Here is a 57,671-nt window from a genome sequence, read left to right on the forward strand (position 1 = left end):
CCCGCCGCCGCGCCCGCCGCGGCAGCGCCCAACGACGCCACGGCGCGCGGCGTCGCCGGTTTGAAATAAGCCCTCTCTTTACCTCTTAGAAAACGAGCGAAACATGAAACGATTTGTGTACGGCATTCTCGCAGTCTTGCTGGCCTGGTCCATGAGCGGCGCCCACGCCGCCGAATTGCTGCTGGGCGCGGGCGACGTGGTCAAGGTCTCGGTGTTCGGCAATACCGACCTGGCGGTGGAAACCCGCGTCAGCGAGTCCGGCTACATCACCTTCCCGCTGATCGGCCAGGTGGCGGTGGCCGGCCTGTCGAGCGCCGAGGCGGAAAAGAAAATCGCCACCGCGCTGGAAAGCGGCGGCTTCGTCAAGAAACCCCAGGTCAACCTGCTGGTCACGCTGCTGACCAGCCAGCAGGTCTCGGTGCTGGGCCAGGTGAATCGCCCGGGCCGCTACCCGGTCGATGGCCGCCGCACCATGCTCGACATGCTGGCGCTGGCCGGCGGCATCGCCCCGGACGGCGGCGACGTGCTGACCGTGATCCGCAAGCGCGACGGCAAGATCGGCAAGAACACGGTCGACATCGTCGAACTGTTCCGCAAGGGCGACATGCTGGAGGACTATGACCTGGCGGGCGGCGACGTGCTGTTCGTCGAGCGCGCGCCGCGCTTCTATATCTACGGCGAAGTACAGCGTCCGGGCCCGGTGCGCCTGGAACGCAACACCACCGTGCTGCAGGCGCTGTCGGCCGGCGGCGGCCTGACCCAGCGCGGCACCGAGCGCGGCATCCGCATCAAGCGCCGCGACAGCGCCGGCAAGATGCAAATCCTGGACGCCAAACCCGATGACTTGGTGCAGGTCGATGACGTTGTGTACGTCAAGGAAAGCATTTTCTAACAACCTGACCTTACGGAAAACAAGACCATGGATTTTGCCCAATTCTTCCTGATCCTGCGCGCGCGCCAGCGCGTGCTGTGGATCACCCTGGCCACGGTGGTGGCGCTGACCGTCGCGGTCAGCCTGCTGCTGCCGAAAACCTACAAGGCCACCTCGTCGGTGCTGCTGAACTTCAAGGGCGTCGATCCGGTCACCGGCCTGACGCTGCCGGGCCAGCTGCTGCCGGGCTATATGGCGACCCAGAACGACATCATCACCAGCAAGAATGTGGCGCTGCGCGTGGTCGACTCGCTCAAGCTGGCGCAAAGCCCGGCCGTGGTGGAGCAGTTCAACGACGCCACCGGCGGCAAGGGCACGGTGCGCGACTGGCTGGCCGAGCTGCTGCTGAAGAAGCTGGAGATCGTGCCGTCCAAGGAAAGCAGCGTGATCGAGATCAGCTTTAAGGGCGCCGACCCGCAGTTCGTCGCCGCCGTGGCCAACGCCTTCGCCGACGAATACCAGAAAATCAGCATCCAGCTGAAGGTCGAGCCGATGAAGAAGGCGTCCGAGTACTTCAGCGCCCAGACCAAGCAGCTGCGCGACGACCTCGAAGCGGCGCAGGCGCGCCTGTCGAAATACCAGCAGGAACACGGCATCGTCAGCGTCGACAACCGCCTGGACGTGGAGTCGGCGCGGCTGGCCGACCTGTCGACCCAGCTGGTGGTGGCGCAGGGCCAGGCGATGGAAGCGACCTCGCGCCAGCAAATGGCCAAGACCGGCGACGCCGAGTCGCCGGACGTCGCCAACAGCATGCTGATCCAGAACCTGAAGGTCAACCTGGGCCTGGCGGAGTCGAAGTTTGCCGACATCTCGCAGCGTCTGGCGCCGAACCACCCGCAATACATCAGCTCCAAGGCCGAGGTCGAGAAACTGCGCGCCGACCTGCGCGCCCAGACCACGCTGACCTCGAACAGCGTCAGCAACAACGCCCAGATCATGAGCCAGCGTGAAGGCGCGGTCCGCGCCGCCATGGGCGCGCAAAAGGCCAAGGTGCTGGAACTGAACCGCACCCGCGATGAAATGAATGTGCTGATGAAGGACGTCGAAAGCGCGCAGCATGCGTTTGACGCCGTGTCGCAGCGCTTTGCCCAGACCAAGGTCGAAGGCTCGTCCGAGCAGTCGGATATCTCGGTGCTCAATCCGGCCACGCCGCCGACCGAGGCGTCGAATCCGAAGGTGGTGCTGAACGTGCTGCTGGCGGTGTTCTTCGGCACGCTGCTGGGCCTGGGCCTGTCGCTGCTGGCCGAGTTCATGAACCGCCGCGTGCGCTCCGAGCGCGACCTGGCCGATGCGCTGAATATTCCCGTGCTCGGCACGATGGAATGGAAGACCCCGGCCCGCCGCCGCGGCAAGCTGGCAGGCCTGCTGCCGAACCGTTTGCGTTTGAACTAAGAAGATGGAAGCGACCATGAATCATCCAGCCCCCACCGCCGGCGCGCCGAATTTCGCCACGCCGCCCGCCCGCGACTCCAGCATCGGCGGCCTGTTGCTTGAATCCGGCAAGATCACGCCGGAAAACGCCGAGCGCGTGCTGCGCGTGCAGAAGGAACTGGGCATCCGCTTCGGCGAAGCGGCCCAGCGCCTCGGCCTGATCACCGAGGCCGACATCCAGCAGGTGCTGGCGCGCCAGTTCGACTATCCCTACCTGCAGCGCGGCGAGAGCAAGTTCGCGCAGGACCTGATCGCGGCCTACCAGCCCTTCGGTCCGCAGGTGGAAATGCTGCGCGCCATCCGCAGCCAGCTGATGCTGCGCTGGTTCGCCCGCGGCCGCAAGGCGCTGGTGATCGCCAGCGTCGACCAGGACGACGGCGCCGCGCTGTTCGCCGCCAACCTGGCGGTGGTGTTCTCTCAGCTTGGCGAACAGACGCTGCTGGTCGACGCCGACCTGCGCCAGCCGACCCTGCACGACACCTTCGCGCTGAGCGGCCGCCAGGGCTTGTCCGACGTGCTGGCCGGACGCGCCGGCCTGGACGCGATCGCCCGCATCGAATCGTTCGTGGCGCTGTCGGTGCTGGGCGCCGGCACCCAGCCGCCGAACCCGCAGGAACTGCTGAGCCGCGCCTCGTTCAGCGCGCTCAACGACCAACTGGCCGAGCGGCACGACGTGGTGCTGTACACGGCGTCGGCGTTTGCCGCCGGCTCCGATGTCATGGCGGTGGCGGCCCGTGCCGGCGGCGTGCTGCTGGTGGCGCGCAAGAACCAGACCAGTCTCGACGACGTGGCCGTGTTCAGCGACCAGCTGGAACGCAACGGCGTGGAAATCGTGGGCAGCGTGCTGAATGATTTCTGACCTGTTCTCCGGACTGACGGCGCGCGCTAGCAACAGCGCGCGTCAGGCCGGCGTCGGCAGGGCATTCTTTTTGCCGCTGCTGCCGATCCTGGCCGGGCTGTGCGTGCTGTACGCGCCGACGGCCTGGGATCTGGCGCACTTCGTCTGGAATACCGACCGCAACGCGCACGGCCCGATCGTGCTGGCGGTCGGCTTGTGGTTCCTGTATTTCAAGGGGCGCACCGTGGTGGCCGAGGGCGTGCCGGTGCGGCCGGCGCCGCTGCTGGGCTGGCTGGTGCTGGGCGCCGGCCTGCTGATGTACATCTTCGGCCGCTCGCAGGCGTTCCTGTTTTTCGAGGTCGGTTCCTTCCTGCTGGTGCTGCTCGGGGTGATACTCCTGATGCTGGGCACGGCGGTGGCGGCCCACCTGTGGTTTGGCTTCGTGTTCCTGATCTTCATGATCCCGCTGCCGTCCACCTTTGTCGACGCGCTGACGCAGCCGTTGAAAATCGCCGTCTCGTATGCGGCCGAAGCCTTGCTGTTCCATTTTGACTACCCGGTCTCGCGCGCCGGCGTGATCCTCACCATCGGCCAGTACCAGCTGCTGGTGGCCGACGCCTGCTCGGGCCTGAACTCGCTGTTCACGCTCGAAGCGCTGGGCCTGCTGTACCTGAACGTGATGCGCCACGAATCGGCGTTCCGCAACGCCACGCTGGCGCTGCTGATCGTGCCGATCTCGTTTACCTCCAACGTGATCCGCGTGATGGTGCTGTCGCTGATCACCTATCACCTGGGCGACGCGGCCGGGCAGGGCTTCCTGCACGGCTTTTCCGGCATGGTGCTGTTCCTGACCGCGCTGATGCTGATCATCGGCGTCGACAGCCTGCTGCGCCTGGCGGCCGCCCGGCTGCGCGCGCGCCGCGCGCCGGCGCCGCACGCCGCCAAGGAGGTCCTATGAGCGTCTGGAGCATGCAGGGCATGCGCGCCGGCGTGCTGGCGGGCGCGCTGATGGTCGCCGCCAGCGTCGCCGCGTGGGCGGTGCAGCCGCGCCAATTGATGGCGCAGATGACTTCGCTGGAAGCCAGCGTGCCGGCCCGCTTCGGTGACTGGACCCAGCTGCGGGACGGTGTGCCGCAGATGGCGCTGTCGGTGGCGCCGGACGGCCAGCGCTCGGAAGAACAACCTTACGACGAGGTGGTGATGCGCACCTACGTCAACAGCCGCGGCGAGCGCGTGATGCTGGCGCTGGCGTATGCGCGCGAGCAGCGCCAGGAGGTCAAGATCCACCGCCCGGAAATCTGCTACCGGGCCCAGGGCTACCGCGAGCTCGACGAGTCGCCGCACGATTTCCCGCAGCTCGGCGCGCAGCCCGGCATCCCCGGCCTGCGCCTGCTGATGGATGGCAGCAACCGGATGGAAGCGGTGAGTTACTGGATACGGGTGGGCGCGGCCTACCCGCGCGGCGGGCTCGACACCCGCCTGGCCATCCTGAAGGACGGCGTGGCGGGCGTGGTGCCCGACGCCATCCTGGTGCGCGCCTCGAGCATCCTGGCGCGGCAGGAGGATGCGGCCGCGGCCTACGAACGGCAGGAGCGTTTCCTGGCGGAGCTGGTGCACGCCACGCGCCCGGAAGCGGCGCGCATGCTGGTGGCGCAAAAATAGTTAACGACGCCGTTGTTGGTGTGCCTCACGGAGGAAATATGAAATCATACGAGCGCGCGGCGCAGGAGTTGTCATGACTGTGCTTGCCTGTCTGCTGGCCGTGGTGGCCTTGCTGTGCCTGCTGCTGGCGGCGCACCCGTTCATCACCTATCCGCAGTCGCTGGCGCTGATCCGCCGGCTGCGGCCGGCGCCGCCCGCTGCTGCTGCTGCTGCTGCTGCTGCTGCTGCGCCGACCACGCCCACCTTCGGCGTCTTTGTCTGCGCCTACAACGAGGAGGCGGTGATCGCCCAGACCCTCGAACGCCTGATCGCGCTGCGGGCGGCGGCGCCGAGCTTGGAAATCATGGTGCACGTGGACCACAGCAGCGACCGCACCGCCGAGATCGCGCGCCGCTATGCCGACCAGCTGACCTGCCTGCTGGTCGCCGGCGAGCGGCGCGGCAAGACCGAGGGCATGAACCTGCTGGTGGCGCAGTCGCGGGCCGACATCCTGCTGTTTACCGATGCCAGCGTCGCCATCGATCCGGGCGCGTTCGCCCATTTCGAGCGCCATTTCCGCGATCCGCGGGTGGGCGCGGTGTGCGGCAAGCAAGTCTTCACGCACACCGACGGCTCGGCCAGCGCCGGCGCCAACGCCGCCTACTGGCGCCTGGAAGAACGCATCAAGGCGCTGGAGAGCGAGATCGGCTCGATCATGACGCTGGACGGCTCGCTGTACGCGCTGCGCAACGGCCTGCGCACGGCGCCGCCGGCCGACATCGTCGACGACTTCTACATCCCGTTCATGATCATGCGCGACGGCTACCGCGTGATCCAGTCGCAGGAAGCCCGGTCGAGCGAGCCGTCGGTGACGGTTGACCAGGAAGAGTTCCGGCGCAAGATCCGCATCGCCTGCCAGGGCTTCAACGCGCACCGCGTGGTCTGGCCCACCATCCGCGCCATGGACGGCCTGACCCGCTATATGTATGTGTCGCACAAGCTGGTGCGCTGGTTCACCATCTACCTGCTGGCCGGCTGCCTGCTGGCCACCTACGGCGCGCTGCTGGCGGCCGGCTGGTACGCGCTGGCCGGGCTGCTGACCGCCGCCATCGTCCTGACCCTGGTGCTGGGCCTGGGACTGCGCCTCAAGCCGTTCTCGACCATCACCAACATCCTGGCCGCCTTCACCGGCGTCGGCCTCGGCGTCTGGCAGTCGATCAAGGGTCACCGTTATCAAGTGTGGGAGCCGCCGGCTTCCGCCCGTCACATCTCCGGCAACAAGGGTAAATCATGAAATGTTTATGGATCGCGCGCGAGATACCGTTCCCGGCCAAGGACGGCGACCGCATCTATGCCGGCCAGCTGGCGCGCGCCTTCGGCCAGGCGGTGGGCGGCGTCACCTATGTCGGCATCGGCGACGGCGTCGCCGAAGCGCCGCCGGCCGATGACGCCGAGGTGCGCTGGCTCAGCGTCGGCGGCGGCCGCCGCCGCATGCTGCCGGCGCTGCTCAGCCCCTTGCCGCTGGTGGCGGCGATGCACGACACGCCGGCCTTCCGCGCCCGCCTCGACGCCCTGTACGCCGAGCCATGGGACGCCATCGTGTTCGACCACTACGGCGCCGGCCCGGCCATGCAGCAGTACCTGGCCTCGCCGATCGGCCGCAGCGCCCGGCGCGCGCGCATCGCCTACGTGTCGCACAACCACGAGGAGCTGGTGCTGCGCGCGGTGGCGGCCGAGTCCGACGCCGGCCTGGTCAAGCGCCTCGGCTTCTGGCAGAACTACTGGAAAACCCGCCAGCTGGAGCGCTACCTGACGCGCCACGCCGACCTGGTGACGGCGATCACGCCGGAAGACGCCGCCAGCTTTGCCGTCACCACGCCGGGCGCCGAGATCATCGTGCTGACGCCGGGCTACAACGGCGCCGTGTGCGCCGCGCGCCAGATCAGCGACGCCACCCCGCGCCACGTGCTGATGATCGGCTCCTTCCACTGGGCCGCCAAGCAGGAAAACCTGCGCCAGTTCCTGAAGGTGGCCGACCCGCTGTTCGCCGCCCACAACATCGTGTTCGACGTGGTGGGCGGCATGCCGGAGGCGCTGCGCGCCGAGCTCGCGCCGGGGCTGAAGGCGACCCGCCTGCACGGCTTTGTCGACGATCCGGCGCCGCTGTTCGACGGCGCCCGCCTGGCGCTGGTGCCGGAAGCGATCGGCGGCGGCTTCAAGCTCAAGTTCCTCGACTACCTGTTCCGCCGCCTGCCGGTGGCGACCCTGAGCGACGCCGCCGCCGGCCTGCCGGCGCCGGTGCGCGCCGCCATGATCGAGGCCGACACGCTGGCCAGCCTGGCCGCCAGCGTGGTGGCCCATATCGACGACGCCGCCCGCCTGGACCAGCTGCAGCAGCGTGCGTTTGCCGCCGGCAGCAGCCTGTTCCAGTGGCGCGACCGCGGCGCGCAGTTGCGCGACGCGCTGCGCGCCCCCGCCACCGCCCTGACGAAAGAAGCATCGTATGGCTAATGCCGAACTGACCATCATCACGCCGTCGTACCGCAACGACTACGAACTGGCGGTCGACCTGTGCGCCAGCATGGACCGCTACCTGCAACTGCCGTTCAAGCACCTGCTGGTGGTGCCGCGCTCCGACATGGCGCTGTTCGCGCCGCTGCGCGCGGCCAACCGGGTGCTGGTGGCCAAGGAGGATTTCCTGCGCCAGTTCGGCTTCTTCAAGCTGCCGTTCCCGAAGCGCATCCGCATTCCCGGCCTGGTCGACATCCGCACCCGCGAGCAGTGGTATCGCCCCGGCATCGGCCGCGTCAGCGGCTGGCTGGTGCAGCAGATCATCAAGCTGGCGGCGCCGCAGCTGTGCGATTCCGAGTACATCATGTTCATCGACAGCGACAACGTGCTGTTCCGTCCGGTCAGCGCCGCGCAGCTGTACGGCGGCATGCCGGTCAAGCTGCCGCAAAAGCCGATGAAGCCGGACATGCACGAGCACCTGCTGTGGCACCGCAACGCGCTGGAACTGCTGGGCGTGACCGACTTCCAGGACGAGCCGCACAACTACATCGACCACCTGATCATCTGGCACCGCGACGCCGTGCTGGCGCTGCAGCAGCGCGTCGCGCAGGTGGCCGGCGGCAACTGGGTCGAGGCGCTGGCGCGCAAGAAGGCGGTGTCGGAATACATCCTGTACGGCGTGTACTGCGCCACGCTGGGCCGCGCGCGCGGCTACCACGTGTTCGGCCCGCCCGACCTGACCTGCTCGTTCTGGAGCGGCGCGCCGGAACTGCCGGCCGCCGAGGTGCTGGCGGCGGTCAAGCCCAGCCACGTCAATCTGCACATCCAGTCGACCATTCCGATGCCGCAGCAGCACCGGCGCGCGCTGCTGCGCGAGCTGGCCGCGCACCAGACCACCGCGGTCGGCGGCTGACCTCCCGAGTAACCGGATACCCCATGATACGAAATACCAAGCTGAAAAAAATCGTCGCGCTGGCGCTCTCGCTGCTGCCGACCTCCGGACTGCGCATCGCCGGCTACCGTCACCTGCTGGGCTACCAGTTCGGCCCCGGCTCGCGGCTGGGGTGGGGCGTGCTGATCGTGGTCGACCGCTTCCGCGCCGGCAACGCGGTGACGGTGCGCCGCAACACCACCTTTGTCGGCCCGATCAGCGTCGAGCTCGGCGACAAGACTTTCATCGGCCGCTTCAACAAGATCGAGTGCGGCGACAACGCCGCCGACCCGAGCCAGGCCCACATGCAGTACGCGCGCCGCTTCGTCACCGGCCGTGACAGCCTGATCAACGAATCGCATCTGTTCGACGTGCTCGGCGAAATCCGCATCGGCGACGGCAGCTGGGTGGCCGGCTTCGCCTCGCAGTTCCTGACCCACGGCGCCGGCACCATGAACCGCGACATCGCCATCGGCGACCAGTGCTTCCTCGGCTCGGCGGTGCGTTTCGCCCCCGGCGCCGGCGTCGGCAACCGGGTGGTGGTGGGCATGGGCTCGGTGGTGACCAAGCGCATCGAGCAGGACGGCGCGGTGGTCGGCGGCGTGCCCGCCAAGATCATCAAGGAGCGCCAGGACAACGACGCCTATGTGTTCGAGAAGGGCTGGTAGCCAGGAGATGGGAATGAAAAAGCAGGAAAAACACGCGCCGTCGGGCGCCTTCTGGGTACTGTTGCTGGTGCTGATGCTGATCCAGTTCACCGGCGCCTGGGCCTATCCGCCGGCCAGCGAATTCGGCGCCGAGCTGCGCACCGAGCGCACCCTGGGCGTGCCGTTCCAGTATTCGCTGTGGCTGCTGATTTTGCTGGCCATGGCCTGGCACGTCAACAAGGCCGGCTTCGCGCCGCTGTTCCGCGTGCTGCGCCTGTTCGTGCCGTTCTGGGCGATCGGCCTGCTGGCGGCCGTGTTCGGCTTCGATCCGATCAGTTCGACCCGCTCCGTGGTGCTGTGGTCGCTGATGGCGATCGGTGCCGCCCTGATCACCATCGAGTTGCCGGCCGAGCGCGTGGTGCGCGTGGTCAACCTCACCACCATCGCCCTGATGCTGGCGTCGGCGCTGCTGGCGCTGGCGCTGCCGACCTACGGCACCCATCTGAGCGGCTCGGTGCACGCCTGGCGCGGCGTGTTTGTCGGCAAAAACATGCTGGGCTGGATCGCCGCCCTGCTGGTGGTGGCCAATGTGGTGATGGTCAACCAGCAAAACTGGCGCCTCGCCGGCGGCGCGGCGCTGCTGGCGTTCATCTGCCTGGTCGGTTCCGACTCCAAGGGCGCGCTGATGGCGGCGCTGATCACGCTGGGCTATTTGTTCATGCTGACGCGGTTGCGCCGCCGCCTGACCCCGGGCTTCGCGGTGGGCGTGCTGGTGTTCCTGCTGTTGCTGACGGCGGTGATGATTTTCCTGGTGGCGCCGTTCCTGCTCGAGGCGCTCGGGCGCGACGCCACGCTGACCGGACGCACCGACGTCTGGAGCACCTACCTGGCGGCGATTGTCAAAACGCCATGGCTGGGCGAGGGGCCGGGCGCCTACACCACGCTGTCGCCGCTGACCGCGCCGCTGGCGCAGCGGCTGGCCTATCTGGGCGCGATCCTGACGCCGCACAATATCTACCTGGGCGTGATCGGCGATACCGGCTTGTTCGGCCTGATCATCTTCCTGTGCACGCTGATCTACCTGGCCACCATCCTGCCGCTGCGGCTCCGGGGGCAGGGTACGCTGATGTGCGCGGTGGTGGGATTTCTGATCCTCGCCCACGGCATGGTGGAAACCCATGAAATCCTGATTCCGGGGCCCGGCTGGTTCCTGCTGATGCTCGCTTACGGCCTGGTGCTCAAGCATGCGGTGGCGGCGCCGACGCGGCGCGCGCAGCGGCCGGCGCGCCAGCCGATGCGTGACAAGCTTGCGCCATCGTAGCTGAAAGTGCCGGGAGGAATGTCGAAGCAACATGGTTCCTCCCAGTGCGTGTTGTTTCCGTGTAGATTAATTGGTGTCCGTAGGTATATGTTGTGGTCGGGTATGGAATTGCAGGTAAAATTGAGTCCTTCGACTGACTGCTGAGTCGGTTTCCTGTCTTTCACGCCTTAACTGCCAACGCGTGGCACCCTAATATTGCCATGGAGGAATCATGATTCGCTCAACACGCCCACGTCACCTTGCCGCTCCTTTGTGGGCCCGGCTGGTGCTTTCGGCCGGCTTTGCCGCCGTCCCCGTTGTGACCAGTGCGCAGATTGCGTACACGCCGACCTATTACGCCGGCACCATCGCGCTGAACGTGCCGACCGCCGCCGCCACCACCACCTGCACCAATCTGCCGGCCACCGCGCCGACCACGCCGCTGACGCTGAAGCGCACCTTCTTTGACGGCTTCGATACGCTGGACCAGACGCAAACGCCGAACCGCCGCTGGGCGCCGAATTACGATGGCGGCTATGACACCCCCACCAGCACCTTCCTCGGTTACGACTGGGTGGTCAAGCGCTACCAGCCGACCATGAGCGAGCAGCAGATTTACGTCGACAGCCTGTACAAGGGCCTGGCGCCGACGGCGCTGGGTGTCAATCCCTTCGTGGTCGAAAACGGCACGCTGCACATTGTTGCGCAGCGCACCCCGGACAATCTGAAAAAAGTGCTGTCCGGCTTCGAGTACACCTCGGGCCTGCTGACCACGCGCCAGTCGTTCTCGCAGCGCTACGGCTATTTCGAGGCCCGCATCAAGGTGCCGAACGGCAAGCCCCTGCTGCCGGCGTTCTGGATGAAGGCCACCAACCGTTTTCTGGCGGTCGAGCTTGACGTGATGGAAGCGCCGACCCATCTGCCGGACGTGATCCAGCAGTCGGTGCACTGGAGCGGCGTCAATGGCGCCGCCGCCTCGTCCGGCTGCCGCACCACCTATCCAAAATTCTCGGAAGACTTCCACCAGTACGGCGCCCTGTGGATGCCTGACAAGATCGTGTACTACATCGACCGCCTGCCGGTCGGCCAGATCGTCACCCCGCCCGGCATGAACCAGCCGATGTTCATGCAGCTGAACCTGGCGGTGGGCGGCATCTGGACCGGCGTGGCCACGGCCAGCACGGTGATGCCGGCCGAGATGCTGGTCGACGCCGTGGCGGCCTACACGGTGGACGGTCCCAACGCGTGCGGCAAGCAGACCGACGGTACCCTGATGTGCCCGGCAAAATAACGCCGACCTGAAGCGCCGGGCCCCGCAGCCTGCCGACAACACCCTGACCGCGCCGCCGCCGTCAGGGTGTTGTTGCATGAAGGCGGCACAATTGATTCATATGGGGAAATATCTTATACTGATAAAATTGTGTAAATATAATTGTTTGATATCTGAAAGATAATTATCATCACGCCGCTCCCGCGCGCATCGCCTTCTCTCCGGCAGCTGTGCTGCCCTGTTTCAGCACCCTGTCGCAGCATCGTTGTGTTGCGATGCAGCAATGCCATTTTCGCGCGCCTGCATAAAAAAAATGTCGGGGTACGCGCTACAGTGTGGCCGTGTACAACGCGGAAATAGTGTAGTAGTATTTGGTCAATATTCTGCTGCGGTGCGTCATTCCCTGGTGCAGCATCAAACCAGACCTCGTGGTAGTCGAAGGCAATTTTTAAAAGGCGGCAAAGCATGGATATTCAAGCAGGCGCGGGCGGTGCACGGCAACTCACTGGCCTGGCGGTAGGCTTGTGCACCTACAAGCGGCGCGTCTCGCTTGAGCGCACGCTGCAGCATGTCGCGATCGCCGCCCAGCACGTCGACAGCGCGCCGGTGGTGATCGTGGTCGACAACGACGGCGACGATCCGGCGGTCGAGCAGTCGGTGCGCGCGTTCGGCCAGCAGTCCGGCCTGCAGGTGTGCTACCGGGTCGAGCGCACGCCCGGCATCTCGGCCGCGCGCAACGCCATCTTCGACGAAGCCGACCGGCTCGGCGTGCGCCACATGGCGATGCTGGACGACGACGAATGGCCGTCGCCGCAGTGGCTGGCGGAACTGCTGAAGAGCGCCCGCGAGCAGCAGGCGGTGGTGGTCGGCGGCCCGGTGCGGCCGGTGTTCCCCGACAGCGCCGCCCGCCTGCGCAAGTACAGCCGCTATTGGTCGGTGGACCGCCAGCTGCTGCACGGCAAACCATTTGTGTTCTGCACCTGCAATTTCCTGATCGACATGCAGGCCATCCGCGAGACGCCGCGGCCGCTGTTTGACGCCGAGTTCGGCCTGTCCGGCGGCGGCGACACCGTGTTCTTCCGCGGCCTGTTCTTTGCCGGCCACCCGATGGCCTGGTCCGAGGCGGCCTGGATCAACGAGGAGGTGCCGACCTCGCGCGCCTCGTTCAAATGGATGCGCCAGCGCCGCTACCGCACCGGCAACCACGCGGTGCGCTGGGAAAGCATCGGCGGCGGCGGCCTGCGCTCGTTTGCCAAGACGCTGGGACTCAGCGTGCGCCTGCCGCTGTATCCGCTGTTCCGCCGCGAGCCGGAGTCGCCGCTGGTCGGCTGGCTGCTCGAATGGGACAAGCTGCGCGGCCGCTGGACCGGCCACTTCGGCGGCGTGTTCGTCGAGTATGCGCGGCCGGTCGCGCCGGGCGAGAAAGTGTGCCGATGAGCGACGCGTTGCCGCAGACCGCACTGCGCGGGCGGTGGCGGGCGCAGCTGGCGATGCTGGAGCAGCGCTTCAAGCTGCTGACCTTTGTCAACACCATGGTGCCGACGATGGCGGCGCTGGGCTTGCAGTTCGTGACCTTCGCGATCACCGCGCGCGGCCTCGGCGTCGAGCAGTTCGGCCGCTACACCGGCCTGCTGGCGATTGTCGGCGTCGGCGTCGAGCTCGTCGGGCTCGGCGGCGCCGACCTGCTGGTGCGCGCGGTGGCGCGCGACCGCACGCGCTTTCGCGGCTACTACGGCAACATGCTGATGCTGATCGGCCTGACGCTGCCGCTGGTGGTGGCGCTGGGCGTGGCGGTGGCCACCGGCGCCATGCACAGCACCGTGGCGGTGACGCTGATCGTCGCCGCGCTGGCGGCGGAAATCGGCGTGGCGCGCATGTCGGCCTCGCTGGAACTGGTGATGGTGGCGCACGGGCACAACGCCCGCGCCGGCGTGGTGCGCATGACCACCGTGCTGGTGCGGCTGGTGCTGGCGCTGGGGTTTTTCGTCGGCCTCGGCTACAGCGACCTGGACCAGTGGATCTGGGTGGTGTTCGCGCAGGCGGTGGTGATGATGGGCTGTTACGCCTGGCTCGGCGCCCGGCAGTACGGCCGGCCGCTGTGGCAGGTGGTGCGCAGCGAGCTGTACACGGGCAGCATGTTCTGCGTGACGCAGACGGCGCGCTCGGCGCAGAGCAATCTGGACCGGATGGTGCTGTCGCGCTACGCCGACGACACGGTGCTGGGCCTGTACGGGGCGGCGTCGCGCTTCCTGCAGCTGGGCATGTTCCCGGTGCAGGTCATCACCCGCATCATCTATCCCAAGTATTTTGTCCACGGCGCCGACGGCATTGCCGCCAGCCGCCGCTACGCCTTGCGCATGACGCCGCTGTTGCTGGCCACCGGCGTCGCCTCCGGCCTGCTGGTGGCGGCCGCCGCGCTGCTGGCGCCGCACGTGCTGGGACGCGCCTACGACGGCACGGTGCAGATCACCGTCGCGCTGGCGCTGTCGCTGCCGCTGGTGGCGGTCCAGTATCCGGCCGCCGACGCGCTGACCGGCGCCGGCCGCCAGGGCCTGCGGGCGCTGATCTACACGCTGGCGTCGATCGGTTTCGGCTTTGTCCTGCTGGCCGGGACGCGCTGGGGCGGCGTCAATGGCTTGATCCTTGCTTATCTGCTCGGTCACCTGGGGCTGGCGCTGGTGCTGTGGAGCGCCGCCTTCCTGTGCCGGGATGCGCCGGGAGCGCAGCCAACATAACCACGCGGCGGCTGCCGGCCGCCGCTCTTTGAATTAGTGATCTCTGGGGAAACGCATGAAAATTACGGTAATCGGTACGGGCTATGTGGGCCTGGTCAGCGGGACGTGTCTGGCGGAAATGGGGAACGATGTGCTGTGCCTCGACCTCGACGCCAGGAAGATCGCCATCCTGCAGGACGGCGAAATCCCGATCCACGAACCGGGCCTGCTGGAGATGGTCCGCCGCAACGTGGCCGCCGGCCGCCTGCGCTTCACCACCAGCATCGAGGACAGCGTCGCCTTCGGCCAGCTGCAGTTCATCGCGGTCGGCACCCCGCCCGATGAAGACGGCTCGGCCGACCTGCAGTACGTGCTGGCCGCCGCCCGCAACATCGGCAAGCACATGACCGACTACAAGGTGGTGATCGACAAGTCGACGGTGCCGGTCGGCACCGGCGACCGCGTCAAGGCGGCGCTGGCCGACGAGCTGGCCAAGCGCGGCCTCGACACGCCGTTCTCGGTGGTGTCGAACCCGGAATTCCTCAAGGAGGGCGCGGCGGTGGAGGACTTCATGCGGCCGGACCGCGTGGTGATCGGCGCCGAGGACGAGCGCGGCATCGCCATGATGCGCGAGCTGTACGCGCCGTTCATCCGCAACCACGACCGCGTGATCGTCATGGACGTGCGCTCGGCCGAACTGACCAAGTACGCCGCCAACGCCATGCTGGCCACCCGCATCTCGTTCATGAACGAGCTGGCCAACCTGGCCGACGTGATGGGCGCCGACATCGAACAGGTCCGGGTCGGCATCGGCTCCGACCCGCGCATCGGCTTCCACTTCCTGTACCCGGGCTGCGGCTACGGCGGCTCCTGCTTCCCGAAGGACGTGCAGGCGCTGATCCGCACCGCCGAGGAAAACGGCCGCCAGCTGAAGGTGCTGCAGTCGGTGGAGGACGCCAACGAGGCGCAGAAACACCTGCTGCTGGAAAAAATCGACGGCCGCCTCGGCAAGGACCTGGCCGGCAAGCATTTCGCGCTGTGGGGCCTGGCCTTCAAGCCGAACACCGACGACATGCGCGCCGCCTCCAGCCGCGTGGTGATCCAGGGCCTGCTGGAACGCGGCGCCACCGTCACCGCCTACGATCCGGTGGCGATGAACGAGTCGCGCCGCATCTTCGGCGACGAGACCCGCTTGCGCTACGCCGACGCGCCGATGGCGGCGCTGCAGGACGCCGACGCGCTGGTGATCGTCACCGAGTGGAAGGAGTTCCGCGTGCCGAACTTCGGCGCCATCAAGGCGGCGCTGAAGCTGCCGCTGATCTTCGACGGCCGCAATCTGTACCCGCCGCAGCAGGTGCGCGACAACGGTCTCGAATATTTCGCGATCGGCCGCCGTTGAACGGGACGCCGACGTGAGCGCAGAATTTGACCTGGTGGTCGGCATCCCGACCTTCCGCCGGCCGCAGCTGCTGGCGGCGCTGCTCGACAGCCTGCTGCCGGAGCTGCAGGGCCGGCGCGCGCTGGTGATCGTGGCCGACAACGACTGCGGCGCCGAGGCGCCGGCGGTGGTGGCGCAGTTCCGCCAGCGCTGGCCCGACAGCGTCTGCATCCCGGTGGCGGCGCGCGGCGTGGCGCAGGTGCGCAACGCGCTGGTCGGCGAGGCGCTGGCGCGCGCGCCGCACTGGCAATGGCTGCTGATGATGGACGACGACGGCCTGGTGACGCCCGGCTGGCTGCAGCACCTGCTCGACACCGGCGCCGCCTACGACAGCCACCTGGTCGGCGGCCCGGTCGACGGCGTGCTGCCGCCCGGCGCCAGCGTGTTTGCGCAGAACAGTATTTTCGCGGCGCGCCGGCGCTGGCCCACCGGGCTGGTGCCGTCGCTGAACACCACGCAGAACCTGGCGATTTCGCGCCGCGTCGAGCAGCTGTTCGCGCCGCCGTTTTTCCGCAACGAGTACGGCGCCTCGGGCGGCGAGGATTACGACTTTTTCCGCCGCGTGGCGCACGCCGGCGGGCGCATCGCCTGGAGCGACGAGGCGCTGGTGCTGGAGCCGGCGCCGCCGGAGCGCCTGACCACGCGCAGCCTGCTGCACCGCTACGCCACCACCGGCAGCTACATGCTGGCGATCGACAGTTTTTACGATGGCCGCGGCTACACCGCGCTGCTGGCCTTCAAGGGCGTGTGCGGCGCGCTGGTGCGCATGGCGCTGGCCGCGGTGACGCTGCGCCGCGTCAAGGCGGCGCGCGAAGTATTGACCCTGGCGCATTATTGCGGTCGCGTGGCCGGCCTGTTCGGCGTGCGCACCAACCGCTACGTGGCGCCCGCCAAGAAATAAGCGACAAGCAGTACCGGAGGCCGTGGTTCGGTCATATTGATGAGCAAACGGGAACAGCTTCCCCAACTATTGAGGTGTCTAGAATGAAAGCAATGATTCTTGCGGCTGGTAAGGGTACCCGGGTCCGTCCGTTGACCTATGATTTGCCGAAACCGATGATCCCCATCCTCGGCAAGCCGGTGATGGCCTACATCATCGAGCACCTGGAAAAATACGGCGTCAAGGAGATCATGGTCAACGTCTCCTACCTGCACGAAAAGATCGAGGAATACTTCGGCGAGGGCCACCAGTACGACGTGCAGATCGGCTACTCGTTCGAAGGCTACACCACCGACAGCGGCGAAGTGGTGCCGCAGCCGATCGGCTCGGCCGGCGGCATGAAGAAGATCCAGGAATTCGGCGGCTTCTTCGACGACACCACCATCGTGCTGTGCGGCGACGCCGTGATCAACCTGGACATCAAGTCGGCGCTGTTCGAGCACCGCCGCAAGGGCGCCAAGGCGTCCATCATCTGCCGCGAAGTGCCGCGCGACAAGGTGTCCAGCTACGGCGTGGTGGTCAGCGACAAGGAGGGCCGCATCACCGCCTTCCAGGAAAAACCGAAAGTGGAAGAGGCGCTGTCGAACTTCGTGTCGACCGGCATCTACATCTTCGAGCCGGAGATCCTCGACCTGATCCCGAGCGGCACGGTGTTCGACATCGGCTCCGACCTGTTCCCGATGCTGGTGGAGAAAGGCATTCCGTTCTATGCGCAGAACCGCAGCTTCAGCTGGATCGACATCGGCAGCGTCAAGGATTACTGGGAAGTGTCGCAAAGCGTGATGATGGGCGAGGTGGCCCACATGGACGTGCCCGGCATCCAGCTGGCCGACGGCATCTGGTCCGGCCTGAACACCAGCATCGACTGGGAGGGCACCACCATCGAAGGCCCGGTCTACATCGGCTCCGGCTGCAAGATCGAGGCCGGCAGCACCATCATCGGCCCGACCTGGATCGGCCACGGCAGCCATATCTGCCAGGGCGCCACCGTGGTGCGCAGCGTGCTGTTCGAGTACACCCGCGTGTTACATAATGTAAGCTTGGAGGAAATGATCGTCTTCAAAGATTACAGTGTCAACCGCGCCGGCGAGATGCGCCACGTGTCGGAGTACGCCGAGGGCGAGTGGAGCAACGCGCGCGACCGCCGCACCAAGCGCCGCACGGCGGCGGAACAAGAACCGGCTGCGGTCAACGCAGCATAAAAGAATAAAGGTAGTCAGCATGAAAATTTATCCCGTGATCCTGTCCGGCGGCGCCGGCACCCGCCTGTGGCCGCTGTCGCGCGCGGTCCTGCCCAAGCAGTTGCTGCCGCTGGTGTCGGACCAGACCATGCTGCAGGAAACCGCGCTGCGCGTGGCCGGCTGGCCCGGCGTGCAGGCGCCGCTGATCGTCTGCGGCAACGAGCACCGCTTCCTGGTGGCCGAACAGATGCGCGAGATCGGCCACAAGCCGCTGGGGATTTTGCTTGAATCGGTGGGCCGCAACACGGCGCCGGCGGTGGCCGCCGCCGCCCACTTCCTGGCCGCGCAGGACCCGGAGGCGGTGATGCTGGTGCTGCCGGCCGACCACGTGATCGGCGACGTCGCGGCGTTCCAGGCCGCCGTGCTGCGCGCCTTGCCGCAAGTGGCGCAGGGCGCCTTGGCCACCTTCGGCATCGTGCCGACCGCGCCGGAGACCGGCTACGGCTACATCCGCCGCGGCGCCGCGGCCGGCGCCACCGACGGCCTGTACCAGGTGGCCAGCTTTGTCGAGAAGCCGGACGCCGAGACCGCCAAGGGCTTTGTCGCCTCCGGCGATTACTTCTGGAACAGCGGCATGTTCCTGTTCAGCGCCGCCAACTACCTGCGCGAGCTCAAGGAGTTCCAGCCGGCCATGGCCGGCGCGGTCGACGCCGCGTTCACCAAGGCCTACCGCGACCTGGATTTCTGCCGCCTCGACGAAACCGAATTCGCCGCCTGCCCGTCCGATTCGATCGACTACGCGGTGATGGAAAAGACCCGCCACGCGGTGGTGGTGCCGGCCGACATCGGCTGGAGCGACGTCGGTTCGTGGTCGGCGCTGCACGACGTGCTGCCGGCCGACGCCAACGGCAACGTCACCCGCGGCGACGTCTACCTGGACGGCGTGCAGAACTCGCTGGTGCGCGCCGAGGGCCGCATCGTGGCGCTGATCGGCGTGTCCGACGTGGTGGTGGTGGAAACCGCCGACGCCGTGCTGGTGGCGCGCAAGGACCAGGTGCAGCGCGTCAAGCAGGTGGTCGAACACCTGAAGGCCAGCGACCGCACCGAGCATATGTACCACACCAAGGTCTACCGTCCGTGGGGCAGCTACGAGGGCATCGACCTCGGCGAGCGCTACCAGGTCAAGCGCATCACCGTCAATCCGGGCGGCAAGCTGTCGCTGCAGATGCACCACCACCGCGCCGAGCACTGGGTGGTGGTCAGCGGCACCGCCAGCGTCACCTGCGGCGACAAGGTCACGCTGCTGACCGAGAACGAATCGGTGTACATCCCGATCGGCACCACCCACCGCCTGGAAAATCCGGGCAAGCTGCCGCTGCACCTGATCGAAGTCCAGTCCGGCAGTTATCTGGGCGAAGACGACATCGTGCGTTTCGAGGATGTCTACTCGCGCGCCTGACCGCCGGGCAGTCTTGCGCGCTGGCGGCGGCCGCCGCCAGCGCGGCGCCGCCGCGCTGATTCTGCTGCTGGTGCTGATCCTGGGCGCCGCCGCCGGCATGATGAGCGCCTACGGCGGCAGCGGCAAGGCCGAGCGCGAGCGCCAGGCCGAACAGACGCTGGCGCAGGCGCAACAGGCGCTGCTGGGCTTTGCCATCCTGCATGGACGCCTGCCGCGTCCGGCACTGTCGGCCACCGACGGGCGGGAGCGGGCGACCGCCTGCGACAGCGAACAGGCGTGCACCGGCTACCTGCCGTGGGCCACGCTGAGCCTGGCGCCCACGACGGCGCGCGGCCTGCCGCTGCGCTATAGCGTGACGCCGGCCTTCGCCGCGCCGCAGACGCTGCCATCGGCGGCGGTGGCCACCAAAACCATTTCCCGACGCGACGCCGCGCGGCTGGTCTATCGCTACGGCGACAGCCAGTGCGGCCCGACCACCCAATGCCTGCCGGCGGTGCTGATTGCGCCCGGCAAGGCGATGGCCGCGGCCGGCAGCGAGGCGGGCGACCAGGCCGCCAATGCGCGCGGCAGCGTGCATTTCATCCAGCGTCCGCTGACCGAGGATGAGCGGATCGCCGGCGGCGCCTTCGACGATATCCTGGCCTGGGTGTCGTATAGCGAGCTGCGGACCCGCATGGTGCTGGCCGGCAGCTGGCAATAAACAACACTCTCTGGTGCGATGCAGCACTTAGGTGCGCACGCTAACACAACACTGTTGTAGCACCGACACATCAATGATAATATTTCGTCATGACTGTTGTCGAAATTTTATGTAAAAGCGCGGTTTTCTTGCTCTAGTCTGGTGCAAAAGCGCTTTTCCGCCGCGACAATTTCATAGGGCGGGATTAGTTGCTATACAGAAAATGAAAATTACATTCTAGCTAACAAAAGTTCTGCTAGCGTGATATGATTCATCTGTCGCAAGTTTTCCTACAAACGTATTCCGTAGCATCCATATCCATCTAAAGGATTTTCCATGAAGATCAAGTCGATTATCGCCGCCGCAGCCCTGATGACTGTCAGCTCCGCGTTTGCCGCTACCACCAACATCACCCTGGTTCAAGACCCGCTGAAATCGACCGATTACACCGGCTATTTCGGTCTGAGCCATACCGGTGCCTTCACCGACACGTTCACCTTCTCGCCGTCGCTGAACAGCTCGCTGGTGTCGGCCGTGTTGAGCTCGATCGGTTTCACCAAAAGCACCAACCTCGACTTCACTTCGGTCAAGATCAACGGCATCGCGCTGGACATCGTGAATGGCGCCGTCGATACCGCGACCACGCCTTCGCTGCTGGCCCTGCACGGTCCTCTGACCCTGGTCGTCAGCGGTCAAGCGCATGACCTGAACCCAGGTTCGTTCAACGCCAGCTACTCGGGCACGATCAACGTGACCGCTGTTCCTGAGCCGGAAACCTTCGCCATGCTGGGCGCCGGCCTGGCCCTGGTCGGTTTCGCCGCCCGTCGCCGCAAAGCCGCCAACCAGGCTTGATGCCTGGGCGCCGCGCTGTGCGGCGTTGCAAAAAAAATCGCGCTCCGGCGCGATTTTTTTTTGCCTATAAGCATGGTTCGGCGGTTTTCAGGCCCGATCTGTCGCCACTTAGCGACACCTCTATAATTTCTTTAAGTTTGTCAAAAATTCCAGTTGGAAATGTTAATTAACAATTTTATTTCCTATTGGAATTAGCTCGACGCAGCACCACTCCCCACTATCATAATGGCTGGAAAATTTGTTAAATCGGCTCCGGCTGACCCCGGTTCCGTTACAAATTAAACAGGCATTCTTGCCCGCGAAAAGTTATTATTTTTTTACGAAATCAAATTCGTATCCCGGATCCCTTGTCCGGGTTGACCTTAGGAGGCGAGTATGAAAAAAATGATGCAAGCGGTAGCGGTTTCTGCGGCACTGATGTTTGCGATGGCAAACGCATCTGCCATCACCACCGTCACGCTGACGGGGGGCAACGGTCAGTTTACCGGCACGTTTGGTATGATCCACAGCACCGGTGGTTTTACCGATGAGTACGAGATTTTGCCGACTTTCCCGAGCACCTTGGTGTCGTCGATCTTGAGCACCATCGGTTTCCAGGCGGGCCAGGAAATCTCCTTCAGCAAGGTGTTGCTGAACGGTGTGGAACTGCAGCTGGTGAACAACAATCCGGGCCTGCTGGCCTTCACGCCGGCGGACTTCCCGTTGAACGGTCCGATCACGCTGACCGTCATCGGCACCTCGGGCAGCAACGCGTCCTACTCGGGCACGATGAACCTGACGGTGGTGCCGGAACCGGAAGGGTACGCGCTGATGCTGGCCGGGCTGGGCGTGGTGGGTTATATCGGCCGGCGCAAACGCAGGCAAGCCGAAGCTGCCTGAGGCCAGGTGGCGGCAACTGAGCCAAAGCGCCGATCCGTTCGGCGCTTTTCACTTTATAATCGGCCATCGTTCCCCATTACAAGGCCTGCTTTGCGCACCATCTCCCTCCCGTTTGCCATCGCCTTGCTGCTGGCCGCCAAGGTCGCGGCCGCCGCCGCGCTGGCGCCGTCCCAACTGGGCCTGGTCGTCAACGACGATGAACCCAACAGCGTCGCCATAGCGGAACTGTACCGCGTGGCGCACCAGATCCCGTCCGCCAATATCGCCCATGTGCGCATCGCCAACAAACCGCGCAAGCTGAGCGTCGCCGCGTTTGAGGAATTGAAGAAGGAGATCGACCGCCAGCTGCCGGCCCAGGTGCGCGCCACGTTGATGGTGTGGACCGCGCCGTATGCGGTCGAGTGCAACTCCATCACGGCGGCCTACACCAACGGCTTCGACGCCGAGCTGTGCCAGAAGCCCTGCGGCCCCGGCAAGGAGAGTCCGTTCTTCGACAAGAATCTGCCGCCGGCCAGTCCGCCGCCCGCCGCCGGCCGCCTCAGCATGCTGCTGCCGACCGAGTCGGTCGAGCAGGCCAGGGCGCTGATCGGGCGCGGCGCGACCCGCTTCATGACGCCGCCGGCCGCCACCGCCTACTATCTGGTGACCAGCGAGAGTGCGCGCAATTCGCGGGCCCAGTTCTTCCCGCCGAGCGGCAAGGTGTCGGCCAGGAACTTGACCATCCGCCAGATGAAGGCGGACGTGCTGGACGGCGCGCAGGACGTGATGATCTACCAGACCGGCATGGCGCGCGTGGCCAAGCTCGACACGCTGCATTTCCTGCCCGGCGCGCTGGCCGACCACCTGACCTCGACCGGCGGCGACCTGCTGGGCGACTACCAGATGAGCAGCCTGCAGTGGCTGGCGGCCGGCGCCACCGCCAGCTATGGCGCGGTCAGCGAGCCCTGCAACTACTGGCAGAAATTCCCCAACCCGATCCTGCTGCTGAAGAACTATGTCGGCGGCAGCACCGCCATCGAGGCCTACTGGAGCAGCGTGGCGTGGCCGGGGCAGGGCGTGTTCATCGGCGATCCGCTGGCGGCCCCGTACAAGCGCGGCGACTGATCAGCGCGCGATGCGTTTGAAATCGCGCACGCGAAAGCCCATCGCCAGCAGCGCGGCGAAGTAGACGCCGGCGCAGGCGCCGATCAGCAGCAGCAGGGCGCCCAGGCGCAGGAAGGCGTGGTGCTGCAGGCCCAGCCAGTCAATCTGCCGCGCCCCGAGCCATGCCGCGCCGCCCATCAGCGCGCAGGCCAGCAGCAGCTTCACGCAGAACGACGGCCAGCCCGGCAGCGGCTGGTAAATCGCGCGCTTGCGCAGGCCGATGTACAGCAGCGCCGCGTTCAGGCAGGCGCCCAGGCCGATCGACAGCGCCAGGCCGGCCACCTGCAGATACGGCACGAACAGCAGGTTCATCAGCTGCGTCGCCGCCAGCACCACCATCGCAATCCGCACCGGCGTGCGGATGTTCTGCTGGGCGTAGAACGCCGGCGCCAGCGTCTTGACCAGGATGATGCCCAGCAGGCCGGCGCAGTAGGCGATCAGCGGGCGCGCCGAGGCCGCGGCGTCGGCGTCGGTGAAGGCGCCGTAGTGGAACAGGGTGGCGATCATCGGCTTGGCCAGCACCGCCATGCCCACCGCCGCCGGCAGCGCCAGCAGGAAGGTCAGGCGCAGCCCCCAGTCCAGCAGGCCGGAATACTCGGCCTGGTCGTCATCGGCCTGCGCCTTCGACAGGCTGGGCAGCAAAATCGTGCCCAGCGCCACGCCCAGCAGGGCGGTCGGGAATTCCATCAGCCGGTCGGCATACGACAGCCACGAAATGCTGCCCTCCACCAGGCGCGAGGCGATGCTGGTGTTGATCATCAGGCTGATCTGCGCGGCCGAGACGGCGAACACCGCCGGCCCCATCTTCTTCAGCACGCGGCGCACGCCGGGATCGCCCATGCCGGCCAGCGGATTCCACGACAGCGTGGGCAGCATGCCGATCTTGATCAGCGCCGGAATCTGGATCGCCACTTGCAGCACGCCGCCGACAAACACGGCAATGGCCATCGCATAGATCGGCTTGTCCAGATGTTGTTGCAGGAACAGCGACGCCAGGATCGAGGCGATGTTCAGCAGCACCGGCGTGAAGGCCGGGATCTTGAACTCGCGCCATGTGTTGAGCACGCCGCCGGCCAGCGCCACGAAGGCCATGAACGCGATGTAGGGGAACATCAGGCGCGTCATCCACACGGCCGCGTCGAACTCTTCCAGCCCGCTGGCAATCAGGTAGATGAACAGCGGCGAGGCTATAATGCCGATGCCGGTCACCAGCAGCGTGGCCCACACCAGCGTGTTGGCCACGTGGTCGGTCAGCCGTTTGCTGGCGTCGTGGCCCTGCTTGTTCTTGTATTCCGCCAGGATCGGCACGAAGGCCTGCGAGAACGCGCCCTCGGCAAACAGGCGGCGCAACAGGTTGGGAATGCGGAACGCGACGATGTAGGCATCGGTCATGCCGCCGGCGCCAAAGGCCCGGGCTATCAGGGTTTCACGCAGGAGGCCGGTGATCCGGGACAGCATCGTCATGCTGGAGATGGCGGAGAGTGTCTTAAGCAAGTTCATGGGACGTGATTATAGTTGCTCCTGCCGAAAAATATCGCTATAATCACAGGCTGTACAAAATTCTGTTGCGCAGACATTAATGTTTGGCAGGCAGTAGTTTGACTCACACGGTTCGCTCTGATGGCAACCTTGGACGCACCTGTTTGCCAAACATTAACGTTTGCAAACGCATCATTTACCTGTTTAGGAAATTTCATGGCAAATACCGCACAAGCGCGCAAACGCGCTCGTCAAGCAGTTAAGCAAAACGCTCATAACTCGGCTCAACGTTCGACCCTGCGTACCGCTATCAAAGCTGTGCGTAAGGCGATCCAGGCTGGCGACAAAGCCGCTGCGACCACCATCTTCCAATCGTCGGTTTCGACCATCGACAGCATTGCTGACAAGAAGATCATCCACAAAAACAAGGCAGCTCGTCACAAGAGCCGTCTGGCCGCTGCGCTGAAAGCACTGGCAGCTTAATTCCCCTCGCCGGGAAGCAAAGCAAAAACCCGCGCTGGCTTGCCAGTGCGGGTTTTGTCGTTTGTACGCCAGGCGTAGCCACCCCCAGGCGACACAGGGGTCTGACCCCGGACGGGGTCAGACCCCGCGACTGAGCGCCGTGCGGGGTAGGACTTCAGCGCGCCAGATCCTTCGGCGCCACCTCCATCCACTCGCCCGGCATTAGCGGATGCGTGGCCAGCGACATGCCGCCGATGGCGCTGCGCACCAGGCGCAGGGTCGGCAGGCCCACGGCCGCCGTCATGCGCCGCACCTGGCGGTTCTTGCCTTCCTGAAGCGTGATCGCCAGCCAGCTGGTCGGCTGCCCGGCGCGCTGGCGGATCGGCGGATTGCGCGGCCACAGCCACTCCGGCTCGGCGATGCGCGCGGCCTTGCACGGCTGCGTCACGAAGTCGCCGAGGTCGATCGGCGCCTGCAGCCTGGCCAGCGCGGCGGCGTCCGCGATCCCCTCCACCTGCACCAGGTACACCTTGGCCTCCTTGTGGTCCGGGTGGGCGATGGCGTGCTGCAGCTTGCCGTCGTCGGTCAGCAGCATCAGGCCCTCGCTGTCGTAGTCGAGCCGGCCGGCCGGGTAGATGTTGGGAATGCTCAGGTGGTCGGCCAGCGTGGCCTTGCCGTCCTGCGCCGAAAACTGGCACAGCACCTGGAATGGTTTGTTAAAAAGAATCAGGGACATTATCGAAAACTGAAATTGGTGTAGGCTTGAAAACCATGGCGCCTCGCTACATACTCATGCATAATGTGAAACAAGCGTCTTATATCTTATAGAAGACTAGCAGTATCCCCCACGGAGAACCACGATGTATCAACATATCCAAGTACCGGCGGACGGCCAAAAAATTACCGTCAACGCGGATTTTTCCCTGAATGTACCAGATAACCCGATCATTCCCTACATCGTGGGTGACGGCACCGGCCGCGACATCACGCCGGTGATGCTGAAAGTGGTGGACGCGGCCGTGGCCAAGTCCTATGGCGGCGCGCGCCAGATCAAGTGGATGGAGATCTACGGCGGCGAAAAAGCCACCCAGGTCTACGGTCCCGACGTGTGGCTGCCGGAAGAGACGCTGACCGCGGTGCGCGAGTACCTGGTGTCGATCAAGGGCCCGCTGACCACCCCGGTCGGCGGCGGCATCCGTTCGCTCAACGTGGCGCTGCGCCAGCAGCTCGACCTGTACGTCTGCCTGCGCCCGGTGCGCTACTTCCCCGGCGTGCCGTCGCCGCTCAAGGAGCCGGAAAAGACCAATATGGTGATCTTCCGCGAAAACTCGGAAGACATCTACGCCGGCATCGAATTCGCGCAGGGCACGGAAGGGGCCAAGCGCCTGATCGACTTCCTGGTCAAGGAAATGGGCGTCAACAAGATCCGCTTCCCGGAAACCTCCGGCCTGGGCATCAAGCCGGTGTCGGTCGAGGGCACCGAGCGCCTGATGCGCAAGGCGATCCAGTACGCCATCGACAACGACAAGCCGTCGGTGACCATCGTCCACAAGGGCAACATCATGAAGTACACCGAGGGCGGCTTCCGCGACTGGGCGTATGCGCTGGCGCAAAAGGAATTCGGCGCCGAGCTGATCGATGGCGGCCCCTGGTGCAAGTTCAAGAATCCGAAGACCGGGCGCGACATCACCATCAAGGATTCGATCGCCGACGCCTTCCTGCAACAGATCCTGCTGCGTCCGGTCGAGTACAGCGTCATCGCCACGCTCAACCTGAACGGCGACTATGTCTCCGACGCGCTGGCCGCGCAGGTGGGCGGCATCGGCATCGCGCCGGGCGGCAATATGTCGGACTCGGTGGCGATGTTTGAAGCCACCCACGGCACCGCGCCGAAATACGCCGGCAAGGATTACGTCAATCCGGGCTCGCTGATCCTGTCGGCCGAGATGATGCTGCGCCACATGGGCTGGACCGAGGCGGCCGACCTGATCCTCAAGGCCATGGGCCAGGCCATCGCCTCCAAGCACGTCACCTACGACTTCGCGCGCCAGATGGAGAGCGCGGTGCAGGTGTCCTGCTCCGGTTTCGGCGAGGTCATGATCGAGCAGATGTAGGGTGGTTGGTTGTGGGCGCTGAACAACAGCGCCGGACGAAAAAAAACCTCGCAGCGCGAGGTTTTTCACATCTGCGGCTTAAAAAATTAAGCGGACTGGATGTTGGAAGCTTGCTTGCCTTTAGGGCCTTGCGTGACTTCGAACTGGACTTTTTGACCTTCTTTGAGGGTCTTAAAACCGTTCATGTTGATTGCGGAGAAGTGAGCGAACAAATCTTCACCGCCGTCATCAGGAGTGATGAAGCCAAAGCCTTTGGAATCATTGAACCACTTAACAGTACCTGTTGCCATAAAAAGAACTTTCAAAATTAAAACGGATCACACGAGCCATAAAAGCAAGAAGCTTCCTGCCCCTCTCCTCACGCCCACTTCTTATCAACATGTACATTTCTGTACGGAGCCGATAAACGCATTGTTAGCGGACCAAATTTGAAAGTCAAGCAGATTTGTATGCATTTTGCTACTTTTCCCACGATGGGTGAATTTGCAACTCTTGATTTTGCGGAATAGGGCGCCATCTGCGTCAAGTTCAGAAAACGCGTAAGATGGAAAACAATTGGATATGTGCAGCGAAATGCACATTGCATCAACCCCGAAAGCATTAGAATATAAGCGTATGGCAACCAAGCATGACACCGATACCGTCCTGGAAAGGCAAGCGCTGAAACCGCCACCCCTGTATCAAGTGGCGTTGCTGAATGACGACTACACCCCGATGGAATTCGTGGTCGCCGTGATCCAGGAGTATTTCAATAAAGACCGTGAAACAGCCACGCAAATAATGCTCAGTGTTCACCGCTATGGCAAAGGAGTGTGCGGCGTGTTCTCAAAAGATATAGCCTGTACCAAAGTGGAGTTCGTTTTAACGCATGCGCGCAAGGCAGGCCACCCCCTGCAGTGCGTGATGGAGGAAGTATGATTGCGCAGGAATTGGAAGTAAGTTTGCACATGGCGTTTGTCGAAGCCCGACAGGCGCGCCACGAATTCATCACGGTGGAGCACTTGCTGCTGGCCTTGCTTGACAACCCTTCGGCTGCCGAAGTGTTGCGTGCATGCGCCGTCAACATTGAAGATCTGCGCAAAACCCTGACCAATTTTATTGGTGATAACACCCCGACCGTGCCTGGCACGGGTGAGGTCGATACCCAGCCGACGCTCGGTTTCCAGCGCGTGATCCAGCGCGCCATCATGCATGTCCAGTCGGCCTCGAATGGCAAGAAGGAAGTCACCGGCGCCAACGTGCTGGTGGCCATCTTCGGCGAAAAAGACTCGCACGCGGTGTACTACCTGCACCAGCAGGGCGTGACCCGTCTCGACGTGGTCAACTTCATTTCGCACGGCGTGCGCAAGGACCAGCAGACCGACACCGCCAAGGCGTCGGAAGGCGTGGAAGAGGGCGCACCGGGCGGCGAAGGCCAGACCAAGGAAAGCCCGCTCGACCAGTTCACCCAGAACCTCAACAAGTCGGCCGCCGACGGCAAGATCGATCCGCTGATCGGCCGCGAGGACGAGGTCGACCGCGTGATCCAGATCCTGTGCCGCCGCCGCAAGAACAATCCGCTGCTGGTGGGCGAAGCCGGCGTCGGCAAGACCGCCATCGCCGAAGGCCTGGCCTACCGCATCACGCAAGGCGACGTGCCGGAAATCCTGCAGAATGCCGTGGTGTATTCGCTGGACATGGGCGCGCTGCTGGCCGGCACCAAGTACCGCGGCGACTTCGAACAGCGCCTCAAGGCCGTCCTCAAGCAATTGAAGGACAACCCGAACGGCATCCTGTTCATCGACGAGATCCACACCATCATCGGCGCCGGCTCGGCCTCGGGCGGCACGCTGGACGCGTCCAACCTGCTCAAGCCAGCGTTGGCCAACGGCCAGCTGAAGTGCGTCGGCGCGACCACCTACACCGAATTCCGTGGCGTGTTCGAGAAGGACCACGCGTTGAGCCGCCGCTTCCAGAAAGTGGACGTCAATGAACCGACCGTCGAGCAGACCGTGCAGATCCTGCGCGGCCTGAAGTCGCGCTTCGAAGAGCACCACGGCGTGAAATACTCGTCGTCGGCGCTGTCGACCGCGGCCGAACTGGCGGCGCGCTTCATCAACGACCGCCACCTGCCGGACAAGGCCATCGACGTCATCGACGAAGCCGGTGCGGCGCAACGCATCCTGCCGAAGTCGAAGCAGAAGAAAACCATCGGCAAGACCGAGATCGAGGACATCATCTCCAAGATCGCGCGCATCCCGCCGCAGACCGTCAACCAGGACGACCGCAGCAAGCTGCAGACCATCGACCGCGACCTGCGCAACGTGGTGTTCGGCCAGGATCCGGCGATCGAAGCGCTGGCGTCGGCGATCAAGATGGCGCGCGCCGGCCTGGGCAAGACCGACAAGCCGATCGGCTCCTTCCTGTTCTCCGGTCCGACCGGCGTCGGCAAGACCGAGGTGGCGAAACAGCTGGCCTTCATCCTCGGCGTCGAGCTGGTGCGCTTCGACATGTCGGAATACATGGAGCGTCACGCCGTGTCGCGCCTGATCGGCGCGCCGCCGGGCTACGTTGGTTTCGACCAGGGCGGCCTGCTGACCGAAGCCATCACCAAGAAACCGCACACGGTGCTGCTGCTCGATGAGATTGAAAAAGCCCATCCGGACATCTTCAACATCCTGCTGCAGGTGATGGACCACGGCACGCTGACCGACAACAACGGACGCAAGGCCGACTTCCGCAACGTGATCATCATCATGACCACCAACGCGGGCGCCGAGAGCCTGCAGAAGTCGTCGATCGGTTTCACCAACACCAAGCAGGCCGGCGACGAAATGGGCGACATCAAGCGCATGTTCACGCCGGAGTTCCGCAACCGTCTGGATGCGATCATCAGCTTCCGTGCGCTGGACGAGGAAATCATCCTGCGCGTGGTCGACAAGTTCCTGATGCAGCTGGAAGAGCAGTTGCACGAGAAGAAAGTCGAAGCGATCTTCACCGAGAAGCTGCGTGCTTTCCTGGCGAAGAAAGGGTTCGACCCGCTGATGGGCGCGCGTCCGATGTCGCGCCTGATCCAGGACATGATCCGCAAGGCGCTGGCCGACGAGCTGCTGTTCGGCCGCCTGGTCACCGGCGGCAAGGTCACCGTGGATCTGGACGAGAAGGACAACGTCAAGCTGGAGTTCCCGGAACCGCCGGACGCCGCACCGGCGCCGCCACCGGAAACGGTCGAAGTCGAGTAAGCTGCCATCGCTCCCCCCAAAACCCGCGCTCGTCGCGGGTTTTTTTTCGCCGTTGTTCTTTACATTGACTAACAGCTGTAACGGGGATGTATGTACATGATGCGGGCTGTAACGCAGTGTAATTATCCACCGTTGCATGTATCCAAGTGCATACTTTGGCAATGTTTACTTCGCAACATGCATGACTGACTATGGTTGAGTTCCAGTCTATACAAGTCTGGCAACACAATCCGCCCGCGACACATAGAGGCGGTCATTCAACAAAAAAGAATCGGGAGTAACACATCCATGTTGAGAAAGACTGTATTGGCACGCACGCTGACGCTGGCGTTTGCCACGCTGGCGACCAGCGCTGTCCTGGTTCCGAACGCAATGGCGCAATCCAATGCTTCGGGCAATATTTACGGCCGGATTGAAACACCGGCCGGCATCACCGTGCAGATGGTTAATACCGATACTGGGCTGAAACGCACGGTGACGCCGGGGCCTGACGGCCGCTACAACGCCACCGCCATGCCGATCGGCCACTACAAGATCGACATGCTGAAAGACGGCGCCACCGTCAACACGGTCGAGGTAGATGTGCTGGTGGGCCGCGGGGTGGAAGCCTCGTTCGGCAATGTGCAATCGGTGCAGGTGAGCGGTCGCCGCACCCGCATCGACGTCTCCAACGCCAACAACGGCGCCAGCTTCACCGCCAAGGAACTGGCGTCCCTGCCGATTGCGCAAAGCGTCGATGCGATCGTCCAGCTGGCGCCGAACACCACCCGCGCCGACCCGCGCTACGCGGCCGGCGCCTCCTTCGGCGGCGGCGGCGCTTCCGAAAATGCCTACTACATCAACGGCTTCCCGGTCACCAATCCGCTGACCCAGCTGGGCGCCTCGGAACTGCCGTTCGGCGCGATCGCGCAGGCGCAGGTGCTGACCGGCGGCTTCGGCGCCGAGTTCGGCCGTTCGGTCGGTGGCGTGGTCAACATCACCACCAAGAGCGGCACCAACACCTGGGAGGCCGGCGCCCAGTACAGCATCGAGCCGAACTCGATGCGCGCCAAGCAGAAGGATGTGTACTACGGCCACACCGGCGATCCGGCCAATATGGACCACACGACCGCCGACGGCACGTTCGTCAAGGGTACCGACGGCACCATCTACGCCATCAACCGCTTCAACACCGACACCACCAAGAAATATGGCGCGTATGTCGGCGGTCCGATCATCGAGGACAAGCTGTTCATGTTCATCGCTGCCGAGCAGACCAAGCAGGACCGCGGCAGCGTGGCGCAAACGGTCGATTCCTCCTCGCTGTCGCAGAATGGCTGGCAGCAGGATCAGAACAAGACCACCCGCTACATGGCCAAGTTCGACTGGAACATCACCGACAACCACCGTCTGGAGTGGACCTCGATCGGCGACAAGCCGGAGACCGACGAGCAACTGTCGGGCTTTGACTACGGCAGCGGCACGCGCAATGGCGTGGTCAGCGCCAACGCCCACTACGAGAGCATCGCCAACAAAACGCCGACCACCGGCGCCCGCACCAACATCCTGAAGTACACCGGCAACTGGACCGACGACCTGACCGTCAACGCCCTGTACGGCCGCATGCACACCAGCCACGTGTCGTCGCTGGGTGGCTACGATCCCACCATGCCGGAGATCAACGTCACCTCGGTCGGCCATGCGCCGGGCATCGACTACCCGAGCAATCAGCCGTATTCCGGCCGCATCGCCGCGCCAAGCTCGTATGACGAAGTGACCTCGGCGCGCTTCGACGTCGAATACAAGCTGAACAACCACAAGCTGCGCGCCGGTTTCGACAACAACAAGCTGTCGTCGTTCGGCGCTGGCGAAGTGCAGGCCGGCGGCAACAGCTGGGTGTATGACAGCACCCAGACCCCGGACGTGCCGATTTCGCTCAACGGGTACAAGGCCATCGTTTCTTCCGGCGGCGGCCTCGGCACCCAGGGCTACTATGTCAGCAAGCGCATCTTCAGCGACATCACGGCGGCCTTCTCCGACCAGTCGGCGCAGTACCTGGAAGACCAGTGGCAGGTCAGCAAGGACGTGCTGGTGACCCTGGGCTTGCGTGACGAGCAGTACAAGAACAAGAACGGCCTGGGCCAATCCTTCCTGGAAGTGAAGAACCAGCTCAACCCGCGCTTCAACGCGGTGTGGGACGCCAACGGCGACTCGTCGCTGAAAGTGTACGGCAGCGCCGGCCGCTATTCGATCCAGATCCCGACCCATGTGGCGGTGCGCGGCGCCTCGGTCTCCACCCTGACGCAGCAATACTTCACCTACACCGGCGTCGACAAGAACGGCGCGCCGACCGGCCTGACGCAGCTGACCCCGGTCACCTCGTCAGACAACGAGTTCGGCCAGCCGAAGCTGTACCAGACCGTGGCGGCGCAGGACCTGAAGCCGAGCTACCAGGACGAGGCCACCATCGGCTTTGAGAAAGCCTGGTCGCCTGACCTGAACTTCGGCGTCAAGGCCACCTACCGCAAGCTGAAATCGACCATCGATGACTTCTGCGACCAGCGTCCGTTCGACACCTGGGCGACGGCGCATGGCGTCGATGAATCGAACTGGGGCGGCTTCATGTGCGCATCGATCAATCCTGGCCGCGACAACACCTTCCTGGTGGACTTCGCCGGCACCGGCACCAACCTGACCAAGGTGACGCTGACCGCCAAGGACATGGGCTTCGAGGAGGCCACCCGCACCTACGCGGCGCTGGACTTCTTCGCCGAGCACCCGATGCGCAACGGCTGGTATGGCCGCATCAACTACACGCTGGCGCGCAGCAAGGGCAATACCGAGGGCCAGACCCTGTCCGCCGTGGCGCAGACCGACGTCGCCGCGACCGAGACCTGGGATCACCGCGAGATCATGGAGAACGCCAACGGCCTGCTGCCTAATGATCGCAAGCACCAGATCAAGGCTTTCGGCGTGTGGGAGATCTCGAAGCAGTGGTCGGTGGGCGGCAATGCCCTGATCGCCTCCGGTCAGCCGATCACCTGCCTGGGTAACTATCCTGGTCCGCTGGTGGATGCCGATCCTGGCTTCCCTGACTACGGTTCGGCCTACCACTACTGCAACAACAACGCCACGTCGACCACGCCGTCGCCGCAGGGCTCCGCCGGCCGTCTGCCATGGGACATCCGCTTCGACATGGACGTGGTCTACAAGCCTGAGCAGCTGAAAGGCATGGCTTTCAAGATCGACGTGTTCAACGTCTTCAACAAGCAGACCGTGCAGCAGATCGACCAGCAGTACAACAACCAGGACTACAGCATCTCGCCGACCTACGGCACGCCTGGTCCGTTCCTGGGCTACACGGCGCCGCGCAGCGCCCGCTTCACGGTGGAATACAACCACCGCTTCTAAGCGCCGCTGTGTCGCTTTGAACCCGCGCCATGCCGATGGCGCGGGTTTTTTTTCACCGTCTGTCCAAGCTGTGCCAAAATTGCCGATCCATACGACAACCTTTGACACTGGCCCATGAACCTGTCCCGCCGACTTGCCCTGATGCTGATGTCCGCCGGCCTGCTGTCGTCCGCCGTCGCCGCCGATGCCTACTACCGCTATCCTGCCATCCGCGGCGACAGCGTGGTGTTCACCGCCGAGGGCGACCTGTGGCGCACCGGCGTCCATGGCGGCCAGGCCCAGCGCCTGACCACGCATCCGGCGGCCGAGACCAACGCCGCCATCTCGCGCGACGGCCAATGGGTGGCCTTCTCGGCTGCCTACGAAGGCGCGCAGGAAGCCTACGTGATGCCGCTGGCCGGCGGCCTGCCCAAGCGCATCACGTTTGAAAACGGCGCCGTCTCGGTGCTGGGCTGGAGCGCGCAGGGCGAGGTGCTGGTCAGCATGGCGGGCGGCACCGGGCCGGGGCGCAGCTTCGTCATCGCCGCCGTCCAGCCGGACACGCTGCAACGCCGCATCTTCCCGCTGGCCGACGCCAACGACGCCGTGCTCGACGACGCCGGCAAGACGCTGTACTTCACCCGCAATGGTCTGGCGCTGACCAACGACAACGTCAAGCTGTATCGCGGCGGCGCCACCGCGCAGCTGTGGCGCTACGACGTCGGCGGCAACGGCGAAGCGGTGCAACTGCTGGCCGCCGACACCGGCAACAACAAGCGTCCGATGTGGTGGCAGGGCCGCCTGTACTTCATCAGCGACCGTGGCGGTTCGGACAATCTGTGGACCATGGCCGCCGACGGCAGCGATCCGCGCCAGCTGACCCAATACGCCGACTGGGACGTGCGCAACGCCGCCATGGGCGACGGCCGCATCGCCTACCAGCTGGGCGCCGACCTGCACGTGCTGGACCTGGCCAGCAACAAGGATGAACAGCTGGCCGTCAGCCTGGTGTCGGACTTCGACCAGCAGCGCGCGCGCCAGATCCGCTCGCCGCTGGAAAGCCTGACCAATGTGCAGATCGCCGGCAAGTTCGAGCGCCTGGTGCTGACCGCGCGCGGCCGCGTCAGCGTGGCCGGCACCGGCGTGCAGCGCCGCGTGGAAATCGCCATTCCGGAAGGCTCGCGCGCGCGTGAAGCAGTGTTCAGTCACGACGACAAATCCATCTACGCCATCGTCGACACCACCGGCGAAAACGAAATCTGGAAATTCGCCGCCGATGGTTCCGGCAAGGGCGAGCAGTTGACCAGGGACGGCACCAACCACCGCTGGAAGCTGTACCCGTCGCCGGACGGCCGCTGGCTCGGCCACACCGACAAAAAGGGCCGCTTCTGGCTGCTGGACCTGGCCACCAAGGCCAACACCATCATCGACGATGCCGGCAAGTCCGGCGCCGGCGAGTACGAGGAAATTCTCTGGTCGCCGGACAGCAGGAACCTGGCGCTGGTCCGCGCCGGCAGCACCGAGCAGCGCGAGCAGATCGGCCTGTTCAACCTCGACACAAGGCAGCTGAACTTCGTCACCAGCGACCGTTATACCTCGCGTTCGCCGGTGTTTTCGCCGGACGGCAAATGGCTGTACTTCCTGTCGGCCCGTAACTTCACGCTGGCCAACGGCTCGCCATGGGGCGACCGCAACATGGGCCCCGTGTTCGACAAGCGCACCGGCATCTACGCGCTGGCGCTGCAACCGGAAAACCGCTTCCCGTTCAAGCCGGACGATGAACTGAGCAAGCCGGCCGACAAACCGGCCGAAGGCGCCACCGAGCAGGCGGCCGAGAAGGCGGCGGAAAAAGCCGTGGCCAAGGCCGCGCCCAAGCCTGCAGGCAAGGCGCTGCCGGCCATCGTCTACGCCGGCCTGGCCGAGCGCCTGTACGAAGTGCATCTGCCGCCGGGTAATTACAGCGGCCTGCAGATCGACGACAAGCGCCTGTACTTCATCGACGCCGACGGCGCCGATGGCAAGGCCGCGCTGAAAACGCTGGCCACCGCCAGCAACGATCCGAAGGCGGAAGTGTTCGCGGCCAATGTGCGCGAGTTCGACCTGTCCGCCGACCGCAAGCATCTCTACTACCGCACCATCGCCGCCAACGGTCCGGGCGACATGCTGGTGGTGGAAGCGGGCGCCAAGGCGCCGACGGACACCAGCAAGGCCAAGGTCAAGGTGGACGACTGGACCTTCACCTCCAATCCGCGCCTGGAATGGAAGCAGATGTTCAACGACGCCTGGCGCATGCACCGTGACTTCCTGTACGACGTCAAGATGCGCGGCGCCGACTGGCCGGCCGTGCGCGCCAAGTACGCGCCGCTGGTGGACCGCGTGACCGACCGCGCGGAGCTGGACGATGTGCTGGGCATGATGATCAGCGAAGTCGGCGCGCTGCACTCGCAGATCCGTCCTGGCGACATCCGCAAGCCGACGCCGGAAGGCACGCCGGCCGGCCTGGGCGCGCTGCTGACGCGGACCGCCGACGGCTATCGCGTCGATCACATCTACGCCAGCGAACCGGAACTGCCTTCGCAACGCGGCCCGCTGGCGCAAGCCGGCGTGGACGTGAAGGAGGGCGACATCATCACCGCCGTCAACGGCAAGCCGGTGCTGGAGGCGCGCGACATCGCCGACCTGCTGCTGAACCAGGCCGACAAGCAGGTGCTGCTGCAGGTGAAGCGCAAGAACGACACCCGTCCTGTCATCGTGCTGCCGGTGAACATGACCAGGCAGTTCGGCCTGCGCTACAGCGACTGGGAGCAATCGCGTGCCCGCCAGGTGGAAGCAGCATCCAGGGGGCGCATCGGCTACCTGCATCTGCGCGCCATGGGACCGGCGGACATCGCCTCGTTCGCGCGCGACTTCTACGCCAACGTCAACCGCGAAGGCCTGATCATCGACGTCCGCCGCAACAACGGCGGCAACATCGACAGCTGGATCATCGAGAAGCTGCTGCGCAAGGCGTGGGCGTTCTGGGCGCCGCCGGGCGTGGCGCCGTCGCCGAACATGCAGAACACCTTCCGTGGTCACCTGGTGGTGCTGGTGGATGAATACACCTATTCGGACGGCGAGACCTTCGCCGCCGGCATCAAGTCGCTGGGACTGGCGCCGCTGGTCGGCAAGCGCACCGCCGGCGCCGGCGTCTGGCTCAGCGATAACAACCGCCTGAGCGACAACGGCATGGCGCGCGTGGCGCAGATGGGGCAGTTCCACGCCGAAGACGGCCAGTGGCTGATTGAAGGCGTGGGCGTGACGCCGGACGTGGTGGTGGACAATCCGCCGCACGCCACCTACCAGGGCCAGGACCGCCAGCTGGAAGTGGCGCTGGAACTGCTGGACAAAAAGCTGAAGGAGCAGCCGGTCAGGCCGTACACGCCGCAGGTGATCCCTGGCCTGAATGTCCGGAAGTGAACAGCGGTGTTGGCGCGCCAGTGTTCGATAGCGTTCATTTCCGCACACCGCGCCGCCGCGAGCGCATGAATCCATGTGGCACGGAGTTTGCAATCTGAGCTGGCAAACTCACAACAAACGGGACACACATGGATTTTCGCATCGGCTGGCGCACACTGATACAGGAACCGGCGTACACGCTGGCGGTCATGCTCGGACTGAGCGCGGGCCTGGCGGCGTGCCTGCTGCTGCTTGGCTTCGTGCGCTACTCGCTGGAGTACGACGCCTCCGTGCCGGACGTGGACAATATCTACGTCGTCCGCCACCGCTTCAATGTCGATCCCACCGAGCCGCTGTACGACCTGGCGCCGATGTTCCTGCGGAATGCGGCGCTGAAGATGCCCGGCGTGGTCGATGCCACGACCTACATTCCTGCGCGCGAAGAGGTCATGCCGATCGCGGTCCGTATCGACCGCAAGATGCTGCGCGTGCGCGCGTTGGTCGTGCTGCCGGGCTTTGAACGGATACTCGGTCTGCGCGCGCTGTACGGCGATCTGCCTGGTGCGCTGGAACGTCCCGACCGCATCGTGCTGACCGAGGCGACGGCGCTGCGCTACTTCGGCACCGCCGACGTGGTGGGCCGTATCGTCCACATGGAGGGCAAGCCGCAGCAGGTGGGCGCTGTCGTCGCCACGCCGCCGTCGAACACCACCATCCCGTTCGAGATGCTGTTCGGCGTGAACTCCACCTTCGCCGAAGAGGTGCGCCACGAGATGATGACCGGCGAACACGGATGGATCGGCAAGATACTGATCCGCGTCCGTCCCGGCACCTCGATCTCCGCGCTGACCGACAGCCTGCAACAGGTGGTGGACCACACGCCCAGCGTGCAAAGCTTTCCCGCCGAGGTAATGGCGCGCCTGGGCAAGCGCAAGACCATGGACATCTCCCTGTCGCCGCTGCGCGACGCCTACTTCACCCAGAACCTGCGCAGCACCATCGCGCTGGTGGGCGACCGTGGCGATCCGGTGGTGATCGCCGGACTGGCCGCCATCGCCGTGCTGATACTGGTGCTGGCGGCGATCAACTACGTCAACCTGGCCACGGTGCGCGTGCTGCGCCGCCAGCGAGAGGTGGCGATGCGCAAGGTGCTGGGCGCCGGCCTGCCGCAATTGGCGTTGCAGTTCATGCTGGAGTCGCTGCTGGTGTCGATGCTGGCCACGGCGCTGGGATTGCTGCTGGCCTGGCTGGCGTTGCCGATGTTTTCGGAGCTGGTCAACCGCCAGCTGGACGACCTGTTCACGGCGTCGAATATCGCCGCGTCCTTCGGCATCGGCGCCTTGCTCGGCGTGGTAAGCGCGATCTATCCCGCCGTGATTGCGCTGCGGGTGCATCCAACGCAGGTGCTTGCCGGCCGTCCCGGCACCGAGTCCGGCGCCAGCATGCGGTTGCGGCGCGTGCTGACAGTGATACAGATCGCGGCGGCCATGGGCCTGGCCGGCGTCAGCATCGCCATCGCCTGGCAAACCCATTACGCGCTGACCTCGTCGCCCGGTTTCGATCCGTCGCCGCTGCTGGTGGTCGACATGCCTGAGCGCGTCAAGGACAGCCCAACGGCGCATGGATTCTATACCGCGCTGTCGGCGCAGACCGGCGTGGACGGCGTGGCGGTGTCGGACGATCCGGTCGGACGTCTGGACTGGAGCTGGTCGCGCGACCTGCAACGTCCCGGCGGCCAGGCGGCGACCATGGAGATGAAATCGGTCAGCACGAACTTCTTCGAGCAGTTGCGCATCCAGCCGGTGGCAGGGCGCCTGTTCCAGCGCGGCGTGGATGCCGACGATGACCTTGTGCCGGTGGTGATCAACGCCATCGCCGCGCGCGCGCTTGGCTTCGCGTCGCCGCAGTCGTCGGTGGGCGAAACGGTATTGTTCACGGGCTTCGACAACAAGACCATCCGCAAGACCATCGTCGGGATCGCTCCCGAATTGCGTTTCCGCTCGCTGCGCGAAGCGCCGCGCGCCACCGCCTATGAATTGCGTACCGCCGGCGCCTCGCTGACCGTGCGCGTGCACGGGCCGATGGCGGACGTCGAGCGCGCGGTGCGCGAACTGTGGCCGCGCTACTTCCCCGAATCGCTGCTGCGCATGCACCGCGCCGACGAGGTACTGGCCGTGAACTACGCCGAGGACGCGCGCATGGCCAAACTGCTGGCCAGCGCCACCTGCCTGGCGCTGATCATCGCCGGCGTCGGCACCTACGTTTTGTCCGCCAACACCGTGCAGCGCCGCGCCAGGGAAATCGTGTTGCGCAAGCTGCACGGCGCGCGGCGCGGCGACATCGGCCTGCTGGTGCTGCGCGAGATCGGTACGCTGATACTGATCGCCGCCGCGATCGGTCTGCCGCTGGCGGCGATCGCCATCCAGCGCTACCTGGCCGGCTATGTCGAACACGCGCCGGTCGGCTACTGGACCTTGCTGTTCGCGCTGGCGCTGACCCTGGTGATCGCGCTCAGCGCCATCAGCCGCCACGCGTGGCTGGCCATGCGCCTGTCGCCGGTGGAGGCGCTGCGTAGTTGACCTTTTGGCGATGTCGTACTTTGGAGCTGTCGTACAATGTCGCCAAATGATAAATATAACGACAAACGTAAAACCTTCTTCCCACATCCGCCGCCGCCAGACCTTGGCCCTTGTACTGCTGGTGGTCTGTGGCGTCATCAACTACCTGGATCGCGCCACGCTGGCGGTGGCCAACGAATACATCCGCGCCGATCTGGGCCTGTCGCTGGGCCAAATGGGCTTGCTGCTGTCGGCCTTCTCCTGGAGCTACGCCTTGTGCCAGCTGCCAGTTGGCGCGCTGGTGGACCGCATAGGGCCGCGCTGGCTGCTCGGCATAGGCCTGGTGGTATGGTCGGTGGCGCAGGCGGCCGGCGGATTGGCTTCGACCTTCGGCTGGTTCGTCATCGCACGCATAGCGCTGGGCATCGGCGAGGCGCCGCAGTTTCCGTCGGCGGCGCGGGTGGTCAGCAACTGGTTTCCGGTCCGCGCGCGCGGCACGCCGACCGGCATCTTCAACTCGGCATCGCCGCTCGGCGTGGCGCTGGCGCCTCTGTGCCTGCCGCCGCTGATCGCCGCGACCAGCTGGCACTGGGCCTTCTTCGCTACCGGTGCGATGGGACTGGTGGCGGCGGTGGTCTGGCTGGTGCTGTACCGCGATCCGGTGCATCAGAAAATGAGCGAGGAGGAACGCGCCTATCTGGAAGTGGAAGCGTCGCGCGACGCTGCGCCGAAAGCCGCATCGACATCGTGGCTGGCGCTGTTCCGCTATCGCACCACGTGGGGCATGATGCTGGGCTTCTTCGGTTCGGTGTACCTCAACTGGGTTTATCTCACCTGGCTGCCGGGCTATTTGCGCACCGAGCGGCACATGGAGTTTGCCCACGTCGGCATCGCCGCCGCCATTCCGTTCATGTGCGGCTTTGCCGGCGCGCTGGTCGCCGGATGGGCTTCGGACCGTGTGGCGCAAGGCGCGGCGTCGCCCCTGCTCGGCCGCCGCAACGCGGTGGTGGTGTCCACGCTGGGCATGGTGGCGTTCACGATTCCGGCGGCGCTGGTCGATAGTAATGTGGTGGCGGTGGCCTGTATCTCCATCGTCATCTTCCTGGCCAATGCCTCGTCGGCCTGCGCCTGGTCGCTGGCGACGGTGGCGGCGCCGCCGAGCCGCATCGCCTCGCTGGGCGCGCTGCAGAATTTCGGCGGCTTCCTTGGAGGCGCGCTGGCGCCGGTGTTGATGGGCTATATCGCGCAGTCCTGGTCCTTCGTGCCGGCGCTGCTGACCGGCGCCGGTATCGCCTTCCTCGGGGCCATGTCGTACCGCTACCTGGTGGTACGGCCGATTCCCGAACTATAGGCTGGTCAGCGCCTTGAATTGCGCGGCGCGGCGGCGGGAAACTTCCACCTGCAACTGGTCGCGCAATGTCAGATCCAGGCCGCCGGCATCATTCGGCTCCACCTGTTCGACGTAATCGAGGTTAATGATGTGACGGCGGTTGGCGCGGAAGAAGTGCTGCGGATCGAGTTTTTCTTCCAACTGGTTCAGTGAGCGCAGCATCAGCGGCTGCTGGCGTTCGAAGTACACGCGGGTATAGTTGCCGTCCGATTCAAACAGGCGGATGTCCTGCACCGCCACGAACCAGCATCGCTCGCCGTCCTTGATGAACAGCTTTTTCGGCGTGGTTGCTGCGGTAGTGCTCTGGCGCCGCACCGCACAGCGCTGCAAGGCCGACGCCATGCGCGCCGCCTGGATCGGCTTTTGCAGATAGTCCAGCGCATTCACCTCGAACGCCTGCAAGGCGTATTGGTCGAAGGCGGTGGTGAAGATCACCTCCGGCGCTTCCTCCAGCGACGCCAGCATGTCGAAGCCGGAACCGCCCGGCATCTGCACGTCGAGGAAGATCAGGTCCGGCTTGAGCGCGGCGATCTGCTGCACGCCGTCGGCGGCATTGACTGCCTCGCCCACAATTTCCACTTCAGGATGCGCCGCCAGCAGGCGACGCAGTTCGGCGCGCGCAAGGCGCTCGTCGTCGATCAGTAATGCCCGCATCAGGCAATCTCCGGTAAGGTCATGGTGGCGCGTACCCAGCCACTGTTTTCAGATAAATCCAGCTGCGCGGTTTCGCCCAGGGCCAGCGCCAGCCGCTTGCGCGTGTTGATCAGGCCCACCTTGGTGGAATTCGCAAACGGCACAATCGCGCCCAGGTTGGCGATCTCGATATGCACCGCGCCGTTGTCCATGCGCTCCGCTCGGATGCGAATGTCGCTGCCGGTGGGACTGGCCTCGACGCCGTACTTGACGGCATTTTCCACCAGCGTCTGCAAGGCCATTGGCGGAATGCGCACCTGCTCCAGGCCCATGCCGATTTCCACGCTGACGCGCATGCGTTCCTCGAAGCGGATCTTCTCGATCGACAGGTAGGCCTGCACCGCCTCGATCTCTGCCGCCAGCGGTACCGTGTCGTGATGGCCTGATTGCAGGGCATAGCGCATCACGCTGGCCAGCTGGTCGATCATCAGCGCCGCCGCATCCGGCTCTTCGTAAATCAGCGCGCGCACACTGTTCATGCTGTTGAAGAAGAAGTGGGGATTGACCTGCGCCTGCAAGGCGCGCAGCTCGGCGTCCTTGGCGGCGACTTCCAGCCGCAGCGCTTCCGACTCCGCGCGGTTGGCGCGGCGCAGCGACAGCACCGCCATGTAGAAGATATTCCACACCATGTGCACCGCCCACCATGACAGCAGCGCGCCGGGCAGCCAGTCTAACCCGCGCGACATGGTCGACGGCATCAGCACGACGTAGCCGAGATACTGCACGGCGGTGTGCAAGGTTCCCAGAGTCAGGATCGCGCACAGCACCAGCTTCCATCCGGTGCGCCGGCCGCTGCGGATGCGCCGCTTGAGCGCCCGGTGCCACACATCGGAGATGATGATGCCGCTCACTGCGCCCCAGCAGGTGACCCACATCAGGCCTGGCATGCGGGTCGCGCCCATGGCAAAGGAGAACAGCGGCAGGAAGCCCCAGCCAGCCAGCTGGAAGATCCAGTACCAGTTCAGGCGCGCGATCAGGGGGCGTTTCTCGGTCATGGCGATCAATTCGATCAATTCAGGAAGTTATCGATGCGATCATACATCCAGGTTGGATCGTCGTACATGATGAAGTGGCGGGCGTTGTCCGCCATCTCCACGCGCACGCCCTGCAGCTTGGCATACTGCGTGGTGTAGACGGCGGTGATGGCTTCCTTCGGCGCATAATCCTTGTAGGCGATCCAGGTGCCCATCACCAGCGTCGGCGCCTTGATGCGGCTGACATCATCGCGCAGGTCGGCCGCCATCAGCTCCGCCATGCTGTTGATGACGGTGTCGCGGTCCGACGACTTGCCGGTATTGAGCGCGCGGTCGATGTCCTCCTGTTTCGTGATCATGGTGCGCAGCGTGCGTAACTGGCTGGTGCGGAAGGTTTCGGCGTCCTGCGCCTTCATGCTGGCGGCCATGCCGTCGGCCATCTGCTTGAGCTGTGCGCGGGTGATGTTCGGCGCCTGCGTGGCGCCCAGCGCCGGCAACGAGTCGACGATCACCAGCTTGCCTACCTGTTCAGGGTGATCCGCCGCCAGCTTCATGCCCAGATAGCCGCCCAGGCTATGGCCGATGACGACGGGGTGATTGAACTTGTTGTCGGCGATGTAGGCGCTCAGTTGCTGTTCCGCTGCCGGCAGCAGCGCTTCCTTGATGGCGGGCTGGCCTGCGAAACCGGCCAGTGTCAGCACGTGGCACTGGTATTTGCCGCTGGCGCAGTAGTGCGCCACTGTGCCGTCCCACACGCTGCCGGACGACGCCAGGCCGGGAATCAGGATGATCGGCGCGCCGGAACCGGTGACATCGACTTTGAAGGCAGGGTGGTCGGCTGCGGCGGCATGACCCAGCATCAATGTGGCGGCGACAGCGGCGATGGTTTTGATCAGCATGGTGTTCTCCGTTGGTGAGTAAGTGGAGCCATGCTATCGGCGCCGCCGGTATGCGGCGACGCCTTTGGGATGAGCGGTTTTTTAGCGGGATGAGTGGTCGCGCTTCGACCGCAGCGAGATGGCGTCGAACACGCCGTCGCGCAGCAGCAGCGCGTGCCCCAGGCCGGCGACAATGTGGCCGAGGATCAGCAGGAAGAAGGCCTCGCCCAGCAGCGTGTGCAGCGCACGCAGCGTCACATAATGCGCCAGGTTGGGCGCCACCAGCGGCGGCAGCGGCCAGCCGGCGATGAGCGGCAGCGGGAATCCGCCGGCCGACAACATCGCCCAGCCGATCAGCGGCATCGCCAGCATGCAGCCGTACAGCAGCCAGTGCGAGGCGTGCGCCGCCAGGCGGATGGGCGCCGGCACGCTGGCCGGCAGCGGCGGCGTTTTGCCGGCGAGGCGCAGCAGCAGGCGCAGGACCGCCAGCACCAGCAGCGCCACGCCCAGCGGCTTGTGCAGGTTGACCAGCGTGACATGCCAGGAAGAGACTGTGGTGACCATGCCGGTGCCGATCAGCAGCATGGCGATCAATAACGGCGCCATGGTCCAGTGGAGCAGGCGCACGGCCAGGGAGAAGCGTTGGGGTGTCATGGCGTGTCCTTATTTCGCATGCAGCGCGGCTTGTTCGCGGGCGCGCAGGTTGAACGAACTGTCGTAGGCGCCGGAGCGCGCGGCCAGCAGCGGATCGTCGGACACCTTGATCCCGCTCGGCAGGATGGTCGGGTCGAAGTTGATGTCGCGGCATGGGCCGTCGTCCTGGGCGACCGCGCGCTCCAGCGTCAGCACGCCGGCGTCGACCACCGGGCGGTCGGCGGGCCAGGCGACGGTGGCGTCGTTGACCTGATCTCCCGCCTGCGCCAGTTGCAGTTGCAGATGCCAGCGCGCCGTGCCGTTTTGCAGGCGCGCGATCAGTTCATCCTGCAGGGTGTTCGGTGCGGTGACTCCTGGCGGCAGCTGGTCATAAGCCGCATCCGGCTTCACCGACCAGCGTGCAAGCTGGATGTGCCCCATGCCGTCCACCAGCCTGAAGGCGTTGATGCTGTAGAACGTGGAGTTAATGAAGGACGACGATGGCGGATTCGCCTTCAACCATTGGCGGAAGGGTGCGGTTTCCGGATGCGCCTTGAAGAACGCCTGCAGTTTGGCGCCATCCGGCTTGCCGGTGGCGGGATCGGGACGCGCCGCCTGGAGGCTTTCGTAAAACGCCTGCGGCGTGTTGACGATAAAGATAGGCGTGTTGTTCATCCCCGTGCGCCATTGCTCGCCGTTGGCGCTGGTGAATTGCAGCGCCAGGCTGCGCACCGGGCTGGAAGTGTCGGCCACCGAGGGATTCCCGCCCGGCACGGCAAAGCGTCCGACCACCGGCGTGCGCACCTGGCCGAACACGCTGGCGGTGGAGTAGCGGCTGGCCTGCCCATTGCCTTCGAAGTAGCCGACCACGCACACGCCCTTGGCGTGGTTGCGGCGGAAGCCGGGATGCTCGCCGGCGTTGGCGGTAAAGCTGTTGGTGATACGCCGCGGCGTCAGACGGTCAGGCGAGAACCAGCCGGCCGCATAGGCGTAGCCGGCAGCCAGCGCGCAGGCGGCGCAGGCGATTGCCGTCAGCGGCAGCACGTATGATTTTGGAGCGGACATTGCAAACTCCCTGCATGAAATGAGTCGCCCATTCTATACAGGGAAGGATGACCTGAGAATGACGCTTAAGTTACAGCGCCGTCATCTTCGGCCTTCAGCTTGCGCCACAGCGTGGTGCGGCTGATGCCGAGGTAGTCGGCGGCGGCGTCGCGGCGGCCGCCGAAGCGCGCCAGCACGTCGGCGATGCGTTCGGTGGCTGATGCCGGCGCGGGCAGGGCGCTGGTGGCGGGCGTTCCCAGCTCGGGAGCGACGCTGAGGACGAATGCCGGCGTCAGCGCCTGCAGCGGTTCGGCGGCCAGGAACAGCGCCAGGCGCTCGGTCAGGTTGCGCAGTTCGCGCACGTTGCCGGGCCAGGCGTAGCGTTGCAGCAGCGGCGCGCAGGCCGCCATTTCGGCATGCAGGTTGGGATGCGGGCGCGCGCCGAGCGACGCCAGCGAATTTTTCAGCGACCATTCGGCCAGCGTCATCACGTCTTGCGGCCGCGCGCGCAGTGGTGGCAATGTCAGGCGCAGCACCGCCAGCCGGTAGAACAGGTCGGCGCGGAAGCGGCCTTCGCGCACGCGCTGTTCCAGGTCGCAGTGGGTGGCGCTGATGATGCGTACATGTACCGGTATCGGGCGCGTGCCGCCGACGCGCACCACCTCGCGCTCTTCCAGCACGCGCAGCAAACGCGTTTGTAGCGTCAGCGGCATTTCGCCGATCTCGTCGAGGAACAGCGTGCCGTGGTTGGCCGCTTCGAACAGGCCCGCGTGGCCGCCGCGCCGTGCGCCGGTGAAGGCGCCTTCCTCGTGGCCGAACAGTTCCGACTCCAGCAGCGATTCCGCGATGGCGCCGCAGTTCACCGCCACGAACGGCCGGTTCTGGCCCAGTGTGCGTGGCGCCTCGCGGTGGATGGCCTGCGCCACCAGTTCCTTGCCGCAGCCGGTTTCGCCTTGTATCAGCACGGTGGCGGGCGATTTCGCGTACAGCACCACCGACTGCCGCACCGTCTCCATCGCCGCCGAGTCGCCGCGCAGATCGTTGATGCCATGCTTGGCGCGCAGCGTGTCCGTCACCACGGCGCTGCGTGCGCGGTTGCGGTTGGATTCGAGCTGCGTCAGGCGCGCCATTTCCAGCGCGTCGTCGAAGGCGTGGCGGATCGAAGCGGCGGAGTAGACGAATACGCCGGTCAGCCCCGCTTCCTCGGCCAGGTCGGTGATGCGTCCCGCGCCGACAATGGCCTTGATGCCTGCCGCCTTCAGGTCGTTGACCTGCGCGCGCGCGTCTTCCTCCGTCACGTAGGTGCGCTGCGCAACATCGAAGCCGAAGGTGCTGGAAAACTCGGCCAGTTCCGCCAGCCGTTCCTGGTAGGTGATGATGCCGATGCGGTCCGACACGCGCCGCGCGCGCGCCAGCGCCTGCATCACATCGAAGCCGCTGAATTTGGCGATCACCACCGGCACCGACAGCCGGCCTTTCAGATAGGCGGCGTTGGAGCCGGCCGAGATGATGGCGTCGCAGCGTTCCGTCGCCAGCCGCTCGCGGATGTATTTGGCGGCTTCCTCGAAACCGAGGTTGATCGGTTCGATCGTGGCCAGGTTGTCGTATTCCAGCGTGATGTCGCGGAACAGGTCGGACAGGCGCGACACCGAAACCGTCCAGATGACCGGCTTGTCGTTGCTGTCGAAGGGCAGGGGCGTGGAATGTCGCATGTTTCAATTGTAGTTCATTTTCGTTTCAGATGAAACATTGATGCAACGTGATGATAAGCTAAGTGATTGATTTATATAAGCTGATGCATTGGCACGCCCCTTGCAATACAAAGCGCAACTTCAACGCAACACCGAAAGGTCACAACATGAGTCAATATTCCGCAGGCGCCGCGTTCCGCAAAGCCGTCCAGGAAGAGTCCCCTTTGCAGGTGGTCGGCGCGATCAACGCCAACCATGCGCTGCTGGCCAAGCGCGCCGGCTTCAAGGCGATCTACCTGTCCGGCGGCGGCGTGGCGGCGGGTTCGCTCGGTCTGCCGGACCTGGGCATCTCCAACCTGGACGACGTGCTGACCGACGTGCGCCGCATCACCGACGTGTGCGACCTGCCGCTGCTGGTCGACGTCGACACCGGTTTTGGCGCCTCCGCCTTCAATGTCGCCCGCACCGTCAAGTCGATGATCAAGTTCGGCGCCGCCGCCATGCACATCGAAGACCAGGTCGGCGCCAAGCGCTGCGGCCATCGTCCCGGCAAGGAAATCGTATCGAAGCAGGAGATGGTCGACCGCATCAGCGCCGCCGTCGATGCGCGTACCGACGACCAGTTTGTCATCATGGCGCGCACCGATGCGCTGGCGGTGGAAGGCCTGGACGCCGCCATCGAACGCGCGGTCGCCTGCGTGGAAGCGGGCGCCGACATGATCTTCCCGGAAGCGATGATCAGCCTCGATATGTATAAAAAATTCGCCGCCGCCGTGAAAGTGCCGGTGCTGGCCAACATCACCGAATTCGGTTCGACGCCGCTGTTCACCGTGGACGAGTTGCGCAGCGCCGACGTGGGACTGGTGCTGTATCCGCTGTCCGCCTTCCGCGCCATGAACAAGGCGGCGGAAAACGTCTACGGCGCCATCCGCCGCGACGGCACGCAGCAGAACGTGCTCGACACCATGCAAACCCGCGCTGAACTTTATGAGCGCATCAATTACCACAGCTTCGAGCAAAAGCTCGACGCCCTGTTCGCCGCACAGAAGAAATAAGAGGAGACACCAAATGACCGAAGCCACCACCTTCAAACCAAAAAAATCCGTCGCCCTGTCCGGCGTCGCCGCCGGTAACACCGCGCTGTGCTCCGTCGGCAAAACCGGCAATGACCTGCACTATCGCGGCTACGACATCCTGGACGTCGCCACCACCTGCGAGTTCGAGGAAATCGCCTACCTGCTGGTGCACGGCAAACTGCCAGCCGAGTCGGAACTGCGCGGCTACAAGGCCAAACTGCGCTCGCTGCGGGGCCTGCCGCAAGCCGTGAAATCGGCGCTGGAGGCATTGCCGGCATCCGCGCATCCAATGGACGTGATGCGCACCGGCGTCTCGGTGCTGGGCTGCGTGCTGCCGGAGAAGGACGACCACAACACGCCAGGCGCGCGTGACATCGCCGATCGCCTGATGGCGTCCTTTGGCTCCATGCTGCTGTACTGGTATCACTTCAGCCATAACGGCAAGCGCATCGAAGTGGAAACCGACGACGACTCCATCGGCGGCCACTTCCTGCATCTGCTGCACGGCCAAAAGCCGCAGGAATCGTGGGTGCGCGCGATGCATACCTCGCTGATCCTGTACGCCGAACACGAGTTCAACGCATCGACCTTCACCAGCCGCGTCATCGCCGGTACCGGCTCCGACATCCACTCGGCCATCACCGGCGCCATCGGCGCGCTGCGCGGCCCGAAACACGGCGGCGCCAACGAAGTCGCCTTTGAGATTCAGAAGCGCTACGAAAATCCGGACGAGGCGGAAGCCGACATCCGCAGCCGCGTCGCCAACAAGGAAGTGGTGATTGGCTTCGGCCACCCGGTGTACACCGTCTCCGATCCGCGCAACGTGGTGATCAAGGACGTGGCGCGCCAGCTGTCCGAGGAAGCCGGTTCGACCAAAATGTACGACATCGCCGAGCGCCTGGAATCTGTGATGTGGGAAATCAAAAAGATGTTCCCGAACCTGGACTGGTTCTCCGCCGTGTCGTACCACATGATGGGCGTGCCGACCGCGATGTTCACTCCGTTGTTCGTCATCTCGCGCACCTCCGGCTGGTCGGCGCACATCATCGAGCAGCGCATCGACAACAAGATCATCCGCCCAAGCGCCAACTACGTTGGCCCTGAAGACCTGAAATTCGTCCCGATCAAGGACCGTAAATAATCATGAACACCGCATTCCGCAAGAACCTGCCCGGCACCCAGCTAGACTACTTCGACGCGCGCGCCGCTGTCGATGCGATCCAGCCAGGCGCCTGGGACAAACTGCCATACACCTCGCGCGTACTGGCGGAAAATCTCGTGCGCCGCTGCGATCCGGCCACACTCAACGCTTCGCTGTCGCAGCTGATCGAGCGCAAGCGCGACCTGGACTTTCCGTGGTTCCCGGCGCGCGTGGTATGCCACGACATTCTGGGCCAGACCGCGCTGGTCGACCTGGCCGGCCTGCGCGATGCGATTGCGCTGCAAGGCGGGGATCCGGCGCTGGTCAATCCCGTGGTGCCGACGCAGCTGGTGGTGGACCATTCGCTGGCGGTGGAGTGCGGCGGCTTCGATCCGGACGCCTTCGACAAGAACCGCGCCATCGAAGATCGCCGCAATGAAGACCGCTTCGATTTCATCAACTGGACCAAGAAGGCGTTCAAGAACGTCGACGTGATCCCGCCGGGGAACGGCATCCTGCACCAGATTAATCTGGAGCGCATGTCGCCGGTGATCCAGTCCGTGGATGGCGTGGCCTTCCCGGATACGCTGGTTGGCACCGATTCGCATACGCCGATGGTCGATGCGCTGGGCGTGATCGCCATCGGCGTCGGCGGACTGGAAGCGGAAAGCGTAATGCTGGGACGCGCCTCGTGGATGCGTCTGCCGGACATCATCGGCGTTGAACTGAGCGGCAAGCCGCAGCCAGGCATCACCGCCACCGACATCGTGCTGGCGTTGACCGAATTCCTGCGCAAGCAGAAAGTGGTGTCGTCGTACCTGGAGTTCTATGGCGAAGGCGCCGCCCACCTGACCTTGGGCGACCGTGCGACCATCTCCAACATGGCGCCGGAATACGGCTCCACCGCCGCCATGTTCTACATCGATGCGCAAACCATCAAATACCTCAAGCTGACCGGCCGCGATGACGAAACGGTCAAACTGGTGGAAACCTACGCCAGGGAAACCGGCCTGTGGGGCGATGCGCTGGTGGGCGCCGAGTACGAGCGCGTGCTGAAGTTCGACCTGTCCACCGTGGTGCGTAATATCGCCGGCCCATCGAACCCGCACAACCGCGTGGCGACCAGCGACCTGGCCGCGCGCGGCATCAGCGGCGTGGTGGAGAACGAACCTGGCCTGATGCCGGACGGCGCCTGCATTATCGCCGCCATCACCAGCTGCACCAACACGAATAATCCACGCAATATGATCGCCGCCGGCCTGCTGGCCCGCAACGCCAACAAGCTTGGCCTGACGCGCAAGCCATGGGTGAAGTCGTCGCTGGCGCCTGGCTCCAAGACCGTGACGCTGTATCTGGAAGAGGCGGGTCTGCTGCCGGAGCTGGAGCAACTGGGCTTCGGCGTGGTGGCGTATGCCTGCACCTCCTGCAACGGCATGTCCGGCGCGCTGGACCCGGTGATCCAGAAAGAAGTCGTCGATCGCGACCTGTATGCAACAGCTGTCCTGTCGGGCAACCGCAATTTCGACGGCCGTATCCATCCGTATGCCAAGCAGGCTTTCTTGGCCTCGCCGCCGCTGGTGGTGGCGTATGCCATCGCTGGCACCATCCGCTTCGATATCGAGAAGGATGTGCTGGGCCACGACGCCAATGGTCATCCGATCACGCTGAAGGACATCTGGCCCTCGGACGAAGAGATCGACGCCATCGTCGCCAGCGCGGTCAAGCCGGAGCAGTTCCGCAAGGTCTACATTCCGATGTTCGCCAGGCAGGCGGATGACGGCATTTCGGTCAGCCCGCTGTATGACTGGCGTCCGCAAACCACCTATATCCGCCGCCCGCCGTACTGGGAAGGCGCGCTGGCAGGCGAACGCTCGCTGCGCGGCATGCGTCCGCTGGCGGTCCTTGGCGATAACATCACCACCGACCACCTGTCGCCGTCGAACGCCATCATGATGGATTCCGCCGCTGGCGAATACCTGCACAAAATGGGCTTGCCGGAAGAAGACTTCAATTCCTACGCGACCCACCGCGGCGACCACCTGACCGCGCAACGCGCCACCTTCGCCAATCCGACGCTGAAGAACGAGATGGTGCGCGACGCCGATGGCAAGGTCAAAGCCGGTTCGCTGGCGCGCGTGGAGCCGGAAGGCAAAGTGCTGCGTATGTGGGAAGCGATTGAAACCTATATGGACCGCAAGCAGCCGCTGATCATCGTGGCCGGCGCGGACTACGGCCAGGGCTCGTCGCGCGACTGGGCGGCCAAGGGTGTGCGGCTGGCGGGCGTGGAAGCGATTGTGGCTGAGGGCTTCGAACGCATCCACCGCACCAATCTGGTCGGCATGGGCGTGCTGCCGCTGGAATTCCAGCCGGGCGTGAACCGCCTGACGCTGGCGCTGGACGGCACTGAAACCTATGACGTGATCGGCGAACGCACGCCGCGCTCGACGCTGACGCTGGTGATTAACCGTCGCAACGGCGAACGCCTGCACGTGCCGGTGACCTGCCGCCTCGATACGGCGGAAGAAGTCTCGATCTACGAAGCCGGCGGCGTGCTGCAACGCTTCGCGCAGGACTTCCTCGAATCCGCAAAGGCTGCATGATGGCGCACAAACCTCAGATCAAAATCCCCGCCACCTATATGCGTGGCGGCACCAGCAAGGGCGTGTTCTTCCGCTTGCAGGATCTGCCGGAAGCGGCGCAGCAGCCGGGCGCCGCGCGCGACCAGTTGCTGCTGCGCGTGATCGGCAGCCCGGACCCATACGGCAAACAGATCGACGGCATGGGCGGCGCCACGTCCAGCACCAGCAAGACGGTGATCCTGTCGAAAAGCACGCGGCCGGATCACGACGTCGATTACCTGTTCGGTCAGGTCTCGATCGACAAGGCTTTCGTGGACTGGAGCGGCAACTGCGGCAACCTGTCGGCGGCGGTGGGCGCGTTCGCCATCAGCGGCGGTCTGGTTGACGCGGCGCGCGTGCCGCAGGACGGCGTGGCGGTGGTGCGCGTGTGGCAGGCCAATATCGGCAAGACCATCATCGCCCACATCCCGATGACCAACGGCGAAGTGCAGGAGACCGGCGACTTTGAACTGGACGGCGTCACCTTCCCGGCGGCAGAAGTCCAGCTGGAGTTCATGGACCCGGCGGCGGAAGAGGAGGGCGCAGGCGGTTCGATGTTCCCGACCGGCCAACTGGTGGACGATCTGGAAGTCCCCGGCGTCGGCACGCTGAAGGCGACCATGATCAACGCCGGCATTCCGACCATCTTCATCAACGCCGACGCTGTCGGCTACACCGGCACCGAACTGCAGGACGCCATCAACGGCGACACCAAGGCGCTGGCGATGTTCGAAACCATCCGCGCATATGGTGCGCTGCGCATGGGCCTTATCAAGGACCTGAACGAAGCGGCGACGCGCCAGCACACGCCGAAGGTGGCGTTCGTGGCGCCGCCTAAGGCCTACACCTCGTCCAGCGGCAAGCCGGTGGCGGCGGGCGATATCGATCTGCTGGTGCGTGCGCTCTCGATGGGCAAGCTGCATCACGCCATGATGGGCACGGCCGCTGTCGCCATCGGCACGGCCGCCGCCATTCCCGGCACGCTGGTGAACCTGGCGGCGGGCGGCGGCGAGCGTGGCGCGGTGCGCTTCGGCCATCCGTCCGGCACCTTGCGTGTCGGTGCGGAGGCGGTTCAGCAGAACGGAGAATGGTGCGTCAAAAAAGCGGTAATGAGCCGCAGCGCCCGCGTATTGATGGAAGGCTGGGTACGCGTACCCGCCTAAGCAGATACAGACTACCGGAGGAGACATGATGTACGCTGATTTTTATCAGCGCTCTATCGCCACGCCCGAACAATTCTGGCAGGACGAAGCTGCGCTCATCGACTGGAACACGCCGTTCACGCAAGTGCTGGATTATGACCATCCGCCGTTCGCCCGCTGGTTCGTGGGCGGCAAGACCAATCTGTGTCACAACGCGGTGGACCGCTGGTGCTTGCCGGGCGGGCAGGGCGACCAGCCCGCGCTGATCGCCATCTCCACCGAAACCAACACGGAGCGCAGCTACTCCTTCAACGAACTGCATGTGGAAGTCCAGCGCTGGGCGGCGATGATGCAGTCGCTCGGCGTGCGCAAGGGCGACCGTGTGCTGATCTACATGCCGATGATCGCCGAGGCGGCGTTCGCCATGCTGGCCTGCGCACGCATCGGCGCGGTGCACTCGGTGGTGTTCGGCGGTTTTGCGGCCCACAGCCTGGCCAGCCGCATCGACGACGCCAAGCCGGTACTGGTCGTCTCCGCCGACGCCGGCTCGCGCAACGGCAAACCGATTCCCTACAAGCCGCTGCTGGACGAGGCGATTGCGCTGTCGTCCGCCAAGCCGTCGCGCGTGCTGCTGGTCGATCGCGGCCTGGCGCCGATGAACCGTGTGGAAGGCCGCGACGTGGACTATGCCGCGCTGAGCGCCGCGCATCTGGCCGCGCATGTGCCGGTGACGTGGCTGGAATCGAACGAGCCTTCCTACGTGCTGTACACCTCCGGCACCACCGGCAAGCCGAAAGGCGTGCAGCGCGACGTCGGCGGCTACGCGGTGGCGCTGGCCTCTTCGATGAAGCACAACTTCTGCGCCAGGGCCGGCGAAACCTTCTTCGCCACCTCCGACATCGGCTGGGTGGTGGGGCACTCGTACATCGTCTACGGCCCGCTGATCGCCGGCATGGCGACCATCATGTACGAAGGCCTGCCGATTTGTCCCGACCCCGGCATCTGGTGGAGCATCGTCGAGAAGTACAAGGTCACGCGTATGTTCTCGGCGCCGACGGCGGTGCGCGTGCTGCGCAAGCAGCCGCCGGAATTCATGCGCAAGCACGACCTGTCGTCGCTGAAGGCGCTGTACCTGGCTGGCGAACCGCTGGATGAAACCACGTCGAGCTGGATCGCCGCCGAACTGGGCGTGCCGATCATCGACAACTACTGGCAGACCGAAACCGGCTGGCCGATCCTGTCGATCGCCAAGGGCATAGAAGACACGCCGACGCGGCTCGGCAGTCCCGGTGTGGCGATGTACGGCTACAACGTCCGCCTGATGAACGAAGCCACCGGCGAGGAGTGCGGCCCGACTGAAAAAGGCGTGCTGATGATCGAAGGTCCGCTGCCTCCCGGCTGCATGCAGACCGTGTACGGCGACGACCAGCGCTTTGTCGACACCTATTGGTCCGATGTCGGCGGCCGCATGCTGTATTCCACCTTCGACTGGGGCGTGCGCGATGCGGACGGCTATTACTTCATCCTTGGCCGCACCGACGATGTGATCAACGTCGCCGGCCACCGGCTCGGCACGCGCGAGATCGAGGAATCCATCACCAGCCATCCGAATGTGTCCGAGGTGGCGGTGGTCGGCGTGGCGGACAAGATCAAGGGGCAGGTGGCGGTGGCCTTCGCCATCCTGAAGGATGCGGCGGCGGGAACGCTTGAACAGGACGTGATGGCCGTGGTGGACCGCCAGCTTGGCGCGGTGGCGCGGCCGGCGCGCGTCTACTTCGTCACGCAGTTGCCGAAGACGCGCTCCGGCAAATTGCTGCGCCGCTCCATCCAGGCCATTTGCGAAGGCCGCAATCCGGGCGACCTGACATCGATAGAAGATCCATCGTCGCTGCAGCAGATTAAACAAGCGTTGTTGTAAGGCGCCGGTAAGGCTGCTCTTCTATTCTGCGTATAAGCTCGAATAGAAGAGCATCAATAACGGAGACACACAATGCACGACGACCTCGTACAGAAACTTAAGCACGACCCGAATTATCACAAGCTGGTCAAATCCCGCTCCCGCTTCGGCTGGACGCTCACCGCACTCATGATGGTGGTCTACTACGGCTACATCCTGCTGATCGCCTTCGACAAAGAATTCCTGGCCACGAAAACCGGCACCGGCGTCATGACCTGGGGCATGCCGATCGGCCTGTTCGTGATCGTCTTCACGGTGCTGATCACCGGCGTGTATGTACGCCGCGCCAATAACACTTACGATGAACTGACCCAAGCCATCCACGACAAGGTGAAAGCATGAGCATCTTGAAACGTATGATGGCGCCGGTTTTGCTGGCAACGTGTGGCGTCGCGCTGGCCGCAGGCGGAGACCTGGGCCAGGCCGTGCGCCAGCCGACCAACTGGACCGCGATCACCATGTTCGCGGTGTTCGTGCTGTTCACGCTGTACATCACCAAATGGGCGGCCAAGAAAACCCGCTCCGCGTCCGACTTCTACACCGCCGGCGGCGGCATCACCGGCTTCCAGAACGGCCTGGCGATCGCCGGCGACTTCATGTCGGCGGCGTCGTTCCTCGGCATTTCCGCATCCGTGTTCCTGAACGGTTACGATGGCCTGATCTACGCCATCGGCTTCCTGGTCGGCTGGCCGGTCATCACCTTCCTGATGGCTGAACGCCTGCGCAACCTGGGCCGCTTCACCTTCGCCGACGTGGCGGCGTACCGCTTCAAGCAGGCGCCGATCCGCATCTTCTCCGCTTCCGGCACGCTGGTGGTGGTGGCCTTCTACCTGATCGCGCAGATGGTCGGCGCCGGCCAGCTGATCAAGCTGCTGTTCGGCCTCGAATACTGGATCGCCGTGGTGCTGGTTGGTACGCTGATGATGATCTACGTGCTGTTCGGCGGCATGACGGCCACCACCTGGGTGCAGATCATCAAGGCGGTGATGCTGCTGGGCGGCGCCAGCTTCATGGCGTTTGCCGTGCTGGGCCAGTTCCACTTCAGCCCTGAAGCGCTGTTCGCCAAAGCGGTTGAACTGCATGCCAAAAAAGATGAAATCATGGGGCCAGGCACCTTTATCAAAGACCCTGTCTCGGCGATCTCGTTCGGCATGGCGCTGATGTTCGGCACCGCCGGCCTGCCGCACATCCTGATGCGTTTCTTCACCGTGCCAAGCGCGAAGGAAGCACGCAAGTCGGTGTTCTGGGCCACCACCTGGATCGCTTACTTCTACATCCTGACCTTCATCATCGGTTTCGGCGCCATCGTTTTGGTCAGCATCAATCCTGAATTCAAGGACGCCGCGGGCAAACTCCTGGGTGGTAACAACATGGCGGCGGTGCACCTGGCCAAAGCGGTCGGCGGCAATATCTTCCTGGGCTTCATCTCGGCCGTGGCGTTCGCCACCATCCTGGCCGTGGTGGCCGGCCTGACGCTGTCCGGCGCATCGGCCGTGTCGCACGACCTGTATGCCACCGTGATCGCCAAGGGCAAAGCCAGCGGCGCCAGCGAACTGAAAGTATCGAAGATCACCACCATCGCACTGGGTATCGTCGCCGTGGTGCTGGGCATCGCGTTCGAGAAGCAGAACATCGCCTTCATGGTGTCGCTGGCGTTTGCGATTGCCGCCTCGGCCAACTTCCCGGTCCTGTTCATGTCCGTGCTGTGGAAGAACTGCACCACGCGCGGCGCCACCATCGGCGGCTTTATCGGCCTGACGCTGGCGCTGGTGATGACCGTGCTGTCCAAGTCCGTGTGGGTGGATGTGCTGGGCAATGCCCATGAACTGTTCCCATACGCTTCGCCGGCCATCTTCTCGATGCCGGCCGGCTTCCTCGGCATCTGGCTGTTCTCGGTGCTGGACAAGAGCGACCGCGCGCGCATCGACCGCGCCGGCTACGAAGCGCAGCAGATGCGCTCCGAAACCGGCATCGGCGCCGCCGGCGCCAGCGCGCACTGATATAAATAGCAACTTCCAGCAAAGACAATGCCCGGTTCGCCGGGCATTGTCGTTTTAGCGGCGCACATAAACCACATTGATGGCGATCCCCCGCATTGTGGTTTATGATCTGCCGACTATGACCGTTCCGCTCCCCCAAGCCACAGAATTCCAGCGCGATGAGCGCGAAGAGCAGCTGCGCCGCATGCTGCTGGAACAGAAGGCCATTTTCGATAACGCGTCGGTCGGCATCCTGTTCAGCAAATCGCAGGTCATGTTGAGCTGTAACGCGCGCATGGCGGAGATGTTCGGCTACGCACCGGGCGAGATGGAAGGGCTGCATTCGGCGGTGGTGTTCCGCTCGCCGGAAATCTACGAGGAGTTCGGCCGCGAGGCGGCGCCGTTGTTGAGCGCCGGCCAGCCGTTCGAAAAGCCCGCGCAGCAGTTCAGGCGCAAGGACGGCAGCTTTTTCTGGTGCCGCGTGCGCGCCAACGCGGTCGACTTCGAACATCGCGGCGGCGGCACCATCTGGATACTGGAAGACGTCACGCACTCGCGGCAGACGCAGATGGAGGTCGAGGCGATCATGACCAACGCTTCGATGAGCATCCTGTTCACCAAGAACCGCATCATCACGCGCTACAACCGCGGCTTTGCCGAGATGTTCCGCTACGATGAGCAGTCCTGCCTTGGCCTGCCGGGCCGCGCGCTGTATCCGTCGCAGGAGGCCTACGACAAGCTGGGCGCCGAGGCCTATCCTTTCCTCTCCATCGGCAAGCCGTTCCAGACCGAGATCGAAATGCGCCGCTCGGACGGCACCAACTTGTGGGCGCAGTTGATCGGCTACGTGGTCAATCCGGAAGATCCGACGCAGGGCACGATCTGGGTCATCGAAGACCGCACCGAACAGAAACGCGCGGAGGAGGCGCTGCGCAACGCGCTGCTGGAGAACCAGGCGATCCTCGACAGCGCGGTGCTGGGCATCTCGGTGGTGGAGAATGGCCGCAACCTGCGCTGCAACCGCAAGATGGA

Annotated in this window: 46 protein-coding genes (1 of these 46 running past the window's edge); 37 read left to right on the plus strand and 9 right to left on the minus strand. The window is 64.8% G+C overall.

Annotation, left to right across the window (positions count from 1 at the left end; genetic code table 11):
* Nucleotides 1-103: 103 nt before the first annotated feature.
* The 21 genes from epsE to GJ695_RS23435 all read left to right on the plus strand — a co-directional run bounded on the left by epsE (nucleotide 104) and on the right by GJ695_RS23435 (nucleotide 22,746).
* Nucleotides 104-892, plus strand: coding sequence for a polysaccharide export protein EpsE (epsE, locus tag GJ695_RS23335; RefSeq protein ID WP_154369034.1), 789 nt, complete (start codon nucleotides 104-106; stop codon nucleotides 890-892).
* Between the two features lie 27 nt (nucleotides 893-919).
* Nucleotides 920-2,323 carry a chain length determinant protein EpsF gene (gene epsF, locus GJ695_RS23340; protein WP_154369036.1) on the plus strand — a complete coding sequence of 468 codons (1,404 nt, stop codon included), beginning with the start codon at nucleotides 920-922 and terminating at the stop codon, nucleotides 2,321-2,323.
* 16 nt (nucleotides 2,324-2,339) lie between these two features.
* Nucleotides 2,340-3,221, plus strand: a complete 882-nt coding sequence (epsG, locus tag GJ695_RS23345) for a chain length determinant protein tyrosine kinase EpsG (RefSeq protein WP_229260616.1) — start codon at nucleotides 2,340-2,342, stop codon at nucleotides 3,219-3,221.
* Entirely contained in the window at nucleotides 3,211-4,158 is a 948-nt protein-coding gene (gene xrtB, locus GJ695_RS30260; protein ID WP_154369040.1) for an exosortase B, read from the plus strand. Before epsG ends, xrtB begins: the two co-directional genes overlap by 11 nt.
* Nucleotides 4,155-4,862 carry an exosortase-associated protein EpsI, B-type gene (gene epsI, locus GJ695_RS30265; protein WP_154369042.1) on the plus strand — a complete coding sequence of 236 codons (708 nt, stop codon included), beginning with the start codon at nucleotides 4,155-4,157 and terminating at the stop codon, nucleotides 4,860-4,862. The genes xrtB and epsI overlap by 4 nt, the downstream gene beginning before the upstream one ends.
* A 73-nt stretch (nucleotides 4,863-4,935) precedes the next feature.
* Nucleotides 4,936-6,135 carry a glycosyltransferase gene (locus tag GJ695_RS23360; RefSeq protein ID WP_154369044.1) on the plus strand — a complete coding sequence of 400 codons (1,200 nt, stop codon included), beginning with the start codon at nucleotides 4,936-4,938 and terminating at the stop codon, nucleotides 6,133-6,135.
* Nucleotides 6,132-7,352 (plus strand): glycosyltransferase, encoded by a 1,221-nt coding sequence (locus GJ695_RS23365; protein WP_154369046.1) that lies wholly within the window; start codon nucleotides 6,132-6,134, stop codon nucleotides 7,350-7,352. The genes GJ695_RS23360 and GJ695_RS23365 overlap by 4 nt, the downstream gene beginning before the upstream one ends.
* Complete coding sequence (locus GJ695_RS23370) at nucleotides 7,345-8,265, plus strand: DUF6492 family protein (RefSeq protein ID WP_154369048.1); 921 nt, start codon at nucleotides 7,345-7,347, stop codon at nucleotides 8,263-8,265. Before GJ695_RS23365 ends, GJ695_RS23370 begins: the two co-directional genes overlap by 8 nt.
* Before the next feature lie 23 nt (nucleotides 8,266-8,288).
* A complete protein-coding gene (locus GJ695_RS23375) occupies nucleotides 8,289-8,951 on the plus strand; it encodes an acyltransferase (RefSeq protein WP_154369051.1) in 663 nt (220 codons plus the stop codon).
* 13 nt (nucleotides 8,952-8,964) lie between these two features.
* Nucleotides 8,965-10,251, plus strand: a complete 1,287-nt coding sequence (locus GJ695_RS23380; RefSeq protein WP_166455308.1) for an O-antigen ligase family protein — start codon at nucleotides 8,965-8,967, stop codon at nucleotides 10,249-10,251.
* 211 nt (nucleotides 10,252-10,462) lie between these two features.
* Nucleotides 10,463-11,521: a glycoside hydrolase family 16 protein gene (locus tag GJ695_RS23385; RefSeq protein ID WP_154369055.1), complete on the plus strand. Its 1,059-nt coding sequence runs from the start codon at nucleotides 10,463-10,465 to the stop codon at nucleotides 11,519-11,521.
* A 444-nt stretch (nucleotides 11,522-11,965) separates the two neighbouring features.
* On the plus strand, nucleotides 11,966-12,937 hold the full coding sequence (locus tag GJ695_RS23390; protein WP_154369057.1) for a glycosyltransferase family 2 protein: 972 nt from the start codon (nucleotides 11,966-11,968) through the stop codon (nucleotides 12,935-12,937).
* A complete protein-coding gene (locus GJ695_RS23395) occupies nucleotides 12,934-14,235 on the plus strand; it encodes a lipopolysaccharide biosynthesis protein (RefSeq protein ID WP_166455309.1) in 1,302 nt (433 codons plus the stop codon). Before GJ695_RS23390 ends, GJ695_RS23395 begins: the two co-directional genes overlap by 4 nt.
* A 55-nt stretch (nucleotides 14,236-14,290) precedes the next feature.
* Nucleotides 14,291-15,613, plus strand: coding sequence for a UDP-glucose dehydrogenase family protein (locus GJ695_RS23400; protein WP_154369061.1), 1,323 nt, complete (start codon nucleotides 14,291-14,293; stop codon nucleotides 15,611-15,613).
* 13 nt (nucleotides 15,614-15,626) lie between these two features.
* Nucleotides 15,627-16,553: a glycosyltransferase family 2 protein gene (locus GJ695_RS23405; protein ID WP_154369063.1), complete on the plus strand. Its 927-nt coding sequence runs from the start codon at nucleotides 15,627-15,629 to the stop codon at nucleotides 16,551-16,553.
* 83 nt (nucleotides 16,554-16,636) lie between these two features.
* Nucleotides 16,637-17,794 carry a nucleotidyltransferase family protein gene (locus GJ695_RS23410; protein ID WP_154369065.1) on the plus strand — a complete coding sequence of 386 codons (1,158 nt, stop codon included), beginning with the start codon at nucleotides 16,637-16,639 and terminating at the stop codon, nucleotides 17,792-17,794.
* A 19-nt stretch (nucleotides 17,795-17,813) separates the two neighbouring features.
* On the plus strand, nucleotides 17,814-19,232 hold the full coding sequence (locus tag GJ695_RS23415) for a mannose-1-phosphate guanylyltransferase/mannose-6-phosphate isomerase (protein WP_154369067.1): 1,419 nt from the start codon (nucleotides 17,814-17,816) through the stop codon (nucleotides 19,230-19,232).
* 13 nt (nucleotides 19,233-19,245) lie between these two features.
* On the plus strand, nucleotides 19,246-19,932 hold the full coding sequence (locus GJ695_RS23420) for a hypothetical protein (RefSeq protein WP_154369070.1): 687 nt from the start codon (nucleotides 19,246-19,248) through the stop codon (nucleotides 19,930-19,932).
* A gap of 315 nt (nucleotides 19,933-20,247) precedes the next feature.
* Nucleotides 20,248-20,763 (plus strand): FxDxF family PEP-CTERM protein, encoded by a 516-nt coding sequence (locus GJ695_RS23425; RefSeq protein ID WP_154369072.1) that lies wholly within the window; start codon nucleotides 20,248-20,250, stop codon nucleotides 20,761-20,763.
* A 387-nt stretch (nucleotides 20,764-21,150) separates the two neighbouring features.
* Complete coding sequence (locus tag GJ695_RS23430; protein ID WP_267874279.1) at nucleotides 21,151-21,642, plus strand: FxDxF family PEP-CTERM protein; 492 nt, start codon at nucleotides 21,151-21,153, stop codon at nucleotides 21,640-21,642.
* Nucleotides 21,643-21,732: 90 nt separating this feature from the next.
* The gene (locus GJ695_RS23435) at nucleotides 21,733-22,746 is read left to right on the plus strand and encodes a TIGR03790 family protein (RefSeq protein ID WP_154369076.1); all 1,014 of its coding nucleotides are present in this window, start codon (nucleotides 21,733-21,735) and stop codon (nucleotides 22,744-22,746) included.
* On the opposite strand, the gene murJ is transcribed toward GJ695_RS23435, so the two are convergent.
* Nucleotides 22,747-24,285 carry a murein biosynthesis integral membrane protein MurJ gene (murJ, locus tag GJ695_RS23440; RefSeq protein WP_154369078.1) on the minus strand — a complete coding sequence of 513 codons (1,539 nt, stop codon included), beginning with the start codon at nucleotides 24,283-24,285 and terminating at the stop codon, nucleotides 22,747-22,749.
* A gap of 195 nt (nucleotides 24,286-24,480) precedes the next feature.
* Here murJ and rpsT point away from each other — a divergent pair, with 195 nt between their 5' ends.
* Nucleotides 24,481-24,747 (plus strand): 30S ribosomal protein S20, encoded by a 267-nt coding sequence (rpsT, locus tag GJ695_RS23445; protein WP_154359505.1) that lies wholly within the window; start codon nucleotides 24,481-24,483, stop codon nucleotides 24,745-24,747.
* 154 nt (nucleotides 24,748-24,901) lie between these two features.
* On the opposite strand, the gene GJ695_RS23450 is transcribed toward rpsT, so the two are convergent.
* Nucleotides 24,902-25,462: a pseudouridine synthase gene (locus GJ695_RS23450; RefSeq protein WP_154369080.1), complete on the minus strand. Its 561-nt coding sequence runs from the start codon at nucleotides 25,460-25,462 to the stop codon at nucleotides 24,902-24,904.
* 124 nt (nucleotides 25,463-25,586) lie between these two features.
* Between GJ695_RS23450 and icd the strand changes: the two genes are divergently transcribed.
* A complete protein-coding gene (gene icd, locus GJ695_RS23455; protein ID WP_154369082.1) occupies nucleotides 25,587-26,840 on the plus strand; it encodes an NADP-dependent isocitrate dehydrogenase in 1,254 nt (417 codons plus the stop codon).
* A gap of 86 nt (nucleotides 26,841-26,926) precedes the next feature.
* On the opposite strand, the gene cspE is transcribed toward icd, so the two are convergent.
* A complete protein-coding gene (gene cspE, locus GJ695_RS23460) occupies nucleotides 26,927-27,130 on the minus strand; it encodes a transcription antiterminator/RNA stability regulator CspE (RefSeq protein WP_008446468.1) in 204 nt (67 codons plus the stop codon).
* A 325-nt stretch (nucleotides 27,131-27,455) separates the two neighbouring features.
* Between cspE and clpS the strand changes: the two genes are divergently transcribed.
* The 6 genes from clpS (at nucleotide 27,456) to GJ695_RS23490 (ending at nucleotide 40,774) form a co-directional block, all read left to right on the plus strand.
* On the plus strand, nucleotides 27,456-27,758 hold the full coding sequence (gene clpS / locus GJ695_RS23465) for an ATP-dependent Clp protease adapter ClpS (protein ID WP_154359498.1): 303 nt from the start codon (nucleotides 27,456-27,458) through the stop codon (nucleotides 27,756-27,758).
* On the plus strand, nucleotides 27,755-30,061 hold the full coding sequence (clpA, locus tag GJ695_RS23470) for an ATP-dependent Clp protease ATP-binding subunit ClpA (protein WP_154369084.1): 2,307 nt from the start codon (nucleotides 27,755-27,757) through the stop codon (nucleotides 30,059-30,061). Before clpS ends, clpA begins: the two co-directional genes overlap by 4 nt.
* Nucleotides 30,062-30,349: 288 nt before the next feature.
* Nucleotides 30,350-33,451, plus strand: a complete 3,102-nt coding sequence (locus tag GJ695_RS23475; protein WP_154369086.1) for a TonB-dependent receptor — start codon at nucleotides 30,350-30,352, stop codon at nucleotides 33,449-33,451.
* A gap of 114 nt (nucleotides 33,452-33,565) precedes the next feature.
* Nucleotides 33,566-36,886, plus strand: a complete 3,321-nt coding sequence (locus GJ695_RS23480; protein WP_166455311.1) for a S41 family peptidase — start codon at nucleotides 33,566-33,568, stop codon at nucleotides 36,884-36,886.
* A 128-nt stretch (nucleotides 36,887-37,014) separates the two neighbouring features.
* Nucleotides 37,015-39,444 carry an FtsX-like permease family protein gene (locus GJ695_RS23485; protein ID WP_154369088.1) on the plus strand — a complete coding sequence of 810 codons (2,430 nt, stop codon included), beginning with the start codon at nucleotides 37,015-37,017 and terminating at the stop codon, nucleotides 39,442-39,444.
* A 46-nt stretch (nucleotides 39,445-39,490) separates the two neighbouring features.
* Nucleotides 39,491-40,774 (plus strand): MFS transporter, encoded by a 1,284-nt coding sequence (locus GJ695_RS23490; protein WP_154369090.1) that lies wholly within the window; start codon nucleotides 39,491-39,493, stop codon nucleotides 40,772-40,774.
* On the opposite strand, the gene GJ695_RS23495 is transcribed toward GJ695_RS23490, so the two are convergent.
* The 6 genes from GJ695_RS23495 to prpR all read right to left on the minus strand — a co-directional run bounded on the left by GJ695_RS23495 (nucleotide 40,769) and on the right by prpR (nucleotide 46,747).
* The gene (locus GJ695_RS23495; protein WP_154369092.1) at nucleotides 40,769-41,467 is read right to left on the minus strand and encodes a LytR/AlgR family response regulator transcription factor; all 699 of its coding nucleotides are present in this window, start codon (nucleotides 41,465-41,467) and stop codon (nucleotides 40,769-40,771) included. The two genes, GJ695_RS23490 and GJ695_RS23495, sit on opposite strands and share 6 nt — an antisense overlap.
* The gene (locus tag GJ695_RS23500; protein ID WP_154369094.1) at nucleotides 41,467-42,501 is read right to left on the minus strand and encodes a sensor histidine kinase; all 1,035 of its coding nucleotides are present in this window, start codon (nucleotides 42,499-42,501) and stop codon (nucleotides 41,467-41,469) included. Before GJ695_RS23500 ends, GJ695_RS23495 begins: the two co-directional genes overlap by 1 nt.
* A gap of 14 nt (nucleotides 42,502-42,515) precedes the next feature.
* Nucleotides 42,516-43,379 (minus strand): alpha/beta fold hydrolase, encoded by an 864-nt coding sequence (locus GJ695_RS23505; RefSeq protein ID WP_154369096.1) that lies wholly within the window; start codon nucleotides 43,377-43,379, stop codon nucleotides 42,516-42,518.
* Between the two features lie 81 nt (nucleotides 43,380-43,460).
* Nucleotides 43,461-44,012: a cytochrome b gene (locus tag GJ695_RS23510; protein WP_154369098.1), complete on the minus strand. Its 552-nt coding sequence runs from the start codon at nucleotides 44,010-44,012 to the stop codon at nucleotides 43,461-43,463.
* A gap of 9 nt (nucleotides 44,013-44,021) precedes the next feature.
* Nucleotides 44,022-45,056 carry a catalase family peroxidase gene (locus GJ695_RS23515; RefSeq protein ID WP_154369100.1) on the minus strand — a complete coding sequence of 345 codons (1,035 nt, stop codon included), beginning with the start codon at nucleotides 45,054-45,056 and terminating at the stop codon, nucleotides 44,022-44,024.
* Nucleotides 45,057-45,121: 65 nt separating this feature from the next.
* Nucleotides 45,122-46,747, minus strand: coding sequence for a propionate catabolism operon regulatory protein PrpR (gene prpR, locus GJ695_RS23520; RefSeq protein ID WP_154369102.1), 1,626 nt, complete (start codon nucleotides 46,745-46,747; stop codon nucleotides 45,122-45,124).
* Nucleotides 46,748-46,893: 146 nt separating this feature from the next.
* Between prpR and prpB the strand changes: the two genes are divergently transcribed.
* The 8 genes from prpB to GJ695_RS23560 all read left to right on the plus strand — a co-directional run.
* On the plus strand, nucleotides 46,894-47,781 hold the full coding sequence (prpB, locus tag GJ695_RS23525) for a methylisocitrate lyase (RefSeq protein WP_154369104.1): 888 nt from the start codon (nucleotides 46,894-46,896) through the stop codon (nucleotides 47,779-47,781).
* A 13-nt stretch (nucleotides 47,782-47,794) separates the two neighbouring features.
* Nucleotides 47,795-48,943 (plus strand): bifunctional 2-methylcitrate synthase/citrate synthase, encoded by a 1,149-nt coding sequence (prpC, locus tag GJ695_RS23530; RefSeq protein ID WP_154369105.1) that lies wholly within the window; start codon nucleotides 47,795-47,797, stop codon nucleotides 48,941-48,943.
* A gap of 2 nt (nucleotides 48,944-48,945) precedes the next feature.
* Complete coding sequence (acnD, locus tag GJ695_RS23535) at nucleotides 48,946-51,543, plus strand: Fe/S-dependent 2-methylisocitrate dehydratase AcnD (protein ID WP_154369107.1); 2,598 nt, start codon at nucleotides 48,946-48,948, stop codon at nucleotides 51,541-51,543.
* On the plus strand, nucleotides 51,543-52,724 hold the full coding sequence (gene prpF / locus GJ695_RS23540) for a 2-methylaconitate cis-trans isomerase PrpF (protein WP_154369150.1): 1,182 nt from the start codon (nucleotides 51,543-51,545) through the stop codon (nucleotides 52,722-52,724). Before acnD ends, prpF begins: the two co-directional genes overlap by 1 nt.
* A 25-nt stretch (nucleotides 52,725-52,749) precedes the next feature.
* Entirely contained in the window at nucleotides 52,750-54,621 is a 1,872-nt protein-coding gene (locus tag GJ695_RS23545; RefSeq protein ID WP_154369109.1) for a propionate--CoA ligase, read from the plus strand.
* 72 nt (nucleotides 54,622-54,693) lie between these two features.
* Nucleotides 54,694-55,002: a DUF485 domain-containing protein gene (locus GJ695_RS23550; protein ID WP_154369111.1), complete on the plus strand. Its 309-nt coding sequence runs from the start codon at nucleotides 54,694-54,696 to the stop codon at nucleotides 55,000-55,002.
* The gene (locus GJ695_RS23555) at nucleotides 54,999-56,660 is read left to right on the plus strand and encodes a cation acetate symporter (protein ID WP_154369113.1); all 1,662 of its coding nucleotides are present in this window, start codon (nucleotides 54,999-55,001) and stop codon (nucleotides 56,658-56,660) included. Before GJ695_RS23550 ends, GJ695_RS23555 begins: the two co-directional genes overlap by 4 nt.
* A 118-nt stretch (nucleotides 56,661-56,778) precedes the next feature.
* Nucleotides 56,779-57,671 carry the beginning of a sensor domain-containing protein gene (locus GJ695_RS23560; protein WP_154369115.1) on the plus strand. 1,681 nt of this gene lie beyond the right edge of the window, so the window shows 893 of its 2,574 coding nt (coding positions 1-893); it begins with the start codon at nucleotides 56,779-56,781; the stop codon falls past the right edge of the window.

Source organism: Duganella alba (genome assembly GCF_009674495.1).
Classification (GTDB): Bacteria; Pseudomonadota; Gammaproteobacteria; order Burkholderiales; family Burkholderiaceae_D; genus Rugamonas; species Rugamonas alba.

Coding starts and splice junctions, on each gene's coding strand:
- epsE (WP_154369034.1), top strand. CDS start 104: ATGAAACGATTTGTGTACGGCATTCTCGCAGTCTTGCTGGCCTGGTCC.
- epsF (WP_154369036.1), top strand. CDS start 920: ATGGATTTTGCCCAATTCTTCCTGATCCTGCGCGCGCGCCAGCGCGTG.
- epsG (WP_229260616.1), top strand. CDS start 2,340: ATGAATCATCCAGCCCCCACCGCCGGCGCGCCGAATTTCGCCACGCCG.
- xrtB (WP_154369040.1), top strand. CDS start 3,211: ATGATTTCTGACCTGTTCTCCGGACTGACGGCGCGCGCTAGCAACAGC.
- epsI (WP_154369042.1), top strand. CDS start 4,155: ATGAGCGTCTGGAGCATGCAGGGCATGCGCGCCGGCGTGCTGGCGGGC.
- GJ695_RS23360 (WP_154369044.1), top strand. CDS start 4,936: ATGACTGTGCTTGCCTGTCTGCTGGCCGTGGTGGCCTTGCTGTGCCTG.
- GJ695_RS23365 (WP_154369046.1), top strand. CDS start 6,132: ATGAAATGTTTATGGATCGCGCGCGAGATACCGTTCCCGGCCAAGGAC.
- GJ695_RS23370 (WP_154369048.1), top strand. CDS start 7,345: ATGGCTAATGCCGAACTGACCATCATCACGCCGTCGTACCGCAACGAC.
- GJ695_RS23375 (WP_154369051.1), top strand. CDS start 8,289: ATGATACGAAATACCAAGCTGAAAAAAATCGTCGCGCTGGCGCTCTCG.
- GJ695_RS23380 (WP_166455308.1), top strand. CDS start 8,965: ATGAAAAAGCAGGAAAAACACGCGCCGTCGGGCGCCTTCTGGGTACTG.
- GJ695_RS23385 (WP_154369055.1), top strand. CDS start 10,463: ATGATTCGCTCAACACGCCCACGTCACCTTGCCGCTCCTTTGTGGGCC.
- GJ695_RS23390 (WP_154369057.1), top strand. CDS start 11,966: ATGGATATTCAAGCAGGCGCGGGCGGTGCACGGCAACTCACTGGCCTG.
- GJ695_RS23395 (WP_166455309.1), top strand. CDS start 12,934: ATGAGCGACGCGTTGCCGCAGACCGCACTGCGCGGGCGGTGGCGGGCG.
- GJ695_RS23400 (WP_154369061.1), top strand. CDS start 14,291: ATGAAAATTACGGTAATCGGTACGGGCTATGTGGGCCTGGTCAGCGGG.
- GJ695_RS23410 (WP_154369065.1), top strand. CDS start 16,637: ATGAAAGCAATGATTCTTGCGGCTGGTAAGGGTACCCGGGTCCGTCCG.
- GJ695_RS23415 (WP_154369067.1), top strand. CDS start 17,814: ATGAAAATTTATCCCGTGATCCTGTCCGGCGGCGCCGGCACCCGCCTG.
- GJ695_RS23425 (WP_154369072.1), top strand. CDS start 20,248: ATGAAGATCAAGTCGATTATCGCCGCCGCAGCCCTGATGACTGTCAGC.
- GJ695_RS23430 (WP_267874279.1), top strand. CDS start 21,151: ATGCAAGCGGTAGCGGTTTCTGCGGCACTGATGTTTGCGATGGCAAAC.
- murJ (WP_154369078.1), bottom strand. CDS start 24,285: ATGAACTTGCTTAAGACACTCTCCGCCATCTCCAGCATGACGATGCTG.
- rpsT (WP_154359505.1), top strand. CDS start 24,481: ATGGCAAATACCGCACAAGCGCGCAAACGCGCTCGTCAAGCAGTTAAG.
- GJ695_RS23450 (WP_154369080.1), bottom strand. CDS start 25,462: ATGTCCCTGATTCTTTTTAACAAACCATTCCAGGTGCTGTGCCAGTTT.
- icd (WP_154369082.1), top strand. CDS start 25,587: ATGTATCAACATATCCAAGTACCGGCGGACGGCCAAAAAATTACCGTC.
- cspE (WP_008446468.1), bottom strand. CDS start 27,130: ATGGCAACAGGTACTGTTAAGTGGTTCAATGATTCCAAAGGCTTTGGC.
- clpS (WP_154359498.1), top strand. CDS start 27,456: ATGGCAACCAAGCATGACACCGATACCGTCCTGGAAAGGCAAGCGCTG.
- clpA (WP_154369084.1), top strand. CDS start 27,755: ATGATTGCGCAGGAATTGGAAGTAAGTTTGCACATGGCGTTTGTCGAA.
- GJ695_RS23475 (WP_154369086.1), top strand. CDS start 30,350: ATGTTGAGAAAGACTGTATTGGCACGCACGCTGACGCTGGCGTTTGCC.
- GJ695_RS23480 (WP_166455311.1), top strand. CDS start 33,566: ATGAACCTGTCCCGCCGACTTGCCCTGATGCTGATGTCCGCCGGCCTG.
- GJ695_RS23485 (WP_154369088.1), top strand. CDS start 37,015: ATGGATTTTCGCATCGGCTGGCGCACACTGATACAGGAACCGGCGTAC.
- GJ695_RS23490 (WP_154369090.1), top strand. CDS start 39,491: ATGATAAATATAACGACAAACGTAAAACCTTCTTCCCACATCCGCCGC.
- GJ695_RS23495 (WP_154369092.1), bottom strand. CDS start 41,467: ATGCGGGCATTACTGATCGACGACGAGCGCCTTGCGCGCGCCGAACTG.
- GJ695_RS23500 (WP_154369094.1), bottom strand. CDS start 42,501: ATGACCGAGAAACGCCCCCTGATCGCGCGCCTGAACTGGTACTGGATC.
- GJ695_RS23505 (WP_154369096.1), bottom strand. CDS start 43,379: ATGCTGATCAAAACCATCGCCGCTGTCGCCGCCACATTGATGCTGGGT.
- GJ695_RS23510 (WP_154369098.1), bottom strand. CDS start 44,012: ATGACACCCCAACGCTTCTCCCTGGCCGTGCGCCTGCTCCACTGGACC.
- GJ695_RS23515 (WP_154369100.1), bottom strand. CDS start 45,056: ATGTCCGCTCCAAAATCATACGTGCTGCCGCTGACGGCAATCGCCTGC.
- prpR (WP_154369102.1), bottom strand. CDS start 46,747: ATGCGACATTCCACGCCCCTGCCCTTCGACAGCAACGACAAGCCGGTC.
- prpB (WP_154369104.1), top strand. CDS start 46,894: ATGAGTCAATATTCCGCAGGCGCCGCGTTCCGCAAAGCCGTCCAGGAA.
- prpC (WP_154369105.1), top strand. CDS start 47,795: ATGACCGAAGCCACCACCTTCAAACCAAAAAAATCCGTCGCCCTGTCC.
- acnD (WP_154369107.1), top strand. CDS start 48,946: ATGAACACCGCATTCCGCAAGAACCTGCCCGGCACCCAGCTAGACTAC.
- prpF (WP_154369150.1), top strand. CDS start 51,543: ATGGCGCACAAACCTCAGATCAAAATCCCCGCCACCTATATGCGTGGC.
- GJ695_RS23545 (WP_154369109.1), top strand. CDS start 52,750: ATGATGTACGCTGATTTTTATCAGCGCTCTATCGCCACGCCCGAACAA.
- GJ695_RS23550 (WP_154369111.1), top strand. CDS start 54,694: ATGCACGACGACCTCGTACAGAAACTTAAGCACGACCCGAATTATCAC.
- GJ695_RS23555 (WP_154369113.1), top strand. CDS start 54,999: ATGAGCATCTTGAAACGTATGATGGCGCCGGTTTTGCTGGCAACGTGT.